Here is a 52794-nt window from a genome sequence, read left to right as displayed (position 1 = left end):
GCGAGTTCCTGCGGCGTCACCCATTTGGAAAAGTCGGCTTTCGGCATGTCGGCGCGGTTGGCCTTGGTGTCGATGATCGAGGGCAGCACCGCATTGACGGTGACCTTGCCCTTCCACTCGCTGGCGAGGGCCTCTGTCAGGCGATGCACGCCGGCTTTCGACGCCGCATAAGGACCCATGCCGCTGCCTGCCTGCAGCGCGCCCATCGCGCCGATATTGACGATGCGACCGGCCATGGACTCGGCGAGGTGCGGCAGCGCCGCGCGCGAGGTGTTGAGCGCGGTCAGCACGTTCAGCGCATGCATGCGCTGCCATGTCGCGATATCGCCGTCGCCGACGGTCTCGAAGGCGAACCCGCCGGCGATGTTGATCAGTACGTCGAGCCGGCCGAAATGCTTTGCGGCCCTATCGACGGCCGTTTTCGCTTGCGCCGCGTCGGACAGATCGACACCGCCGATCTCGATGCGTTCGGGCGTTGCCGGCAATTGCGATGGCGCGTGATCGATGCCGGCGATGAGCGCACCGCGGGACCGCGCGACTTCGGAAACCACTTTGCCAATTGCGCCGAGAACGCCGGTGACGACCAGAACCTTGCCTCGCATCATCGTTTCTCCCGGCGCGGCCGCCTACGCTTGCAGATAGCGCGCCTTCAGTGCGGTTCGCTCTGCTGTGCCGAGCTTGAGCCCATCACGCAAGTAGGTTTCGAGATCGCCATAGTCACGCCCGACGGCCTCGAAGGCGGCCGCCAGGTACGAGGCCTCGACGCTGCCGATCGCGTCGAGGACATCGGCGGGCAGATCGGAGGCGTTCGACGGGTCGCGCTTGTAGTGCCGGTTGGTCAAGAGATAATCCTCGGCGATGACCTCGTCCGACACGCCGAGCGCGTGCAGGATCAACGCGCTGGCAAAGCCGGTGCGGTCCTTGCCGGCGGTGCAGTGGATCACGAGCGGCGCGCGGTCTTCCAGCAAATGACCGAACAGCGCACGGAAGCTGTGCGTGTTGTGGCGCACATAATTGCGATAGGACTCACGCATGAGCTCGAGCGCCACGGCCGCGGTCAGCGTGCCCTTCGCGAGCTCGGCGCGCAGCCCGGCCACGACGGTCGGTTCGATCGGCAGCGAATGCACCGTGATCTCGTCCACGACGCAGATGCCGCCCGCGCGCTCCTCGAGGCCACGGAAATCGAAGGCGCTGCGCACGCCCAGCGCGCGGACGATTTCGATGTCGGCCGCAGTGAGCTGACCGAGATGGTTGGAGCGGAAAATGTGTCGCCAGCGTGTGGTGCGGCCATCCTTGGTCGGGTAGCCGCCGAGGTCGCGGAAATTGCTCGCACCCTGGAGGGCGAGATGACGGGCAGGGGAGTCCTTCAGCGGGGAGTCTTGCATGGGATCAGCTTGGGTTATGGTTCCACCGGATGCACGTTTGGCGTCCTTGCGGTCTATTACAGGGGGCGATCATGGGCCGGCACAAGGCCATTGTTTTGACGGTCAGTATGCTGGTGGGCGCATTGCCGGGTGCGCGGCAGGCCGATGCGCAGACCTTCCAAACCTACCGCTGCGCCGATGGTACGCAGTTCATCGTCGGGTTTTATGACTACGACAAGCGCGCCTTCCTCCAGATCGATGGTGAGCCCGTTACGCTCGCCAAACGGCTGGCGGTTTCGGGAGCGCGCTATTCGGGGGCGGGAGTCACGCTGAGGATTCCCAAGACCGGACCTGCAACGGTCAAGCATCTGAATCGGCCGGTTACCGCATGCGCGGTGGTCGAAAAGCCCGGGATCTAGGCGGGAGCGCACCTGGAATCAAAAAGGGCCGAAACGCCGTTGTTTCGACCCTTTTTCAAACTGTCACCGGCCGCTTGCGCAAGCCCGGCGTTGTCAGACCCGTAGCCGGCATCAGCGTTCCCATTTGGGCTTGGCTTCGTCGACCGCGTCCTGGTGATACCAGCTGTCGCTGCAGGTCGACACGTTCGCGGGCAGCGAAGCCTGGTCGGCGGGCAGGCGGGTCTCACCGTAGCGGCGTCCGGCGAGGGCCGCACGGCCGCCGACGGGGAATTGGTAGATCTTTGCAGATCCGTGACTCAGACCATTGTTCATCATTGCGATTCTCCTTGGTCGAAGCGCCTTGGCCTCCATGGTGCGCCCGACTCGTTCGATTGTGGTTACTGGAATCCCCATATCGGCCGCGCATTCCGGATTGGAAAGTGCTGAAAAGGAAATCAGTTTCCGCCCAATTTGTAGGCAGGCAGCCTTCTGCATCCTCCAAGGCACGCTGCTGCTGACCAACGCGTGGGCCATTCCGAAGGTTGCTGGGGAGGGGTGGGGGAGTTTGCGAAAGTTGCCGGAGGTTGATGCGCGTTTCATCGGCAATGCACGGGGTGGCGTCCGCTGCTTCTGAATCGGGCGATTTCAGCAGGATCTTTGCAGTGCAGCTTCACGTCAGGGTGCGCGGCTATGACGCATGGTGGCGTGCAGGGCTCGTCCGCGGCGAGGAGGAGCGGGAAGCGGTGGAAAACCGCCCGTAGTGCGGCCTTTTGGCACGCGAAATGCTTGGGAAGCGCCGGCCGATGATGGCCGGGTACAAACGTGCGGGGGCCTCCCGGGCCCCCAACCTTTCGCATCATCTACAGAGAGGCTCAATGACCAAGTACAAGCTCGAGTACATCTGGCTCGACGGATATACGCCGACTCCGAATTTGCGCGGCAAAACTCAGATCAAGGAATTCGCGTCGTTCCCGACGCTCGAGCAGCTCCCGCTCTGGGGCTTCGACGGCTCTTCCACCCAGCAGGCCGAAGGCCACAGCTCCGATTGCGTGCTGAAGCCCGTCGCCGTGTTCCCGGACGGTGCGCGCACCAACGGTGTGCTGGTGATGTGCGAAGTCATGATGCCCGACGGCAAGACCCCGCATCCGTCCAACAAGCGCGCCACCATCCTGGACGACCCCGGCGCCTGGTTCGGCTTCGAGCAGGAGTACTTCTTCTACAAGAACGGCCGTCCGCTCGGCTTCCCCGATGCCGGCTATCCGGCACCGCAGGGGCCGTACTACACCGGCGTCGGCTACTCGAACGTCGGCGACGTCGCCCGCAAGATCGTCGAAGAGCATCTCGACCTCTGCCTCGCTGCCGGCATCAACCATGAAGGCATCAACGCGGAAGTCGCCAAGGGCCAGTGGGAATTCCAGATCTTCGGCAAGGGCTCCAAGACCGCTGCCGACCAGATGTGGATGGCCCGCTACCTGATGCTGCGCCTCACCGAGAAGTACGGCATCGACATCGAATTCCACTGCAAGCCGCTCGGCGACACCGACTGGAACGGCTCGGGCATGCACGCCAACTTCTCGACCGCCTATATGCGCGAAGTCGGCGGCAAGGAATATTTCGAGGCGCTGATGGCGGCCTTCGAGAAGAACCTGATGGACCACATCGCCGTCTACGGCCCGGACAACGACAAGCGTCTGACCGGCAAGCACGAGACCGCGCCGTGGAACAAGTTCAGCTACGGCGTTGCCGATCGCGGCGCCTCGATCCGCGTTCCGCACTCCTTCGTCAACAACGGCTACAAGGGCTATCTGGAAGACCGCCGTCCGAACTCGCAAGGCGACCCCTACCAGATCGCCTCGCAGATCCTGAAGACGATCTCGTCCGTGCCGACCGACAAGAAGGCCGCGGCCTAAGATCCTCCCGGCCCGGGCTGGGGGGCTGGCCCGGGTTGGCTCACAATCCGCCGGAGCGAAAGCTCCGGCGGATTTTTGCATTTCGATGACAGCTGTGGCCGGCCCGGGCGCTGCGAAACTTGTCCATCGCCGTCGAAAGCGGGATAGAGTGCATCCGGACGCGCGCAGGGCCGGGGACACGGCTGGTGATTGAAGGCTTCTACAAGGTGAGATTTCAGCTCGGCGATGCCGTCGGCCGCAGCGTGATGCATGCCGGCAACGGCAAGATGCTCGGCGGCAATTCGGCCTTCGCCCATATCGGCACCTACGAGAAGACCGACAGCGGCGTCGACGTCGTGATCAAGACCGTCCGCCATAACCCCGATCCAAGCTACCGCGCCATGGCGGGCACCGACGATGCAACCCTGATCGCGAAGGGCTGGGCCGACGGCGATCTCTATCGCTTCAAGGGCGAGCTCAAGGAGCTGCCAGGCGTGCCGTTTCAGTCGCTGATGACGCCGATCACCGACGAGGAGGTGCCGATCGCCGGCGGCGTCGGCGAAGGTGGCATCAGCGACGGTCTCTACTCCATCCACCTGCGCATGCTCGACGGCCTTGACGGGGGACTCACCGGGGTGATGCTGCTGAACCAGGGCCGCATCCTCGGCGGCGATGCGGCCTTCTATTATCTCGGCAGCTACACCGCCGCGAAGGGGCGCTGGAAGGGCCAGATCCTCAACCAGGAGCACACGCCGGCCAAGGACGATCCGATCTTCGGCGGCCACGAGGTCGGCATCGGCTTCTCCGGCAGCTACGACGCGGAGCAGGCGGTGCTGGAGGCAACAGCGCTGGCCGGCAAGCGATCCTTGCGCCTGACCGCAGCGCTCAAGCTGTTGCATCGCGCCTGAGCCACGTGAGCCGACTCGAGCCTTGAATTTGCCGGGCCACAGACGCAACGTGACGATCATGCGGACTTTCCTCCTTACCATGCTTCTGGCGCTCGCCGCGCCCCTGACGGCGCAGGCGCAATCGGCCGATCTCGTCTTGTGCGACCGCCTCGCCGCCGATCCCAGCGATCCCGACAAGCCGGCCGACGTGAAGGGCGTCGCGGAGATCGCTTCCGCCGACATCGTAACCGCGATCAAGTTCTGCAGGCAGGCGGCAAACGCCTCGCGCCGCGCGATGTTCGAGCTCGGGCGCGCCTACGCGGCGAACCGGCAGACGGCAGAGTCGATCGCGGCCTGGCGCAAGGCCGCCGACAAGGGATCGAGTGCGGCGATGGTCGAGCTCGGTGTTACCTACGCCACCGGCTCGGGCGTCGCGAAGGACGAAGCGCAAGCGCGAAAGCTGTTCGAGAAGGCGGCGCAGGCCGGCAACCCCCGCGGGGTCAGTAACCTTGCCGCGCTCGGCGCTGCAGGCGGCGCGGCGCCGGCCGACCCCGCCCAGGCGCGCGCGCTGCTCGGCAAGGCTGCCGAGACCAACGCGGAGGCGCAGTACCAGCTCGGCCTGATGCTGTCCGAAGGCTCCGGCGGCGACAAGGACGACGTTGCGGCGCGCGCCTTGTTCGAGAAGGCGGCGGCCCAAAACCATCCCGGCGCGCTGGAGCGGATGGGCGCCTTCGCGGAAGGCGGCCGCGGCGGTGCGAAGGACAAGGACGCCGCCAAGGCCTATTACGAGCGCGCCGCTGCGCTCGGCGACGAGGACGCCAAGAAAGCGCTGGAGCGCATTCGCTGCCCCTATGCCATCAAGGACAAGCAGGGCAAGCTGGTCACCACGCTGTGCTTCTGAACGCCATCGCGGTCGCGCAGTGGCTCACGAACAGAGCCACGATTCGACGGAACCCGGCTCGCGCGGACGCCGTTGACATCCAGACGAAACGGAGCGCGATCATGATCCGCAAACTGGCATCGGGCGAATACCGCCTCTATTCACGCAAGGTGAATCCGAAGACCGGCAAGCGCCGTAACCTCGGCACGTTCAAGAGCCGTGCGGCCGCCGAGAAGCACGAGCGCGAGGTGCAGTATTTCAAGCGTCACTGAGGCGTGAAGGCCCCTTTCCGCAGGGCCGGACATAAAAAGTCGAAAAACAACCCCATGCACAGGAGCCAAGTCCCTGAAATCATTGACTGCGGATTTTACGAAGTGGGGTTTGACCCGTCGGGCAAAACAGGGGCATAATGGCATCATGGCGGGCGGAGGCCCCCGGGCGGTGATGCGCGGAAAAGCCGGTGGTTTCGCCGCGGCGACGATGCTAGGTAGCCCGCAATTCATTTCCGGTTTTGCGGGTTCAGGACGTTGCTGGACGGGCTCTACAAGGTTGAATACGGCGTCAACGATGCGTTCGGTTGCAGCATCATGTGCCTGCACGACGGCAGGATGCTGGGCGGCAATTCGGGCTTTGCGCATCTCGGCACCTATGTCGAGCGCGACGGCGAGATTGTCGCAGAGGTCATCACCGAGCGGCACAACCTCGACCCCAGCTACAAGCCGCTGATGGGCGCCGACGTCGCCTCGATCGGGGCGCGCGGCCGGCTCTACGGCAACCAGATCCGTCTCGAGGGCGGCGCGGACACCATGCCGGGCGCCAGGTTCTGGGCCAACCTCACCCGCCTCGACGACGAGGGGTTGCCGCCGAGCGGGAAGGTCGGACCGGGCGGCATCGCCAACGGGCTCTATGGCATGAAGCTGAGCGCGCTCGACGGCGTCGAGGCCGGACTGTCCGGCGTGATGCTGCTGATCGACGGGCGCATCCTCGGCGGCGATGCCTTCTTCTACTATCTCGGCGCCTATGCCTCGGCGGACGGGCGCTGGAAGGGCGAGATGCTGAACCAGGAGCACACGCCGGCAAAAGGCGAGAACCCCGTGTTCGGCGGCCTCGAGGTCGGCATCGGATTTTCAGGAACCTGCACGGAAGACAGCGGCGAGCTCGAAGGCATCGCGCTTGCGGGGAAGCGAAGCCTGCGGCTGACAGCATCGCTCAAGCTGCTGCGAAAGGCGTAGGGCGCACACTCATTGGCATCGGGTGTCCGCTTCGTGAATTGAAGCAGACCTCGCGCCTCGCCGCGCCCGCATGTGCCTCGTTAGCGAAATCAAGAGCAGCTCCGAAATGGCCTGGTCGTCAGGGTAGACCAATTCACTCGGGAGCCAAACGACGCGATTTACGCGAAGGAGGCGATCTCCCAAATCGAAAGCTGCCGGTGGCCGCGGAACCGGCATTTCTGGGGTGTCGCCAGCTAGGGCCAGATGACCGTCGACGTTTCATGAGGTAGTCTCGACTGCCTAAGCGCTCGAACTGGAACGGGCATTGGCATGACCCGGAAGCTCGCAGCCATCATCGCCGCCGACGTAGTCGGTTACAGCCGATTGATGGGCAGTGACGAGGCAGGGACTTTGGCGGCTCTGAAAACGCATCGACGAGAGCTGATCGATCCGAAGATTACCGAGCGCCAGGGCCGCATCGTCAAGACGGCCGGCGACGGTCTCCTGATCGAATTCCCAAGCGTGGTGGAAGCCGTTCAATGTGCCGTGGAGGTCCAGCGCGCCATGCAGGATCGCAACCGTAACGTGCCGGACGACCATCGCGTCGAGTTCCGGATCGGTATCAATCTCGGCGACATCATCATCGACGGCGACGACATTTACGGTGACGGTGTCAACGTTGCAGCTCGGCTCGAAACTCTTGCCGGCGCCAATGGGATCTGCGTGAGCAGAGTCGTGCACGATCAGGTGCGCGACAGGCTAGATCTGGCCTTCGAAGATCTTGGCGAGCGGCAGCTTAAGAACATCGCTCGGCCGGTGCGCGTCTTCCGGATTGCAGTACCGGCGGTTGGGCTGCGGACCCCATCGGTAAGGCCCACACTTTCGCTACCAGACAAGCCGTCCATTGCGGTGTTACCTTTCACAAACATGAGCGGGGATCCCGAACAGGACTACTTTGCTGATGGAATGGTCGAGGACATCATCACCGCATTGTCCCGCTTCAAAGCGCTGTTCGTGATCGCTCGCAATTCAAGTTTCACTTACAAAGGGCGAGCCGTCGATGTGAAACAAGTCGGGCGCGAGCTTGGGGTTCGGTATGTATTGGAAGGCAGCGTTCGTAAAGCTGCCAATCGAGTGCGGATTACCGGACAGCTCGTCGATACTGCCAATGGCGCGCATCTTTGGGCAAATCGATTTGATGGAGGGTTAGGCGACATTTTCGATTTGCAGGATCAGGTCACCGAAAGCATTGTCGGAGCAATCGCGCCGGCGGTCGAGCAGGCCGAGATCGAGCGCGCCAAACGTAACCCAACCGAGAGTCTTGATGCCTATGATCACTACTTGCGCGGGTTAGCCAGCTCTTATCGAATTACGAATCGGCAAGCTAATGAAGAGGCGTTACGCCTATTCAATAAAGTGATCAAGCTCGACCCGGGGTTTGCATCAGCTTACGGTCGTGCTGCCCTTTGCTATGCCTGGGCGAAGACGAACGGCTGGATTTCATTCACAACCAGCGAAATTACCAAAGTGAAGAAGCTCACGCAGAGGGCTGTTGAGCTAGGAAAAGACGACGTCATCGCCGTCGCCGCGAGCGGATATACGTTAGCGTTTGTTGTCCGCGATCTCGAGGAAGGGGCAGCCTTGATCGACCGCGCGCTTGCATTCAATTCCAATTGGGCGGAGGCATGGTTCTGGGGTGGATGGGTGAAAAACTGGCTAGGCGAGCCGGAGGTCGCGATCGAGCGCTTCGCACGTGCCATCCGCCTCAACCCGCTCGATCCCTCAATTAGCGGAGTGCGAGCGGGGCTCTCGCACGCCCATTTCTTCCTTGGTCGCTACGACGAGGCGGCCTCGTGGGCAGCAATGGCGTTGCAGGATAATCAGGATTTTCAACCTGCATTACGTGCAGCGGCTGCAAGCAGCGCAATGGCCGGTCGATTGGAGCGAGCACATCAATGCCTGCTGCGGCTGCGGCAGCTCAATCCCGCCTTGCGTCTTTCGAATCTCAAGGATTTCTTAGGACCTTACCGACGCGCCGAAGACATCTCGCGCTACCAAGAAGGATTGAGGAGAGCTGGGCTGCCCGAATGACCATCACCGCCTCAGTAGGCGGAGCCGAAACTAGGACGTCCGCGATTGGCCGCTGAGCTGAACATCACGAGAGCTTTCGCCCAATGTCTGCTGTTTGGGGAAGCCGGATGTGACCGACTGATAGGCCGCTGCTGATGCGTTCTTCTACTATCTCGGCTCCTATGCCTCGGCGGACGGGCGCTGGAAGGGCGAGATGCTGAACCAGGAGCACACGCCGGCGAAAGGCGAGAACCCCGTGTTCGGCGGCCTCGAGGTCGGGATCGGATTCTCCGGGACCTGCACGGAAGACAGCGGCGAGCTCGAAGGCATCGCGCTTGCGGGAAGCGAAGCCTGCGGCTGACAGCCTCGCTCAAGCTGATGCGGCGCGCGTAGCACGTCTACGGGCAACGCTTGCGAAAGAGCGCCATTCGTGCCGCGTTGAACGGCGGCGCACCAAAAAGAGAACGCTCTGGTTGGATGCTCGCAGCCGAGCTGGGCGGCCACGTGGCTTGTTCTTCGCTAAGAAGCGCAAGCCACGGCGATGCTTGCCGGCCGGCAACAGCGCAGCGATATGTCGCGGAATCCGACTGGCGCGCGGCGGCTGGTGCGAGATCAGCCGCCACGCGACAGCGCGATCTACCGCGCGGGATCGAGCGCAACCACGGGGGAGAGGGCGAGCTCTGTGATCCCGCGTGCCGCATTGCTGGCGATCTGCTCATCGCGGGCTTCTTGACGCGGCGTGAGGATCGGCGCCGACACGCCGGCGGCAGGCGTCCCCTGTTGCGCGTTCGCCGGGCCCAATATCACGAACTGGTGCGGCGTAATCGGAAAGCCCAGCACTTCATAGGTCGGCAATTCTGCAGCGTTGGCTCCGACTGAGCCCATCAAGAGTGCGGCGGCGGCTGCGATCGACAAACGGTTCCACATGGTAATCTCCCTCGGTAACGGTGGCCTTGACCTCGCAAGCACACTATCTGCCCGCCGCAATGGACCTGTCGGCCCCAGCGTGATAAATTCGCAAAATCGTCGGACCGGGTGTTTTTTGCACCCCGAGCAAAGGGCCGGCGGATATGGCGAAGGCAAAGCTTGCACTGCTCGGCAGCTTCCGGCTCCAGATGGACACCGGTGAGCCTATCCCCTTGGCCACCAAGAAGACGACAGCCCTGCTCGCCTATCTGGCAATGCATCAGGGCGAAGCGCAGGCGCGACCAAAACTTGCGGCGCTATTGTGGGGCGATCACAGTGAGGCGCAGGCCCGCGACAGTTTGCGACAGGCGCTGAGCCTTTTGCGCAAGGCCTTGTCACGGACCTGTCCTGCGGCGCTGATCGCTCAGGAGGACACCGTCCGTCTCGAGCCGACCACCCTCGAAATCGATGCAAAAGTATTCGAGCATCTTATCGAGGAACCCGGCGTGGCGAACCTGGAGCGTCGCGGCACCAGAATTTGAAAACTGGGCAGCGGCGGAACGGCAGCGGCTCCGTGAACTCGCCTTGGAAGGCATGGCGAAGCTGCTCGATCACCACCTATCGGAGGGTGTGATCGAACGCGGCACTCACATCGCAACACGCCTGCTTGCTGCGGATCCTCTGCAGGAGCGTGTGCATCGCGCCCTGATGGAGCTCTATGCTCGGCAAGGCAGACAGGGGGCGGCACTCCGGCAGTATCGGACCTGCGCGGAACTGCTCTCCAAGGAACTGGGAATTGAGCCAGACGCGCAGACCAAGTCATTGCACCGCCATCTCCTGCGAGAGTGGAACCGCAGGGAGTCCGGACCCTCGATCGTGCGAAGCCCGGTGCGAGAGGGGCCCGCCAGCCGGATCCGCGAGAGTCCGCGAGCTACGGACGTTTTGGACGGAAGCACTCCGCCACGGCTGAACGCGAATGCCGCGCCGGGTAACTTGCCTGTCCAGGCAACGAGCTTTCTGGGGCGCGACAGAGACCTCGCAAGGGCAGGCGGGATCATGTCCGGCGCACGGCTGGTGACGCTGACCGGCCCCGGCGGAATCGGCAAGACACGGCTCGCACTTGAGCTGGGGGCGAAGTTGCACGACAAGTATGCGGACGGCACATGGATGGTGGAGCTTGCCGCATTCGACGATCCGGGTGCCATCGGTCACGCCGTCGCAGACGTCTTCGGCATCACGCAACAGGCCGGGAAGACCATCGAGCAAAGCGTCGCTGATGCACTTGCCAGGCGAAACCTGCTTCTCATTCTCGACAATTGCGAGCACTTGATCGATGCGATAGCCGGTCTTGCACGGGAGATCCTGTCGAGATGCCCGCATGTCAGCCTGCTGGCGACCAGCCGGGAGATGCTGATGCTCGATGGCGAACGGACCTACCCGGTGCTGCCGCTCGAATGCGGCGACGGAAGCGATGCGCCAGCGGTTCAATTGTTCGTGGAGCGCGCGCGATTCGTCGAACCACACTTCGAACTTAATGGTGACGGTGACACGGTCTGTGAAATATGCCGCCGCCTCGATGGGATCCCACTGGCCATCGAGCTTGCAGCCGCACGAACGCGGACAATGAGCCCCTGTCAGATCCGCGATCGCCTGCATGAACGCTTCCGCCTGCTCACCAGCGGGCCGCGACGCGTCTTGAAACGACACCAGACGCTGCGCCACGCGGTCGAATGGTCGTATGACCTGTTGTCGTCATCCGAGCAGGCGGTGCTTTTGCGCACATCGGTATTCTCCGGAGGTTTCGGATTGGAGGCTGCCGAGCGCGTCTGTTGCGGCGGCGACATCGCAGCCGGCGATGTTCTCTATCTCCTGGACTCGCTGGTGCGCAAATCGCTGCTCAGCGTCAAACGGGTCGGGAATGCAGTTCGCTACAGCGCGCTCGAAACCATCCGGCAGTTTGCCGAGGAGCGGCTCGCGATGCTGGGCGAGGCCGAGATCTTTCGGCGTCGCCATGCCCAATTCTTCGCGGAGGATGCCGAGACGCACCACAGGATTTGGCGAAGCCCGCAGCAACTGATGGCTTATGCCTGGCTCGATCAAGAGGTGGACAATCTGCGCGCGGCGTTTCGGTGGGCGAGCAGTCAGGACGATATCGATGTTGCGGCCCGCATCGCATCCAGGATTCCGGGCATGGCAGTTCTCCGGGTGCGCAGCGAACCCCTCAACTGGCCGATGGAGATCGTCGATGCCGCAAGGCGCGCCGGCCATCGCCGGCTCGGCGCCCTGCTGACTTACGCGGCGAAAATGGCCTGGAACCTGGGGCGCGTTCAAGAAGCAACGCGCTACGCCGAAGAAGCGATAGCGCTGATGGGCAACGCCAACTTTGATCCGCCGGTGTGGGCATTCGCCGTTCTCGCCATGATTGCCTCCCGACAAGGCCACGCCGAAAGCGCTGTCAAGTTTGCACGTGCCGGCGCCGAGCACCCGGCAGACCGGCGCGAGAGGCAATGCCTGGCGACGCTTCCTTTCTACCTCGCCATGGCCGGTGCCCATGAGGAGGCAATGGCGATTGCCGACGACATCCTTGACAAGGTTGCGGCCGCCCGAACTCCAAGTACGCTGATCGCGGCGCTGTTCTCCAAGGGAAGAGCCTTCAGCAAAGCCAACCCAGGGCGCGCCTTGGATGCATTCGAGGCAGCCCTTGCTCATGCAAGGACATCCGGTAACCGCTACTGGGAGATCGTCATCATCCCCGCCGTCGCGGAGCTGCAAGTGCGAAGCGGCGATCCGGTCAAGACGTTGCGAACCCTGCCGCGAATGCTCGAAATCTGGAGCCAATCAACAGAGATCGGGCTTGCGACCCTCACGACCGCCACGCTCATTCTGCTGTTTGATCGGCTCGGCCATCCGACGGTCGCGGCCACGCTCAGCGGAGCCCTTTCCCAAATGATCCCATCCACCAGCTTTTTCCAGGAGTTGCCCGACACCCTCGCCAACGTTCGTCAGGTGCTGGGCAATGCTGCCTTCGCGGAGGCCAAGCGGCGTGGTGCGGCGATGACTCACCGCGAGGTGGTCGATTATACGGCAAATCAGGTCCAGCACGCGCTGGGCGCGCTGGGCGCATCAAAGGCCGAATGTCGATAGGCGGGTTTCTGAGACGCAAGGCTCAGAAAGCAGTACTTCTTTGCGCCAGGCCTCCAGCGGCCGGGATCGCGGCGCTAAACTCGTCTGCCGCCTTTGAACGAAGCCCGCTCGATCAAGAAATCGTCTAGTTTCCGGCCGCATCGAAGCTGCGGTTGCAGCCAGCGAGGTGGCCTACCGCGACCCGACCACGTTTCTGCGGGGTTGTTCGGATTACGATATTTGGGACGGACCGGCGGATATGGACGGCGCTTGCGATCGAACCGTTTGGCCTCATTGGCGAGTCCAATCTTGTGGAGCCGTTCCTCCAATCGTGCTTTTTGCACCAGGATCTTCTCAGTAAGGCTGGCCGTAACCTGCTGGTGAACTATCCAGAGCTCGTCAAGCGAAAGCGAATTAAATTGCGCGGCATTCATGGCACGATCCGGTTCTGGTGAGAAGGCCAGTCACACAAGCCGCAAAATGAAGGGACGGACAACCCGAGATTTAAATATTACCTGCACAATCCACATTAAAATTCGAGCTAGCAGGAAGAAGAGCGTGACGGCGAATATGTCATGGTGGAACATTTAAATTTAAGAAGGTGCGCACCGGACCTGGGGCTTCGGCGACGCCGCCGGCGCTCGAACTCAAGGTGGCTGATGCCGCTTCAGAGCTCTGTACGCGCGCCGCCCCGACGGGCGCCCCGACAGGGGCGGTGAGATTGCGCCCATCGAGAGGGCGATACGCGGCGCACGTTACCTGACGCGCCGCCGAGATCCATGAGTTCAGAGGTTCAACGTCGAGCGGAAATCCGTGCGATCGCTCAATCTTGAACAGACGGCCGATCTCGCCGCCGAGTTAGTTTGCGGCTCTTACTCCGCGACCTAGTCCGACACGTCGTCTTCGGCCGAGTGTTCTGGCCTCTACGCGCCGGAGCTTGCTTCGAAGCTTTTCAAGCTCTCTAAGCTCCGCCACAAGAGCGTGGAGTCGCTCGCTCAGAACAGCACAAGTATAAACTTGACGCATACTGGACATGGCGCGCCTCGAAGCAGTTCATAAAGGAAAGGAGAAAATTCAGTCGACCGAGCCTCAGTGAGCCAGAGCAGTGGCCGCCAAATGCTCCCAATACTCAGCCTCAGCGAGCAGCTTCCAGCTTCTCTCGGGATGGCGCGCGGCAGTCTGTCGGCAAAGCAACGCCATTGCGCGAAATCGGCGGGCAACTTCCATTCCAGCCTCCCATATATTTTGTTTTTCAACATATATTGTTTAATGTTGCGCCGGAGTCATCATCATTATGAATCATAATCAAAATTATCGTTTAAAGGCGCTCAATTAGGGTTCTTCGAGCGAATTAACGGGCATCTGTTTCGATTCGGACTTCGTATTGGTTTCGAATGACGTGCTGGGTTCGTGTTGCGAGTTAAGGCGCCTCGCCGCGCGATTGTGCGCTCGTCAGGAGCCTGTGGCCCAGCAAAACAAGTGAGTTGATCAGACTATCGGTGGGGCGCAGTGATTTGCGCGAGGCGATGACCCATCTAACAAGCCTCGCCGATCTCGCGGTGAGTATTGATCCGAGCGTTCGCAGAACTCGTCGTTGGTGGTTGCGGCGGACCCGAGATTGACGGGAGCGCAACGACTTCGTGGTGAGCTGTTAGCCAGTATTTTTGACCGCCTCAGCCAGAATGGCGTAAAGCTGCTGCCTGCTTAATTCCTTTGGCTGCTTCCTCTCTGCGGTACTCGAGGACACCTTCTGCGCGATTGGACCGGCGCAGGCTGCCGACGACGGCCTCAGCTTCGGGGCCGGTCTTATCTGGGGCCTTGCTGTGGGCGGCTTGTGGCCGCGCTTCAGGCCCAGACGGTTCAGCATACCGCAGACCGCGTTACGACTGCAGCCGAGGTGGCGTGCAATCTGTGCCGCGCTCAGTCCTGCGGACCAGAGCTTCTTGAGAAGCGTTATGTCGTTCGCATCCCAGCCCATGGGAGATATTATAACGCCGACTGCCGGACTCGGACTAGTCTCTCGTCTTCAATCTTCGTCCGGCTCGCGCACGACCGCCGGTTCGTCATCATCGTCTTGCTCGTCCTCGTCCTCGTCTTCGTCCTCCTCGTCGTCATCGGGATCCCTGGGTGGCATCGCGATGCGCATCCGCATGAGCAGTGTCCAGCCGATGGCTGTGGTGGAAAATGCTTCGGAGGTGTGTTGCTTCATGCCACTGTGCTCCTCGAAAAATACGCGCGCTTGTAAATTCTTGGCCGGCGAATGCATGTGGCAGGGCGCGATCGCCGCAAGCGCGATGCGGGTCAGGTAGACTGCATCATCAGCGGGCGGCAGGCCATGCGACAGGCAGCACTTTCGGCTACTTGATGCCCGAGGCCCCATTGGCCTCTATGTTCACCAAAACTTCGCCGGCAGCGATCTCGGGAACGCCAAGTTCGAGGTCAGGTAGACTGGCTTGAACGAATGCCAGTATCTTGGCGTTCGCTGCGTTGGCGCTTTCCCGGTCGTCAAATATCATCACGGCGATACCGATACCGTCGCCCGCGTCCAGCACATAGTAAGATCTGAATCCTGGCGATTGCCTCAGGATCTCACCAACGCCGCTCTTAGCGCGACGAGCGGCGTCCGCTACCGAACGAACCCTGCTGTACTTGCGAATGACCATGTACATTGGGTCACCACGCGCCATTCGCCCCTTCGCATCAAAGCATTTCGGTCCCGCTCGGGCTAGTGCCAACTTCGGCGATGGGCCACAGCGTCCGGCTGGGCGGACCGCACAACGCTCCTTTCCAATGAGCCATCCTCGCCCGAGAGGGGGCGAGGTGCTGAGGCTCAGGAGCCCTCGAACTTGAACGACACGTTGAGCTTGGCGCGAAAGGCCTCGACTTTTCCCTTGTCATCCAGTTGCATATCGAGCTTGACGACCTCCGCAATGCGAAGATCTCGGAGAGATTTAGCAGCTTGCTCGACCGCATTGGCAGCCGCCTTCTCCCATGACTCGGTGCTGGTACCGACCAGTTCGATGACCTTGTAGACGCTATCGGGCATTTTCGTCCTCCTTGTCGGTAGGAGCAGGAAGTCTAGCATCAGGAACTCGACGCTGATACGTCCAAGGGAATGCCGCGGAAAGGGTCCGACTGGCTGTCACTTTCCTGTTCGGCCCAAAGAAGAACTCGGGTTGTCCCGTCGGAGATTACCTTCGCATTTTCAGCCCGGATGGACGCGGTCATGGAATCTCCGTTCGCGCCCGCTGACTTGCGAATATAAATCTGCGCGCCAATGTCGTCATTGCCACCAAGGTCAAGGTCTCTCAGTCTCGACGCTGTAAATACGTTTGACGGCGCCAGGAAGAGGGGACTGCTGTCCATAGAGTAATATCAGAGTAATATCCCGCTGCACGACTTTGGCGTTGAGCCGATTTGTTCTGGGTGGTACGTTCCAGCGACATCATTGCCTCGAAGGGCTGATGGGGCAGGCGGGTTATCAGGCTTACGGACTGCCGCCTGCCATTTGGAAATTGGAATACTCTAGCCATAGGCCCCGCCTCCGGACGCATTTCAAAAGTCGGCCGGAGAATGTTGATCGACGTCATTTTCCTCCGTTCTTCCCATTGACTCGGAGGCGGGCTTTTCTGTCCAACGAGAAAAAGCCATCGCCATGTCTACTTTCAGAAGCCGAGCCCGGTGCGCGGTGGGTAGTGGCCGTTCAAGCGCAAGGCGAGTTTGCAGCTACGTTTTGGCTTGCATGCTCCAAGCCGCCTGCGTCATTCCCTTCGCGAGCACCGCGTCCGCTCAATGTGCAGCCCGCGATGTCTTGCAGAACCCGCTCAAGACGCGCTTGGCCCCGGCGTCCGAACAGCCTATCAGGTCCGCTCGCGACGTTGCGACCTGGAAGACGATTGCGATAGGTACCTTTGCCAACTCACTTGCCTTAAGCAACGAGCTCGCTAGCAGGGGCTGCAGTGTCGGTGGTCAGGCTGCAGAGATCCTTGCTCGGCCGACGTTCACCGTTAGCTCTCAGAAGACAAATGTCGAGCTCGTCCATTTGTCGCCTGCGCAGCTTGGGTTTACCTCCGATACCGTAACCCTGGCCAACGTATACGCACGGGCCCAGCAGCTCGGCTTCAGACTTGCTGCTGCCGAAGTGGGCCCGCAATTGCGCATCCAATATTTCGACCAACCTGTCGGCGAATTTCTCATCATCGGAATGGAGCCGATCAAGACATGGAGCGGCGTGCCGATTATTCTGAATGTTGCAAATGGCGGCGCTGGATTGATCCTGATCGGCCAGGATGGTCGAGCCGAGGCGGATATACCCGTTACCTCCCGTTTCATTTTCGTCCGATCCCATCAACCGGCAGCTAGCAGCGAAGTCGTCGGGTCAGTCGCAGCATTCTTGCCGCCGTGACAGATTGAGGCTGCTTGGGATGGACATTGCAATATCCCCGCAGAACAAGCTGGGATCGCTGCTCTTACAGGCCGGCGTGGTCCCGAAGCGGCCGAGACCGGGGAGCTTGAGCGCCGGGCGTCGGATGTCGAGCCCGAGCACGGCGCCGAAGAAATTGATCTCCAGGCCTTCGACCCAGCCGATGGAAAAGCCGACATATCCGGCAAGCGAAGCATAGATGCCTGTACCTGAGGCCGTCAGCCCGACCCATTTGCCCGTGTACGGGAAGTCCTTGCCGATTCCGGTCGGGGGCAGCACGGCTCGGAGCTCGGGAACGGCATCGAGCGCCGCCTGCACGAAGGTGTTCGAGTTGGGACCGGGCCAGACGCTGTAATCTCCATAGGACCGAAACCGGTAGTTTTCGATCACGTATCGGATTTTCGGGATCAGCGCCTCGGCGCGCCGCCGCTCGCGGCGACAATAATTTCTGGCGCAGCGCCGAACCACCGTCCGTCCGGCGCGAAGCCGTTGGTGCGGATCGGCTCGCCCCACGCGGTTTAGTCATAGCGGGTGTAGGTCGGCGCATCCTTCTCTTTCACGACGATCCAGGTGTGAACCGCGAAAATGCTGCGCCAACGCACCGTTCTCGCCCCGAAGAGATCAGCAAGGGCTTCTTCAAGGGAGTGATGCGGCGGGCGTTTGACAACCATATAGTTCGCATCAAGGCCGCCGCCAGAGCCGAAGGCGCTGAGATGCCGCCGAGCTTCGGCCGTGGCGCGGAGCGATAACGAGCGAATTGGCCCGATCCCGGCCTGTCCCGGGCTTCCCCTCAAGCCCTGCATGCCCTATGACGCTGCAGCGCAAAAATCCCCCAAAAGACACTCATGATCCGCCTCGACAACGTCAGCAAGCAAGCCGGCCACCAGATCCTGTTCATCGAAGCCTCCGCGGCCCTCAACAAGGGCGAGAAGATCGGCCTTGTCGGCCCGAACGGTGCCGGCAAGAGCACGCTGTTCCGGATGATCGCCGGCGAGGAACTGCCCGATGAGGGCCAGGTCTCGATCGATCGCGGCATCACCATCGGCTATTTCAACCAGGACGTCGGCGAGATGTCTGGCCGCAGCGCGGTGGCGGAGGTGATGGATGGCGCCGGTCCCGTCAGCGAGGTCGCGGCCGAATTGCGCGAGCTCGAGGCCGCCATGGCCGACCCCGACAAGGCCGACCAGATGGAGGAGATCATCGCCCGCTACGGCGAGGTGCAGCATCGGTTCGAGGAGCTCGACGGCTATGCGCTCGACGGCCGCGCGCGCGAGGCGCTGGCGGGGCTCGGCTTCAGCCAGGAGATGATGGACGGGGACGTCGGAAAACTCTCCGGTGGCTGGAAGATGCGCGTGGCGCTGGCGCGCATTCTCCTGATGCGTCCCGACGTCATGCTGCTCGACGAGCCGAGCAACCATCTCGACCTCGAAAGCCTGATCTGGCTGGAGAAGTTTTTGCACGACTACGACGGCACGCTCTTGATGACCTCGCACGACCGCGAGTTCATCAACCGCGTGATCTCCAAGGTGATCGAGATCGATAGCGGCTCGCTCACCACCTACACCGGCGATTACGAATTCTACGAGCAGCAGCGGGCGCAGAACGAGAAGCAGCAGCAGGCGCAGTTCGAGCGCCAGCAGGCCATGCTCGCCAAGGAGATCAAGTTCATCGAGCGCTTCAAGGCGCGTGCCTCTCACGCAGCGCAGGTGCAGAGCCGGGTCAAGAAGCTCGACAAGATCGAGCGGGTCGAGCCGCCGCGGCGCCGCCAGAGCGTCGCGTTCGACTTCCCGCCGGCGCCGCGCTCGGGCGAGGACGTCGTGGCGCTCAAGAACGTGCACAAGGGCTATGGCTCAAAGCGCATCTATGACGGGCTCGACTTCATGATCCGCCGGCGGGAGCGCTGGTGCGTGATGGGCGTCAACGGCGCCGGCAAGTCGACGCTGCTCAAGCTGGTGGCCGGCGCGAGCGAGCCGGACGAGGGCACCGTGGCGCTCGGGGGCAGCGTCAAGATGGGCTATTTCGCCCAGCACGCGATGGATCTGCTCGACGGCGAGCGCACCGTGTTCCAGTCGCTGGAGGACGCGTTTCCGACCGCGGGGCAGGGCTCCTTGCGCGCGCTCGCCGGCTGCTTCGGTTTCTCCGGCGACGACGTCGAGAAGCGCTGCCGCGTGCTCTCGGGCGGCGAGAAGGCGCGCCTCGTCATGGCCAAGATGCTGTTCGATCCGCCGAACTTCCTGGTGCTGGACGAGCCGACCAACCATCTCGACCTCGCCACCAAGGAAATGCTGATCGATGCGCTGTCGGATTTCGAGGGCACCATGCTGTTCGTCTCGCACGACCGGCATTTCTTGGCGACGCTGTCGAACCGCGTGCTGGAGCTGACGCCGGAGGGCATCCATCAATATGGCGGCGGCTACACCGAATACGTCGCGCGCACCGGACAGGAGGCGCCGGGGTTGCGGAGCTGATCCTGCCGATCCATTTTCCGGCGCCGACGGGTTGTCTGATCAACCCGTTCGGCGCCGCGTTCGATTACCTTCTTAAGCGCCAGTAGGCTCTAATAAGCGTAGAACATCCGCTGGATCTCCTTGGTGTCTGATGTCTTGGTCAAGGCCAGCATCAGCAAAATGCGCGCCTTCTGGGGATTGAGCGTATCGGAGACCACGAAGTCGTGTTCATCGTCCTTGGCCTCGCCATTGCGCGCGACGATGCCGTTGCCGACGCGGCTGCTGCGAACGATCACGACTCCCTTCTTGCGGGCTTCGTCGAGCGCAGGCTCGACCGCCGGACGGGCCAGGCTGCCGTCACCCACGCCGGCGTGCACGACCCCCTTGGCGCCGGCGGCGACAAAGGCGTCGATCGCGACCCGGTTCATGTTGGCGTAGCCGTAGACGATATCGACCTGCGGCAGCACATCGAGGTTGGACACGTCGAATTCGGAATCCGCCGTGTGCCGGCGGGTCGATTGCCGATAGAAATACGGCTTGTTGCCCTGCATGTAGCCGAGAAAGCCGAGTTCAGGCGTACGAAAGGTGTCCGCCGTGGACGTGTTGTTCTTGGTGACGTCGCGCGCGGCGTTGATCTGATCGTTGAGCGCGACGAGCACGCCCTTGCCCACGGCTTCTTCACTGCCTGCGAGGATCACCGCATTGAAGAGGTTGATCGGGCCGTCCGCGCTGATCGCGGTCGATGGCCGCATCGCACCGACGACGACCACTGGCTTCTTGCTCTTGACGACCAGATTGAGGAAATAACTGGTTTCCTCGATAGTATCGGTCCCATGCGTGATCACGATCCCGTCCACGTCGTCCTGCGCGAGGAGCGTATTGACGCGCTTGGCGAGCTTCAGCCAATAATCATTGTTCATGTTCTCGCTGGCGATCTGGAAGACCTGCTCGCCCTTGACGTTGGCCACCGTTTTCAACTCGGGGACGGCGTTCAAGAGGGTCTCGATGCCCACCGTGGCTGCGGTATACCCGACGACGGTGGTGCTGCTCGCCCCGCTGCCGGCGATCGTGCCGCCGGTTGCGAGAACCGTGACGTTGGGCAGGCCAGGGCCTCTTGCCTTGGCAACGTCAACCATCATGAGCAGCATAAAGAGCACGCTCATTGTCGCCATGATGTGATCACGCACTCGCAATTGCAACATCTCGCCCATCCTTTGTTGGAAGTCTCGTCGATGCCCCGGTTCACTCAGCGCTGCATGATCTGTCAGCCGCTGCGTTCTGTCCAGGGTCGCGACGGGCTTGCTTTACGCGCCCAGCGCGTATCGGAAAAAGGCGGGCGGGGGAGGCACAAAAGCAATGGCCGGGACATCAAGCGCGCACACGCGCTGCTGCCCGGCCATCACGGCATTTCGTTTGTGCTTGCTGAAAAAGACGGGAACGGACTGCGCCTTACGCGCTGGTCTCGCACTTCTTCATGAAGCTGTTCTTGGCGGCGCCGACGAGCGGCTTGCCGTCGGAGCCGACGGCCTTGGGCGCGCAGGCGTCTTCCTTGCACTTCTTCAGGAACGAGGTCTTGGCGGCGCCGGCCAGCGGCTTGCCGTCCTTGCCGACGGCCTTGCTTTCGCAGGTTTCTTGCGCAAGGGCCGAGCCCGCCGCAAAGCTGGCAACGATCGCAGCGAGGAAAATCCGCTTCATCATGATTTGTCTCCCTAAACCGGAAATGGCACGCGGATTGGAGCCGCAAATCGTGGCGCAATCAAGCAGGATCGGCACCGGCCCTCCGCTTGCAGTCTAATTTTTCCAGCGCTCGAGGTCGGCTGCGGCCTTGACGAGCGCGTCGTTCATCGCGGCCCGGTTTTCCGGCAGGGACTGCCGCTTCGACGAGGGCTCGTCGAAACCGTGGCTCGCGCCGGGATAGACGGTGAGATCGATCCGGCTGCCGGCCTGCCGCGAACGCTCGGCGAGGCGCTGGCAATTTGCGGGCGAGACCTCCTCGTCATCGGCGCCGAGAAACATCGCAATCGGCGTCGCGGTGGAGACGATGGGCGCCAATAGCGCTGCCGGTCCGCAGCCCGGATAGAATACCAGGGAGCCGCGATAGCCGTTGGTCTTGTCACCTTGGCGGATCACGATGTTGAGCGCCGTGCTGCCGCCGTTGGACCAGCCCTGGAGAAAGATCTGGCGGCCGATCACGTCGTTGCGCCCGCGCAGATAGGCCAGCGCGCCCTCGGCATCAAGCGGACGCACGGTCATCTCGTTGACGTCGGCGCGATCGGGATCGCCATGGGTGAAACGGCCGAAGCCGTGTGCCTTGCCGCGCGGACCGAAACTGTCCGGCAAAAGGGCGAGGTAGCCATGCGCGGCCCAATATTCGCCCCACATCCTGTGACGCTTGGACAAGGTTGCGGCGTTGCAGGGCGACGTGGAACGGGCGTCGACCGTGGTGCACGCGGCGTTGACATTGCTCGAGTAGGGCCCGCCGCGGCCGTGCAGCATCACGATCGCAGGCCAGGGGCCCGGCGTGGCCGGCTGGAACAGGTAGCCGACCAGCACCGTGCGGGCATCGGCGCTGCGAAAGGAGACGGTTTGCGGTGCGGCTGTAGCGGACGCCACCGACAGCCAGGTTGCCGTCAGGCCGACGAGGCTGCGGATGAGATGACGCCGCGATTGCGGTCGACCGAATGGCAATTGATCAGATCCCGCGCGTAAGCAATGCCTTGAAGTCGGCCCGCGCGCGCTGCGCTTCGGCGCGCGCGACGTCGGAGGCGTCGCCCATGCCGAAATAGCCATGGATCAGGCCGGGACCCTCATGGTGCTTGACCTTCACGCCGGCGGCCTCCAGCGCCCGCGCATAGGCGGCGCCTTCGTCGCGCAGCGGATCGAACCAGGCGGTGGTCACGACCGCGGGCGCGACGCCGGCCAGGGATGCGGCCCGCAGCGGCGAGACGCGCCAGTCGGTGGCGTGCGCGGGATCGGCGAATAGTGGCCGCAGAACCATTCCATCGTCGCGCGCGTGAGGAAGTAGCCATCGGCATTCTCGCTGCGCGAGGGATAGCGCGCGTTCTCGCGCGCATCGGCATAAGCGCCGACAACGTCGGTGACAGGATAGACCAGCAGTTGGGCGGCGAGCTTGATGCCGGCCTCCCGGCAGGCGATCGCGGTCGTCGCCGCGAGATTGCCGCCGGCGCTGTCGCCGGCAACGCCGAAGCGCTTTGCGTCACCGCCAAATTCCGCGACGCGGCCAAACACGTCGCTCACCGCCGCGAAGGCATCCTCGAAGGCGCCGGGAAAGCGCGTCTCTGGCGGGCGGCGATAATCGACGGAGACCACCACCGCGCCGGTCTCGATCGCAAGGTTGCGCGCCTGCCGGTCGTGGGTTTCGAGATCGCCCGCAACCCAGCCGCCGCCATGGAAGAATACCACGGTCGGTGCCGGCGCGGCGCCGTTCCGGTAGACCCGCGCACGAAGCGGACCGGCGCCGCCTTTGACCTCGATATCCTCGACGCTGTCGACGGGCGGCGGCGGAATGGCGGCACGCGAGGCAGCCAGTGCGCGCAAGGAATCGCGGGCGCTCTGTGGCGTCATGACCTTGGGATCGCGCATCGGCATGAGCGGAATGATCTGGGCGATGACGGGGTCGAGCGGCGCGGCCATGACTATCCTCACAGGGTTCTTGGTCTTGCTTGGTCATTAGCATAGGTTTTGCCGGGCCGCATCGGCAACCGGCGTGCGTCGCAATGCCGGACGAACGGGCAGGGAGGTTCACGAGGTGGAATTCGAGACGCTGGTCCAGTCGCGCCGCAGCGTGCGTGGCTTCAAGAACGAGCCGGTGCCGCGCGCGGTGATCGAGGCGATCATCGAGAGCGCCAAGCGCGCGCCCTCGTCGATGAACACCCAGCCCTGGCATGTCCATGTGCTCACGGGACATCCTCTGGAGGAGGTGCGTCGCCGCAACATGGAGGAGATGGCCGGCGGCGCCAAGGTCAAGCGCGACATCATCAGTCATGGCGAATACCAGGGCGTGCATCGCACCCGGCAGGTCGACATCGCCAAGAAGCTGTTCGGCGCGATGGGAATCGCGCGCGACGACAAGCCGATGCGGCAGGACTGGGTGCTGCGCGGCTTTCGCCAGTTCGACGCGCCGGTCTCGCTGGTGCTGACCTACGACCGCGTGCTCGATCCCGGCGCGGTCTGCCATTTCGATCTCGGCGCGCTCTGCTACGGCATCGTGCTCGCGGCGTGGGACCGCGGTCTCGGCTCGGTCATCAACGGGCAGGGCATCATGCGCTCCGACATCGTGCGCGAGGTCGCCAGGATTCCGGAAGACGAGGTCATCATGACCTGCGTTGCGATGGGCTATCCCGACGACGGCTTTGCCGCGAACGCGGTGCGCTCGGACCGCGAGCACAACCACCAGTTCGTGCGTTACGTGGGTTTTGCCGATTAGCGCGAGCAAGAGGAGATTTTTCTCTGGCGGAAATTTTTGGTGCGGTGTCGCGCGTGGCCTCTTGCAATCTCGAAGTTGCGGGAGGAACAATACGCGGACTGAGAGGTTTGTTGCTGGCGCGAGGGAATTGATATGCGGCGGCTGGCTAGCCTGGTTCGGCGGTTCTTCGGTCCGCGATTGCGGCACAAGATCGATGATGACCCAAGTCTTCCTTTCACACCCGAAGAGTTCGGCCGACTGATTCGCAGCGGCCGGCACGAGGACATGAAGCTGCTGGCCGACGGGCTGGCCTGCCGCTCCATCCCGCGCCGCGCCAGCTATCGTGCGACGCATTAGGCTGCGCTTGAGACGGGTTACAGCGCTCACCGCGTGAGCGCGACCTGCTTGAACGAGCGGACCAGCGCCTTGTCCAGCTTCCCTGTCATCCCGCACAGAACATCGTAGGCCTCCGCGCGCGGCATGGTCGGCTTGTAGTGCCGGTGCTCGATCAGCGCTGCGAAGATGTCCGAGATCGTTAGAATCCTGACGATGTCGCCAATGCTTTCGGCGCAGAGCGCGTCGGGATAGCCGCTCCCGTCCAGGTACTCGTGATGATGGCGAACGACGTCGAGAATCTCCGGCGAGATCCCGTCATGGTCCTTGAGAAACTCGTAGCCGGCGGTCGGATGCGTCTCGATCAATGCGCGCTCGGCGGGATCGAGGCGGCCGGGCTTGTCGAGGACGGCGAGCGGAATCTGAGCCTTGCCGATGTCGTGGAACATGGCCGCCGAGTAGAGGCGTCCCAGGTCGGCTCTGCCGACGCCAAGGCTCAGTCCGAAGTCGATCGCCACACCGGTCACCAGCAGGCAATGCTGATAGGTTCCTTCGTGATGGCGCCGCACCGTCATGAGCCATTCCGTCAGGCCATGCTGGGTGATGCGATCGGCGATCTGGCGACCGGCTTGCTTGGTGCCGTTTACGTCAAGCGGCTGGCCCAGGGTGACGGAGGTAAACATGGACGCGATAGCGGTCGCTGCGGTCTCGACTGCATTGTCGGCTTGCGCGATCGCGTGCGACGAAGTCGAGAGCGGATCAGCCGGATCCAACAGCGCCGCCAGCAGCCTCGCCCGGTCGATCGTGGCTGGCAGGACCAGCGTCGCTCCAAGCGCATAGGCCTGGGAAACGCCGACATGCGAGGTGTGCTCCAGCAGGAAAATCCGCTTCTTCGCTTTTGCGAGCTTGCCCGCCCGCTTCTTGATCGCCGCGATGTTGTCGAGATCGCGGAGCTCCGCGCGAACGACGATGGCGGACGGCACCTCTGACAGCTTGGCCTCGGCGTCCAACCGCTCGCCCGCGACGGAAAAGCGTTCCTCGAGGATCGAGCACAGACCGGCCAGCTTGTCGGACGTGTCGGCCAGCACATGCACGAACGGGCGCGCCGCTCCAGCGACCGCGATGCCGCCACGGTTGGTGGGCCTGAGTGTGGTTTGCGCGTTCTGCACGGATATGACCTGGGATGTCGCGAGCTCCAATCGATGGGACGAATTCTCGGTCTATTTGGCCTGTGCGGAGCTCTGCGTTGCGGCAGCCGGCGTACTCGCCTGCTTCTTCTTGCCGTGTGCCGTGACGAAGTGGAGGCCAGCCGTGGTGCCGTCGATCCAGACCAACTCGCAGCGCCGGTAGGCGAGGCCTGTCGACGACAGCAGCATGAAGAACTCCTTGGCCTGGAGCACGTCGAGCGTGCCCTCGACCTCGACCTTCGCGCCCGTCTGCGACACGTCGAGCAAGACGCAATTGCGCCGCCAGGTGCCGTCGGATCCCATGAGATTGACCGGCTGCCTGTGGTCCATCTTCACGCGAAAGGCTTTGCGACCGTCGAACTTCATCGGCTAACCCCCATCTTTTTTGCGTCGCGGTGTCCCCGGGCGCTTTTCTTGGCGTTTGCGGCAATTTCGCCCCAACGCACCGTCCACTGGCTGGTCGACAGCAGCAGCGTCTCGAAGATGTGCTGCGCGCGTTCGCGCTCGGCGAAGGAAAGCCGTGTGCCGCTGCGGTTGCTCAGGATGGCGAGCGTGGTTTGCCAGTTCAGCCGCGAGGCGCGGCAGGCCATGAGGAGACCTTCGCAATCCTCGTCGGTCATGACATGCTCGACGATTTCGATGGGAGCGCCCGAAAGCACCGAGAGCGCGGTAATGAGGTTGGCGGTCTCGCCGCGGATGGCGAAGCGGTTCACCTTGGAATCGTTGAGCTTGCCGATGCGGTTGAGTGCAACGATCTCCGGCCGCGCGCTTGCATAGGCGGCCGCGGAGGGTAGCTTGGCGTCGATTGGTGCGGCCGTTGCGGCTTGAAGCGAGACGGTGGCGTTCGGCCCCATGCCGGATTTCGGCACCGGTGAGGCCGACAACAACTTTCGCATGACCCGGTCGGGCGTGTCCGGCCTGAGCGCCAGAGCTCTGGTCAGTTCGTCATCCGACAGGCACTTCTCAATCAGCGCAACGTAAGCTGTATCGGAGAATCTTGCCTCCCTATTGCCGATCAGTGCGAGACAAACGCTGGGGGCGCCACACTTGATCAGGGTCTCGATCACCGATGGATCGATCGGCGCGCGGCCGGCGATCGCACATTGCTGTCGTTCGCCGCTCGCAGCTACGATCGACGTGAGATCGGCCGTGGACAGTGACTGCGAGCGGAGCAAGACAGGGCAGGCGACGTCAGGATCGTGATGCGAGGCGAGACGTCGCAGGGACCTTGGCGGAGCCAGTTTGAGCTCTGCGATCGTCTTGCTGACGTCGGCCAGGGTGCTGGCCTCGACCCGCTCGATCAGCCGCAGCAGGACGCCGTCGGCCACGTCGGCGAGCAATTCCTGCGATTGGTCTCGGCTGCTGGTGAGCAGTTGCAATATACCTGAGAGGATGCGAGTGCACCGGTCCAGCGGACATGTTGCAGCCGCGTTCTCCAACTCGACCAAATTATCAACAGGCGAATTTGCCGTCATGGCAGAGCCTGAATTTTAAAAAAATTTGACTATACAACGTTCGATATTGCGCCTTAAATCCGTTAATTTTTAATTTTGAGAATTAAATGCGGGGGTATTAGCACCGCGGGCTTTGTGGAAAACGCTATCGAAATTCGGCGAGGCCGGGTTGTCCCGGGTTGTCCTTTCAATCGACCTCTATCCAATTAATCAGGAAACGTCAGGATCGATTCTAACGAAATAACCGAGGGAGGAAGCGAACCGGCACCCGCGGCCGGACGCATATCCAGAGCGGCGCGGCATTTATTGTTTTCATGAACAGCATTGACGATGTGCCGAGATCGGCACTCAAAACATTTCGCTTTTCAGACGTCGACGAATTTCGAAGCGCCATACGTGGGCTGAATTTCGAATTCACGCCTTTCGTGCGCAAGATTTCGGCCGAGCAGACGATCCTGTCGCTGCCCGGCTGCGACGTGAATCTAACGCGCGCGTTTCCACGGGTGGTTGACGCACAACTCGTGGAGAATTGCACGGCGATCGGCTTCACGATGGACGATCTCGACGTGCCCATTCGCTTCAATGGCTCGCAACGGGCGCGACCGGTCGTGGTCATTGGCAGCGGCGGCGCGGCCTACACCAGCATTGAGGAGGTGCAGCGGCAATTCGCCTCGGTGGTTTTCCGGCCGGAGGTGAGGGATCGTGGCTGGCCGACCACGCTCTCGAGCTTCAAGATCTTTGAAATCTCCACGGCCGGCTTGCAGCGGTTGCGCGGCGTGGTCCGCGAGGTGCTGGCCGAGGCGTCCAGCCCGGTCGAGGCGCCGGAGCTAACATTGAAGGGCGCGGCGATGAAGGAGTCCCTGCTCGGCGCCGTCGACGAGGCCTTGGCGACGATCGTTTCGGCCCGCTGGACCCTGGCTCCCAACGACGGACGGAATTTCAAGATATTCCAGGACATCCGCGCGCTGCTGTCTGACGACCTCTCGGAGCCGATTTACAGCGATGAGATCGCGCGCAAGCTCGGGCTGTCCGTCCGCACCATGCACGATATCGTTCGCCGCTATTGCGGCACGAGCCTGCACCGCTATTTGCGTCTGCGCAGGCTGTGGCTGGTGCGCCGGCGCCTTCTTGCCGGCGCCGATAGCGTCAAGGCGGTCGCGCTGGCGTATGGCTTCTGGCATCTCAGCGATTTCTCCAGAAGCTACCGCGACCAGTTCGGCGAGACGCCGTCGCAAACGCTGGACCGCGGTCGCGAAAGGTAGTGTGACGAATCGAGTAGGGCTGGACGCCGGTTTCGTGCTACGTCCGGGCATGAGCAATCGCATTCTCGTTCTCTACGGTTCCTACCGTTCCGACCGCATGGGCATCCGCCTTGCGAATTTCGTCATAAACCGGCTGCGCGGCCGCGGCGAGGACGTCGAATTCATCGACGCAAAGGCGATCGGGCTGCCGATGCTGGACCGCATGTACAAGGAATATCCCAAGGGCTCGGCGCCGGAGGCGCTGGAGAAGCTGGCCGGGCAGATCCGCGGCGCCGACGGATTCGTGTTCGTCACCGGGGAGTACAATTGGGGCATGCAGCCCGGCCTGAAGAACCTCACCGACCATTTCCTGGAGGAATGGTTCTGGCGCCCGGCGGCGATCGTGAGCTATTCGGCCGGCCGGCTGTCCGGCGCACGCGCGGCGACCGCCTGGCACGGCACGCTCTCTGAGATGGGCATGGTGGTGGTGTCGAGCACCATCGGCGTCGGCCCGATCGCGCAGACGTTGTCGGAAGCGGGCGAACCGATCGGCGACGGCGGCAAGGCCTTGGAGCGCTCGTTCCCGCGCTTCGCCGACGATCTGACCTGGTGGATCGAGGCGGCGAAAGCACAGCGGGCGCGCAAGGCGCCCCCGTATTGACGTCGCGCTACGCCGCCCGGACCTCGCCGAGGAAGCGCTCGAACTGGCCGGCGAGATCGCGCGACTGGGTCGAGAGCTGCTCGGCCGCGCCCAGCACCTCTCTCGCGGCGGCGCCGGTGTCGTCGGCGGCACGCTGCACGCCGGAAATGTTGCTGTTGACCTCCTGGGTGCCGCGGGCAGCCTCCTGAACGCTGCGGGCGATCTCCTTGGTCGCCGAGCCCTGCTCCTCGATCGCCGCCGCGATCGCGGTGCCGATCTGGTCGATCTCGGCGATGACGTCGGCGACGTTGCGGATCGCCGCCACCGTCTCGTCGCTCGCGGTCTGGATCGCGGTGATCTGCTCGGAGATCTCGGTCGTGGCCTTGGCGGTCTGGCCGGCCAGCGACTTCACTTCGGAGGCGACCACGGCAAAGCCGCGGCCCGCCTCGCCCGCGCGGGCGGCCTCGATGGTCGCGTTCAGTGCCAGCAGGTTGGTCTGCTCGGCGATGCTCTGGATCAGCGTCACGACGTCGCCGATCTTCTGCGCGCCCTCGGCGAGCGTGCGTGCCGTGTCGCCGGTGCGGCGGGCATTGTCGACGGCGCGGGCCGCGATCTCGGTGCTTTGGGCGACCTGACGCCCGATCTCCGCGATCGAGGAGGTCAGCTCTTCGGTGGCGCTCGCGACCGTCTGCACGTTGGTCGAGGTCTGCTCGGAGGCGGCGGCAACCACGGCGGCCTGGCTGTTGGTCTGCGCCGCCGTCGAGGTCATCGACTGCGCGGTGCTTTCCATCGCCGCCGAGGCCCGCGACAGGCCGCCGACCAGCTCGGTCACCTTGGCCTCGAAGGCACGGGTGAGATCGTCGAGCGCCTGGGCGCGGCGCATCTTGCCGTCGTTCTCGGCCTGCTTCTCGGCCGCGAGCCGATCGGCCCGGATCATGTTGTCCTTGAAGACCTGAACGGCCGCGGCCATCGCGCCGATCTCGTCGGAGCGCGCGGCGCCCGGAATCTCTTCCGCAACCTCGCCGTCGGCGAGCCGCGACATCCGCGTCGTCAGGCTGAGGATCGGCGCGCAGACGCGGCGGCGAACCGTCACGATGAGACCGGCGCTGGCAATCAGCACGGCGACAAGGCCGAGGAGCGCGATCCTGAAGCTGGTGCGCGCAGCGGAGGAGGCGCCGGCGAGGATCTGTTCCGCGTTGTCGTAGAAGGCGTCACGGACCTCGATGATGGTGCCGAGGCCGCGCTGTGTGGCGGCATAGTAGGTGTCCACGTCGTGCTCGTAGTTGCCGGTAACGGCGCCGTCCTTCGCCAGCTTGAGCTCGCGGCCGAACTCCTCGACATAGACCGAATTAAACTTCTCCAGCGCCGCGGCAACATTGGCGGGCGTCGCCGGATTGCCGCGCAGTTCCAGCAGCGCCATCACGAGCTGGTCGTTGCGGCCCTGCGAGCGGCCGATGTCGGCCTTCTCGGCATCGGTCGCCGGCTTCTTGCCGCCGACGAGGTTCTTGTGCAGGCTGGAGTTGAAGCCGCCGACGTCGCGCAGCGTCATCGCGACATTGGCGTAGCTGGCCTGCCGGTAGGCGTCACCGTTGAGGATCGCCATGCGGCGGACCTGCTCGTTGAGCAGCGCGGTCACGCCGCCGTTGAGCACGGCATTGTCGGCGACGATCTTCTTGGCGGCGTCCTTGCGCGCATCGGCCGGACCCGCCAGCGCCTTGTCGATGGCTTCGCGCAAGGCAGTGAACTTCGCGTTGATCCCGTCGATGTTGCTGCCGATCGTGGTGCCGTCGTCGAACGGGCCGGGCAGCTCCTTGCGCAGCGCGTTCATCTTGTCGCGGGCGCCGTCGGTCTGCTTGCGCAGCTTGTCCTGCTCGGCCAGCAGCGCAGGGTCGATGGCCGCAGGCCCGTAGAGGATGTTGGTGGAAAAGCCGCGCTCCGGGTTGAGATAGCGCGGGATGTCGCTGACCGCGCGGACGATCGCGAGCCGCCCCTGCGCCTCGGTGATCCGCTCCATGGTCTGGTATTTCGTCGCGGCGACGTAGACGGCGAGGCCGCCGCCGACGGCCGAGAGCGAGACGATGGCGCTGGTCAGGAGCGTACCGATTTTCATGATCTGTCCGGCAAATAACGGAGAACTATTTTGCTCGGACGATAGGGTGGCCGTATTAATCTGCGGTTTACGCTGCTTGGCCGGCCGGCTCAGGCGGATGTCCGTCCGAGCTTCGCCAGGATCTCCAGCGTGCGGCGGTCAGGCTCGCCTGCGAAATATCGGGCGAGCGCCTGATCGAAGACGGTCTCGTCGGAGACCGCGCCGAACAGCGTCATCGACGAGCGGAATTTGGCGTCATCCGGCGCGCCGAGGATCGCGTCGATGGTCCGGCCCTCGACCGCGAGCACCAGCCTGGTGCATTCGATCAGCCGCCCGCCCAGGATGGGGTGGGCGAGATAGGCCTCCGCCTCGGCGCGGGAGCCGATGGCGTAGCGCTGGGACATGGCGCTGACGCCGAGACCTGCGATCTGGGGGAAGATGAACCACATCCAGTGAGTCTGCTTCCGGCCCCGTGCCAGCTCCTCCTGGACGTCGCGAAAAACCGGGTTTTGGGCCTGGACGAACCGTTCTAGGTCGAAAGTATCGTTCATTGGATACCCCCGGAGGTGTCTGACCGGCCGCGATTATGCCTAACTTTTGGCTCCCAATGTGGTAGCTGGTATAGAGTCTCTCCGGGTGGGGGTTGGGTCCCCCGGGGGTCGATTTGGGGATCTGATGGTTTCCGACGCAGCACACGCCGAGAGGCTGTTGTCGCGCCGCCGTGTCGGGCGGGCCGAAGCGATTCTGCTGACTGTGGCTGCGATCGCGCTGGCGCTCGGCGCCGCTGCGTGGGTCGCCGATATCAACGATTCGACGCCGCTGGTCTCCGCCGCGTTGCCGCCGGCCAATGCCCCCTCATTCGAGGACCGTTTCGGCTCGGCCTCGGCTGGCCCGTCGCCCCGCGAGCTCGGCCTGCGGGTGCTGGAGCGCTCGGCGATGAATGCGGTGCAGCTCAAGCTGCAGGACGCCAAGGCGATGCTCGCCCAGAAGCTCCAGGGCGACGACTGGCGCGCGATCCTGACCGAGGACGACCGGTCCGCGGCCGAGGAGGCGAGGCCCTCGCAGCGCGCCGACGCCATCCCGATGCCGCGCGCGCGTCCGGTCCAGGCGGACTTCTCCGCTCAGATCGCCTCCAGCCAGGCCTATGCGGAGACCAATCCCAAGGTCGACAACCGCAACTTCTTCGAGAAGTTCACCGACAAGATCAGGCTGGCATCGCTGACGCCCGGCGACGGCCTGTTCGGCAAGGCGCCGGATCTCGCCGCACTCGGCTACGATTCGCGCACGGCGGTCTACGACATCTCGGCCAAGGCGGTCTACCTGCCGAGCGGCGTGGCGCTGGAGGCCCATTCCGGCATGGGCGCGCTGATGGACGATCCTGAACATGTCGGCCAGCGCATGGTCGGTGCGACGCCGCCGGCAACCTACGACCTCAAGCCGCGCGAGAAGCCGTTCCACGGCGTCCGGGCACTGCGCATGACGCCGACCGATGGCACCAGCGCGCTCGGCCGGGTCGGTCTGCTCACTCATAATTACATGCTCGGACCGCGCGGCGATTCCAACGGCTGCGTCTCGATCAAAGACTATGATCGCTTCCTGAAAGCCTACGACAATGGCGAGTTCAACCGCCTGGTCGTGGTGCCGAGCCTGCGCGGAGCGGCGACCGCCTCGCAGCGCGCGAGCACCGATTCCTGAAACTCGCCTGCGACGGCGGGGCTGCCGTTTCCCCTTCGTTAAGCCGTCCTCGTCCAGAAGCAGCCCATGAGTGATCCATCCAGTTCCGAAACCCCGCTGCGCACGACGTTCAAGATCAAGCTGAACGGCGACACGCTGGCGATCGCGACCGTCGGCCAGGCCTATCAATTCCTCACCAACTTCAAGTCGGTCGAGTGGATGGAATTTCGCTCGCTGCACGAGGACGCCGTCGCGGCCCTGGAAGGCGCCGCCGGTAACGCCATGCTGGCGGTGCAGGCAACCAACGCCGTGCGCGCGCTGTTCGTCAGCGCCAAGCTGCTTTGAAACGGGCGACAAGCCGTTCCGTCGCAACTTGAACTCCGCTTTGGGAACGGGCAAACGGTCCGCGAAGACCGATGCCGCGCCGCCGCATGTTTGAAACTTACTTCAAGGGAGAGTCCTCATCATGAAACGCCGTACATTCTTGAAGGGCGGCGCGCTTGCCGGCGCGACGACGCTGGTTGCTGCACCTGCGATCGCGCAGAGCGCGCCCGAGATCAAATGGCGCCTGACCTCGAGTTTCCCGAAGTCGCTCGACACCATCTACGGCACGGCGCAGACCTTTGCGAAATATGTTGCTGAGGCGACCGACAACAAATTCCAGATCCAGACGTTTGCCGCCGGCGAGATCGTTCCGGGCCTGCAGGCGCTCGATGCGGTCAGCACCGCATCGGTGGAGATGGCGCAGACCCCGCTCTATTTCTACATCGGCAAGGAGCCGGCGCTGGCCTATGCCACCGGTGCGCCGTTCGGCATGAACCATCGCCACCAGGAATCGTGGTGGCATTTCGGCGGCGGCGCCGACCTCACCAACGAGGCGCTCAAGCCGTTCAAGGCGCACGCCATCCTCTGCGGCAATTCCGGCACCCAGATGGGCGGCTGGTTCCGCAAGGAGATCAAGAACGTCGACGACCTCAAGGGTCTCAAATTCCGCATCGCCGGCATGGGCGGCCATGTGCTGGCAAGGCTCGGCGTCGTGCCGCAACAGATCGCCGGTGGCGATGTGTATCCGGCTCTCGAGAAGGGCTCGATCGATGCCGCCGAGTTCGTCGGTCCCTATGACGACGAGAAGCTCGGTTTCCACAAGGTCGCCAAGTACTATTACTTCCCCGGCTGGTGGGAAGGCGGCGCCATGCTGCACATGATCGTCAACGACGAGAAATGGGCTTCGCTGCCCAAGCAATACCAGGCGATCGTCAACCAGGCGGGCGCGGCGGCCGGCGCCTGGATGCTCGAAAAATACGACAGTGTGAATCCGGCGGCGCTCAAGCGCCTGATCGCAGGCGGCGCGGAGCTGAAGGCATTCCCGCAACCGGTGCTGGAGGCCTGCTACACCGCGACGCAGGACCATCTGAATGAGCTCGCCGCAAAGAGCGATCTGTTCAAGCGGACCAAGGAGAGCCACGACGCGTATATGAAGGAGCTGCTGTTCTACACGCAGATCGCGGAGAATTTTTACGATAATTATCTGCTCGGCAAGATGCGCAACAAGAGCTGAGTGACGTCTTGCACTCTCGTGCCCCGGACGCAGCGCAGCGTCTCCCCGGCGATGGGAAGCATCGTCCGGTTCGACGGTGTGCTGCTGAGCCGGGGCCCACCCGTACCGTGTCCGCTCTGGGTCCCGGCTCGGCGCAGCAACGCTTCTGCGTTGCTGCTTGTCCGGGACACGCTGGGGCGGAGGAGCCCATCTCACGTAACCCCACGGAGAATTAACCAGCCATTAACCATATCGGTCGCATCGTTAACCATTCAATAACGGGGAACGAGTCGGCCGCCATGGAGGCTGCAGCAAAGGTCCAACGTCAAATGGTGCGCCTGCGCGGGCGCTCCTATGTGGCTTTCGTGTTCACGCCGACGGTTCCGGTCCAGGACTGGCTGCATGAGATCGACGCCACGATTGCGCGCTCGCCCGGCTTCTTCGCCGGCCGGCCCGTCGTCATCGATCTGTCCTCGGTCGACCTCAGCCAGGCCGGCATCGGCCATCTGCTCACCAGCCTGCAGGACCGCAACATCCGCGTGCTCGGCATCGAAGGCGTCGACGAGGGGCGGCTGACGCCGTTGATGCCGCCGCTGCTGTCGGGCGGACGCAGCTGCGTGGTCGAGCCGAGCGCGCCGAAGAAGGCCGACGTGAAGGCCGAGACCAAGCCGACGTCGCTGCTGCTCGAGAGCCCCGTGCGCTCGGGCCAGACCGTGATCTTCCCGGAGGGCGACGTCACCATTCTCGGCTCGGTCGGCTCCGGCGCCGAAATCGTCGCCGGCGGCTCCATCCATGTCTACGGCGCGCTGCGCGGCCGCGCCATGGCGGGCGTGAACGGACACACCAGCGCGCGCATCTATTGCCAGAAGATCGAAGCCGAACTGCTTGCAATCGACGGGTTTTATCAGACTGCCGACGATATCGACGAGGCCCTGCGCGGCAAGCCGGCGCAGGCCTGGCTGCAGGGGAATACCATGCGAATTACAGCACTGAACTGACCAGCAAAGGAGACACTTCAGATGAGTAAGGTACTGGTCGTGACATCAGGCAAGGGCGGGGTCGGCAAGACCACGACCACCGCCGCGCTGGGAGCGGCGCTCGCGCAACGCGGCGACAAGGTGGTCGTCGTCGATTTCGACGTCGGCCTGCGCAACCTCGACCTCGTGATGGGCGCCGAGCGCCGCGTCGTGTTCGACCTCATCAACGTGGTGCAGGGCGTCGCAAAGCTGCCGCAGGCCCTGATCAAGGACAAACGGCTGGAGAATCTCTGGCTGCTGCCGGCTTCCCAAACCCGCGACAAGGACGCACTGACGGAGGAGGGCGTCGGCAAGGTGATCACCGAGTTGCGCAGCCGCTTCGACTGGGTGATCTGCGACAGCCCGGCCGGCATCGAGCGCGGCGCCTCCATGGCCATGCGCTTCGCCGACGAGGCCGTGATCGTCACCAATCCGGAAGTCTCCTCGGTGCGGGATTCCGACCGCATCATCGGCATGCTCGATTCCAAGACGGTGCGGGCCGAGAAGGGCGAGCGCGTCGAGAAGCATATTCTCATCACCCGCTACGATCCCTCGCGCGCCGCGCGCGGCGAGATGCTGACCATCGACGACATCCTCGAGATCCTCGCAACGCCCTTGCTCGGCATCATTCCCGAGAGCCAGGACGTATTGAAGGCCTCCAATGTCGGCACGCCTGTGACTCTGTCGAATGCCGATGGAGCGCCGGCACGAGCCTATATGGACGCGGCCAAGCGCCTCTGCGGCGAGAACGTGACGATGCACGTTCCTGCCGAGCGCAGAGGATTTATGGACCGCCTGCTGCGACGGAGGGCTGCATGAGCATGGGTCTGCTTCGACTCCTCCGCGGCAAGAAGGCCTCGGCACCCGTCGCGCGCGAACGGCTGCAGATCCTGCTTGCTCATGAACGCGGCATGCGCGGCCAGCCCGATCTGCTCGGTGTGCTGCGTGAGGAAATTCTCGCTGTCGTGTCCAAGCATGTGACGCTGGACCCGACCAAAGTCATCGTCCGGCTCGAGCGCGGCGACGAGGTCTCGACCCTCGAGGTCGATATCGAGGTGCCCAACGATTTCGAGCGCAAGAAGGTGGCGGTCGCGTAGGGGGCGCAACCGCAGCCTCGGGTGGGTGAGAAGGCGGTCCGCCGGGCATGGCGGTCCGCCTTTGTCTTTGAACTGACATCGACGGAACGCGCCCCGCGCCTCGACCGTTGTGAACCACCCGCGGCAACGTTGTACCGCGGCTGGTCAGACGGGAGAGCGCCCATGATGTCCGAGGTCCAGGTCCATACACTTGCCCGGCAGATGCTCGAACAGCACGGCTTTGCTGCGATCGCGAAGGCCGCGGAGCAGGCCCAGGCCTGCGAGGGCCGCGGCGACGCCGAAGAGGCGAGGGAATGGCGTCACATCGTGGACGCCATGAAGATCATGCGCGGCCCGCATCAGAGCTGACATTCGAAAGCGCAAGCGTCCTCAACGCTCGCCGCGATCGGCGCCTTGCGAGGACGTGCGGTTCTGTGTCTGCGGCTGCGCGCGCTCGCCCGATTCCTTGCAAGGTAGCGGTTCCCACGTGCCGTCCGGCGCCTGCTGATAGGCACTGCAGGACGGCGAGATGGACTTTTCCGCGTTCTTCGGGGCGTCAGAATTTCTCGCCAGTGCGGGCGCAGTCAGCACCCCGGCGGCCGCAATCGCGCCGGCGAAAACGAAATGGATATTCCGCATGAGGACCTCCTGTTCGAATTCGGAAAGAGGCCGCATGCTTTCGAGGATTGTGACGATTTTGGGCCGCGGCAGAGGTTCCATCGCGGCGTGCTTAACGCGGCGACGCAAGTGCGCTTAGCCGCCCTTGCTGCGGATCAGGCCGGCGAGATTGGTCTTCTGGGCTTCGCACCAGCCAGGCATGCCGAGGCGGCGCTGATCCATATCGGTCGCCTGGGTCGCAACCGCGACCTCCGCCATCAGATCATCGTCCTGCTTCTCGCCCATCTTGCCGCCGGTGTGCATCCAGGCGATCGCCTTGCGCACTTTCTCGGTGGTGCCGTCGGGTAGCTGCATCTGCTGCGCCCTCTGCACGAGATCCTGATAGACGAGATCGGTGTTGGGGCACTCGACCTTGGCGGCGAAGGCCTGCAACACCATCGTCACATAGGTCGCCCGCGGCGGCGCATCGCCCGCAAGGGCCGGCGCGGCCAGCAGCAACAGGCCCGTCATCAGAAAACCGGTGCGCATCCTTGAGACCTCCTCCGTTTTCCTGAGAGGCTAGCGTCCGGCGCGCCCCTCGGCAATGGGACCGGGACGCAATTGTCGCCGATCGACGGAGTGGGCTAACCTGCGCTCCCCAGCATTGGAGCGCAACATGAGCCTGTTCAGCACGCCGTTCGATCCCGCACGCGACACCGCGCTCGTCACCGGCGCGGGCAACGGCATCGGCCGCGCGATCGCGCTCGGCCTGGTCGGCGAGGGCGTCCGCACCGTGTTCGCGGATGTCAGCGCGGAGCGGGTGCGTGCCGCGATCGGCGCGAGCGAAAGGCCTGGTCTCGCCGTGCCCTGGGTCGGCGATCTCGCCAGCCTCGAGGCCTGCGATGAGCTGCTGACATCGGCACGTTCTGCGCTGGGCGAGGTCACGCATTTCGTCCACAGCGCCTCGCCGCCGCGGCGGGAGGCTGATCACGTGCTCGCGGTCGATCGCAAGACCTGGCAGGAGATGCATGCCGTCAATCTCGATGCCGGCTTTCACCTGGCGCGCGAGCTCGCAAAGCGGCTGATCGCGGCGAAGCGGCCGGGCTCATTCCTGTTCTTGACCTCGCTGCATGCGGGCACGCCGCGCAACCTGCCGCATTACTCGACGGCAAAGGCGGCGATGGCGATGCTGGTGAAGGAGCTGGCCAAGACGCTCGGACGTTACGACATCCGCGTCAACGCGCTGGTGCCCGGCGCGATCGCAGCCGGCGGGTTCGTCGCTGATCCCGCGCTGGCGCGGCACATTCCGCTCGGGCGCCTCGGCGAGGCCAAGGACCTCGCACCGATGGCGCTCACGGTGCTCTCGAACAAGCTGTCCGCTTACGTCACCGGCGCAGCCTTCGTCGTTGACGGCGGATTATCGCTGACGAACTGGTTCGAGGCGCCGGTGCTGGATTAGCGCTGCCAGGCCGGCACCGGATCGAGCGGCGTGCGATAGAGCTCGTTGTGATCGCGATCGGTGACGCGCACCGCGCAACCCTTCTGCTGCAGCTCCGGCTTCACCTGCGACAGCTCGCAAGCCAATTGATCGGCGCGATCGGAGGCAACCTCGATGTCTTCAAGGATGATTCCACCCTGGTTCTTGAACTCTTCACCAACCACGAGATCGAAATAGTAGTAGGGCATCCGAATTCCCCGGTGTGACGATCTGAGCTTCAGTGCAAGTCTCAACACGTGTCGGATGGTACCACTGAGTCGACATCTATCGAATGAACAGAGCGCGCAATCTCTGGGCTTATGGCGCAGAAATGATGTGCAATGTGCGGGCTCGTTAAGACTTTATTAAATATGCTTGGCGATCATTAAAGGCATGGAATTGCAGCAGAACCGGGCTCCGGGAACCGGCAGCTGCAAGAGAAGGCCGGCGGCATAGATCCCGACGGCCTTTTCTCTTGAGCGAGGAGAGCTCGCTGACCGTAATCGCCCGGGGTTAACGCTTCACATCGACTCGGACAGCGTGCGTGAGCGCGTGACAGCGAGGCTGCGGCGTTGCTCTAAAGCGCGATGCGATTGGGATGAATCGTCATCGCGCTTTAGGTTATTGTTTGAGCGTGGTCTTTTCGGAAAACCGCTAAGCACTTTGCGCTAACGCGGCCCTTCGGGTCCGGATCATGCTCTAACGCAGCGGCATCGGCGGACGCACGATAGGTCCGTCGTCATCGGCAACGGCTTGCGTCGTCGTGGCCGGCGCAGCTGCCGGCGGCGCGGCGGCGGCCTGCGATGGCGGTGGAGGTGCGAGCGGCGCGGGCGAAGAGGCCGGCATGTAGGTCCGCGTTACAGGCGGCTTGGGCTTGCGAACCGGCGGCGCCGCAGGCTGCGGCGGCAGTGCAGCAGCGCGTGCGTGCGGATCGATCGGCGGCCGCGCTTCGGTGACCGGCTTCGGTGCAGGGGACTTCGCCATCTCGCGCGCCATCTGCTCCTGTCCCGCCTTCAACTCGGCGATATTGGCCTTGAGTTGCTCGATCTGCTGCGCCATGGCGGCGAGATCGCGTGTCATCGATTGCACCGACTGCGCCGCGTCGACGGGCTCGGTTGCCGCAGGCGCGGCCGCAGCAAGCTGAGCCGCGGGCGGCGCAGCAGCTTGATCTGCCGTTTGGTTGGGTGTGGCTTCCGCTGCCGGCGCCGCAGCCTGGACGGCGCCGACCGGCGCGCTTTGCTGCGGTGTTGCGGACAGCAACGAGGTCGCCGGGAGCAGCGAGGTCAGCGCCGGCGTCCATTCGGCCAGCAACTGCTTTGCCGTGTCGCCGTGCTTCTCCCAGGCGATGCTGGCGGCCACGCCGGCGCCGGCAAGCAAGAACGTGACGAACGCGCCGCGCAGCCACTTGCCGACCGTGGACCGCTTCTTCATCACAGGACCATCGCTGGACGTGACGCGGACAGCCGTGTCGATCGACGGTGTTGCGGCGGATTTTCCGTAGACGACGTTGATGGTGGGCTCGGGCGCGCGCGCCGGCTCCAGCGTGAACTTCGGCGCGACCTTGGGCTCCGGGGCGAACTTGGGTTCCGGGGCAAACTTGGGCTCCGGACGCGGCGCAATCTCCGGCGCCAGCGCAGGCGGTACGCTGGCGGGGCGGGAGGCCCGCACGATCTCGGGCGAGATCTGGATCGCGTCGTGCGGATCGTTGTCCTTGACCGTGTCCTTCACGATCTCATCGACGATTTGCTTGGCGTTCAGCGTCGCGAGCATCGCAGCTCCTTTGAAGCCCAGTGAGCGAGGTTAATTGATCCGCATTGGCGCGGGGCTGATCCGAGGTGAGCCCATGCCGTTCCTCACGCAGCACGAGTCCAGTCGGGTTTGACCAAAGCAAGGCGAGGGGATGGAGATGATGCGACAGTCTTCCGCCGTTTGTGGTGATGGAACCCGATTTGCCGAACACGCGCATGTGTTCCGCACCGCCTTGTTTTCAGCACGATTTTGGCAATATCTGGCGACGCTGGGGGCGTCGTTATTCCGCTATCGGGGGGCCGGCGGTGCCAAGATCTCTACTCGTTTTGTTCGTCGCAGCCCTGCTGCCGCTGGGCGGCTGCATGCAGACGACACTTTCGCCATCGACGGATGCGAGCATGACGCCGCGCGACCGTCAGTTGCTCGCGCACGCGCCTTACGCGAAGGCGAACGTGCCCGAGCAATATCTGCGTCACATCGTCGATTACCACCGCAAGGAGCAGCCGGGCACGATCCTGGTCGATACCGACGCGCGCTACCTCTATTACGTGCTGCCCGAGGGCAAGGCGATCCGCTACGGCGTTGCGGTCGGCGAGGAAGCCATGGCGTTCTCCGGCGTCGCGCGGGTCGGCCGCTTGGCGGAATGGCCGGACTGGATTCCGACCGCGGATATCCAGGCGCGGCTCGGCCCCTATCCGGCGCGCGTTCCCGGCGGCCCTGCCAATCCGCTGGGCGCGCGGGGCATCTATCTCTATGTCGGCAACAAAGACACGCTCTACCGCATCCACGGCACCAACCAGCCTGAATATATCGGGCAGGCGATCTCGTCCGGCTGCATCCGGATGCGCAATGAGGACGTCATCGATCTCTACGACCGGGTGAAGCTCAATTCGACGGTCGTGGTGCTGCCGCCGGGGCAGAGCGCGCAGGCGGAGGCGGGTGGGCGCTGGCGGGGGTAGTCGTTCGGAGCAAGAGGCGCGGCTTGTCGACAATTTTAGCCATTGTCTTGCGCGCGCCGTAACGCCTCGCGTTTAGCGTGCAGCGAGCAAGGGGTTGCTCGCATGTATCTCGTGAAGAATTCGCCGCGCGCGCTGTCTGCAGCGCTGATTCCGCTGGCCATCGTCGAAGCCGTGCTGCTGGTCTTCGCCCTCGCAGGCGGGCAGGTGACCGATCCGGTCGGTGTGCCGGCACCGGACCAGATCCTGGTGATCTATGCCGGTCGCATGGCGATGAACGCGGCCCTCCTGTTCGCCGGTCACACCGTGCTGCGGCAGTGGGCGATATCGAGCCGGTTTGCCTATGGCCTGATGGGTGGCGTCATGGCGGCGGTGAGCTACGGCATTGCGATCCGCAATCACATCCAGCTTGCGGCGCCTGGCGACGGTACGGTGGTGACCATCGGCTTGTTGCCGACCATCGCGGGAATGATTGGTGGATTTCTCTACAGCCAGTTCGCCGGGCTAAGCATGGTTGCGCAGGCAGCCACGGAAGCTTCCGCTGCCGCTGCGCCAGCGAAGTCGCCGCTGGTGTTCAATGGGCCCGTCCGCGTCCGGACGTCGTTTGCGGGCGTCGTCATCGCAGCACTGATACCGACGGTGCTTGCAACTCTGCTGCCCTATACGCTGCTACCGCTGCTGATGAACGGCTTTGCGGACAAGAGCACCGCGCATATCTTCGCCGCGGTGATCCCGGCGCAGACCTTCATGGTCATGATGGTGATCTCGGTCATTCCGTCAAGCATCTTCATGCTCTGCGTTCACCACGTGGCGCGAGCCATGAGGCGCAGCAACGCGTGGGAATATGCGGAACTTGGCGGGGTTGCGGCGTTCGGCTGCGCGCTGCTGCTTGCCATTGCGGTGCCGCTGCTTGTCTTTCTCGTGGTGCCGGCGGCCTTTTCCGGAGCCGTGATGGGCGCGCTCTACCGTCGCTTCGCCGGCCTTGAGCCGATGCCATTGCCGGAAGCCGTGATCGCAACCGATCCAAGTGCGCTGGTCGGTGCCGATCATCCGTCGAGGCACCAGCACGGCGTTATCCTCAACAATTGATCGCAGGGACCGAACCATGAAAGAGCTGGCGGCGCTTGGCGCGGGATTGGCGATCGCGGCCGTGGCGGCGCTCTGGTTCACGACCGGACCCGTGGTCGTGAATGCGGAGCTCAAGCCGCTTCAGCCGAGCGCGAACATGCCGGCTTTCAGGCCCGTCTCGACCGAACTTTCCGGTCCGGGCGATCGAGGCAATCGGTGATCTTCTTGCTCTAGTTCTCAGGCCGGGCGACCCGCCATTGCAGCGTCGTGGCGTTGCCGTTGGCGTCGCCCGGCGCCTTGTCGGCGGGCGAGGTGTAGAGCGGGCGATAACGGTAGGCCCACATCTTGCTGCCGTCGTTGCGGCTGATCACGGTGAAATCGCCGACGGCCTTGGCGTCCGCGGTCGCAGCGAGCGGCACCCAGCTCTCGGTGCACTTGCCGTTGCAGTTCGACGTCTTTCCGGTGGTGTCGCGCTCGTAATAGTAGAGCGTCATGCCCTTGAGATCGACGAGCTTGGGACCCTGCTTGGTCAGGACCACCTTCGCCGGCGCGGTCGTCGCCTCGGGCTTCGGCGGAGGCGGGGCATCGCCGCCGCCATGGCCGTTGGCGAGCGCGTGGCCGGTCGAGAGCGTGATGGCCGCGGCCACAACGAGGAACCTGAACATCCGAAACTCCGCCCGCAAAGTTAATCGCGCGTTAAGCGCCCAATGCGCGCCGACGTTAGCAGCCGAAGGTTAGTTCCTGGTTTCGTGCGCTGCGACAATTACGGACATGGTAGGAGATCAGGCCTGCGCATCGCGCAGCGGGGCGCGGCTCAGCTCATTGCCGGCAGCGATGGCCTTGCGCAGCAGCCGCATCAGCTCCTCGCTCTCTTTCGCGCTGAGGCCGCGCAGGATGATGCGCTGCGCGGATTCGACGACCGGAGTGATCTTGCGCAGCGTGCGCCGGCCCTCGTCGGTGATCTCGAGCTCGCGTGCGCGGCGGTCGCGGTTGGATGGGCGACGCTCCGCGAGGCCCTTCTGCACGAGGCGATCGATCACGCCGGTGATGGTGGTGCGGTCGTAGGCGATCAATCCGGCGAGCGTCACCTGGTCCAGCCCCGGATTGGCCTTGATGGTCGCAAGCGCGGCGTATTGCACCGGCGTGAGATCGAAGCCGGCGTCCTCGACCTCGGCCAGGAACACCGCGACCGCGATCTGCTGGAAGCGGCGCGCCAGATGCCCGGGCATGTCGTTGTTGTCTTTCACCGAAATCTCCTCTGGGGCAGGGGCGGTGCGGATCATTGACAAGTATACTGATCGTCAGCATACTGATCAATATCCAGGCAGAATTTGGCGGGAGAGGCGCTCATGCAATTCCATCTCAATGGATTCCAGCCGGGCGACCCTGAAATCGCCGATCCTGCCGCGCGCGTTGCGGAATCGGGAGCGGCGGGCGCCGTCCCTGGCGAGGTCGATGTCCTCATCGTCGGCTGCGGGCCGGCCGGCCTGACGCTCGCCGCCCAGCTCGCGCAATTTCCTGACATCAAGACCTGCATCGCCGAGCAGAAGCCGGACCGCCTCCTGGTCGGTCAGGCCGATGGCATCGCCTGCCGCACCATGGAGATGTTCCACGCCTATGGCTTCAGCGAGCGTGTGCTGAAGGAGGCCTACTGGGTCAACGAGACCACGTTCTGGAAGCCGGATGAAGGGGCACCGGAGAAGATCGTTCGCAGCGGCCGGGTGCAGGACGTCGAGGACGGGCTGTCGGAATTCCCGCACGTCATCCTGAACCAGGCGCGCGTGCATGATTGCTTTCTCGACGTCATGCGCAAATCGCCAGCGAAGCTCGCGCCGTATTACAGCCGACGCGTTCTTGATCTGAATGTCGATCCGGCCGCCGGTGCCGACGATCATGCGGTGACCGTGCGCCTCGAACGCGTCGATGCCGCGAACGAGGGCAGGATCGAGACGATCAAGGCCCGCTACGTCGTCGGCTGCGACGGCGCCCGCAGCACGGTGCGCAAATCAATCGGGCGCGAGCTGCACGGGGATTCCGCCAACCACGCCTGGGGCGTGATGGACGTGTTGGCAGTGACCGATTTTCCCGACATCCGTTTCAAGTCGCTGATCCAGTCGGCCAGGGACGGCAGCCTGCTGATCATTCCGCGCGAAGGCGGCTACATGGTCCGCATCTATGTCGAACTCGCCAAGCTCGATATCGGCGAACGCGTTGCCAATCGCAACATCACCGCCGACGACGTGATTGCGAAAGCGCAGCGGATCCTGAAGCCGCATCGGCTCGAGGTGAAGGAGATCGCCTGGTGGTCGGTCTACGAGATCGGCCAGCGCCTCACCGACAAGTTCGACGACGTGCCGGAGGGCGAGATCGATACGCGCCTGCCGCGCATCTTCATCGCCGGTGATGCCTGCCACACCCACAGCCCGAAGGCGGGGCAGGGCATGAACGTGTCGATGCAGGATGCCTTCAATCTCGGCTGGAAGCTCGCCGCCGTGCTGCGGAGGCAATGTGCACCAAACCTCTTGCATTCCTACTCGGCCGAACGGCAGGCAGTTGCGAAGGAGCTGATCGATTTCGATCGTGAATGGGCGGGTATTCTCGCCTCCGCCGCCAAGGCGGGCGGCGCCGATGCGGCCAAGACGCAGGACTATTTCGTCCGGCACGGGCGCTATACCGCGGGCACGGCAACGCATTACAGGCCATCGCTGCTCACCGGCGCGGCCACGCATCAGCACCTCGCGCAGGGCCTCATCATCGGCAAGCGCTTCCATTCCGCGCCGGTGATCCGGCTGGCGGACGCCAAGCCGGTGCATCTCGGCCACGCGGCGCAGGCCGACGGCCGATTCCGCATCTACGCGTTCTCGCCGGCCGAGAACCCCGCAGCGTCGGGCTCGGCCATTCGTGCCTTGTGCAATTTCCTCGCGGAGTCCCGGAAATCACCCATCCGTCGATATACGCCTGTCGGCGCCGACATCGACAGCGTGATCGATCTGCGCGCGGTGTTTCAGCAGGACCACCGCGAGCTCGCCATCGAGGCGATGCCGCCGATGTTGCTCCCGAGCAAAGGCCGTTACGGCTTGCACGACTACGAGAAGATGTTCTGCCCGGATATCAAGAGCGGCCACGACGTGTTCGCGATGCGCGGCATCGATCGGGCGGCCGGCTGCATGGTCGTGGTGCGGCCCGACCAGTATGTCGCGGCCGTGCTGCCGATCGACGATTTTGCCGGGCTCGCCGCGTTCTTCGACACCTTCATGCTGCCGGTGGACTGACGCCGAAAGCGCCGCGCGCGCCGTGCGGATGAACGATGGATGAATATTGAACTTCGCGCGTGCGCGATCTCAATCTTTCGAGGGATGCGGTGATGACGGGCGGAACGCTCGTTCCGCCTGCGCGTTCCGTCTCGCAAGAGGAGGAACACGCCATGAAATTCAGAAGCGTTCTGGTTGCCGCATTGCTGCTCGTCCCGACGGCCGCGCTGGCCGCGCCGGGAATCGTCACCGTCTCGACCGGCCTGCGGGCCGGGCCGGGCACGGGCTTCCCCCTGGTCGACCGCATCCCCGGAGGTGCGCGCGTCAACATCCATGGCTGCCTGCGCGGCAAGGCCTGGTGCGACGTGAGCTTCTCCGACGATCGCGGCTGGGTGTCGTCGCAATATCTCGAATATCTCTACCGCAATCACTACGTCTATCTGCCCGACTATGTCGATGTGATCGATGTGCCGGTTGTCCCGTTCGTGCTGACCTCGTACTGGTCGAGCTATTATGCGGGACGGCCCTGGTACCACCGCCACGCCTATTGGAATGATTACTGGACCTCGCATCAGCGCTTCGCGACGCGGATGACCATCGACCCGGGCGCAGCCCGTATCGGCCGTGCAGCGACGCGTGACGCTACAATCGCGCTGGAACGCGAAGGCGTGCGTGGCAAGGGCGCCGCCGCGATCTCGGGACGCGACGCCATGACCTCGCGGCACGATGCTGCGATTGCCACCCGCGACGCTGCAATCGCAAGGCGCGGCGCTGCGATCACGACGCGTGATGCGGCGATCACGAAACGCGACGCTGCGATCACGAATCGCGACGCCGCCATTACCGCCGACCGGACGCGTGCCGGACGGAGCGAGCGCCCCGCGCATGAGCCGGCCAATGTGCAGACTCGCAATCCGCGCGATGCTCAGGCCCGCATGATGCACGAACAGGCCGCGAGCCGCGCTGCGGTGCGTGCCCAGCCGATGGCGCGTGCGCACGAAGCGCCACGCGTGTCGGCCGCGCCGGCCGCTCGGCCCGCGACGCCTCATGTCGCGCAGCCGAATGTGAGTCACGGTGCGCCGATGAATGCCCATGCGCAGATGCCGGCACCGCGCGCGGCGGCGCCTGCAATGCCGCACGGCGGTGGTGGCGGCGCGCCGCACATCAATGCTGCGCCACGAGGCGGCGGTGGCCCGGCTGGTGGCCCCGGCGGCGGTCACGAGAAGCACTAGCGCTGCCTAACGAAAGCCCGGCCTTCGCGCCGGGCTTTCTGCTGATTTGATCCGGGTTCCGTGCGCGTACAATTTAAGAAGGTTCTTCGCGGGCAGATTTCGTCGATCGTAATATCTCTACTCAAAGATGTAAGCATCCACTCGGGGCAGCGGGGCACCGGAGGATGACGATGAGACAGAGCCAAGCGGAGACGCGCCGTCAGCAAAATGTCGCGAAGCGGTCGATGACCAAGGAGGCCAAGCAGCTGGCCGGCCTGATTGCCGGACTGCGCGAATCCCTCGAAGAGATCCACAAGGAGCGGGCGAGCACCAAGCTCTCGGGCGCCGAAATGGGTATGCTGGACGAGCGTCGCAACAATCTGCTGCTCACCATCGCAGCCCTCAATGACCGCCTCTCGGCGGTGCAGGGCCTGATCAATCTCGGCCGCCCACATATCATCCGCGTACACTAGCGCCGATCCGAGGTCACGAGATCGGCTGTGTAGCGGCGGCACGGAGCCGGCCACCGCCCTCGTGGACGGCATCAAATTGCCACGCTCCCGGCGAATTGCCGCCAAAGCCCGCTGCCACGAGAAGGCCGGGTGCAGGGCGACGCAAGGGGATGCGAATTGGCCTACAAGATGGTCGCAGAACGCGACAACGAAAAGTACAGTTTCGCCCGCGAGAGCCGGTTGCTCATTGTGGCGAAGGCGAAAGTGTGGGCGAGCGAGGGGTGGCGGGTCGTGATCACCGATCAGGATGGCAAGGCCTACGCGCCGTCGGAACTCGATCAGCTGTCCGCAGCGTGATGGTGGAGCGCAACCTGACCTTCAGAGCCGGTATCGCGCGCATCAACGCACCGTGGTCTCCGAGAACAGGTTGATGATCACCACCCCTGACACGATCAGCGCGATGCCGACGAATGCAGCGGCGTCCAGAATCTGACGGAACAACACGAACGAGACGGTGGCGGTCAGGATGATGCCGACCCCGCCCCAGATCGCATAGGCGATGCTCAACGGGATCACCCGAATCGCCACCGAGAGCGCGTAGAACGAGGCAACGTAGAACAGCACCATCGCCAGCGTCGGCCAGGGCCGGGTGAACTGCGCGGACTGCTGTAGGAACGCCGATGCGGTGACCTCGAACACGATGGCGAGGGCGAGGGCCGTGTAGGCATTGAAGGCAGAGGTCATGCGGAGGCTGTGTCCGGGCCGACGATGGCTGACGTGCGAGCGGAAATATCACGCCGGAATGACGAGTCCGCGACAGGACGCAGCGCTTGCGTCGCCCGACGTTTGACTCTACGGACCTCTTTCATGCTCGTCATCTCCATCCAGAGCCAGGTGGTCCACGGCCATGTCGGCAACAGCGCGGCTGCCTATGCCATGCAGGCGGAGGGCGTGAACGTCGCGGCGGTGCCGACGACGCTGCTGTCCAACCATCCGCGCTATCCGAGCCTGCGCGGACGGGTGCTGGAGACCGAGCTCGTCGCCGATCTCCTGAGGGGCGTCGAGGAGCGGGGCCTCGTCGACGAGGCCGCAGTGCTCGTCACCGGCTATCTCGGCTCGCCCGGCAATGCCGCTGTCATCGCCGATTTCGTCGAGCGGGCGCGCACGCGGAATGCGAAGCTGGTCTATCTCTGCGATCCCGTGATCGGTGACGACGGCCGCGTCTATGTTGCGGACGGCATTTTGGACGTGGTCCGCCACCGGCTGCTGCCGGCAGCGAACCTGACGACGCCGAACCAGTTCGAGCTCGAGCTGCTCTCTGGAGCCGCAATCGCGGACACCGAGAGCCTCAGCGCGGCCTGTGCGGTGCTGGCAGGGGCAGGCCGCACCGACATCGTCGCCACTGGCTGCACCCTCGCTGACACGGCGGCGGGGCAGGTGGAGACGATCCTGTGCGCCGACGGGCGATTGTCGCGCTTTGCGACGCCGCGCCTGCCGATCCGCCCCTACGGCACCGGCGATCTCCTCACCGGGCTGATCGCGGCGCATCTGGCCAAGGGCGAAGCGATGGACTTGGCCGTGCGCCGCGCGGTCGACACGGTCTTTGCCGTGCTGGTGCGCACGCAGGACGCCGGCTCCGCCGAGATGCGGCTGGTGCCGCTGCCGACGGCGGAGCGCAAGCGGTAAGCCGTCAGGTCGCGCGCTTGCCGGCCGATTGTGCCGACTTCTGCGGCTTGGCCGGGCCCTTCTGCTCGCGCGCGGCGTGGGCCTTCGGCGGCTTGGCGCTCGCGATGGCCCGCGGCTTCTTCGGCTTGGCGCCGGCAACGTCCTTGCGGTCGGAGGTGCCGCGCTTCGCGATATATTCCGCCCCGTCGATCGGGCCGACATGCGGCGGATCCCGGTCGAGATAGGGTCGGCCGATGCCGAACGACTTGCCGTTGGCATCGACCCACTTCCACAGGATCTCGGTCGAGACCCAGCGCTGTGCCCGGTTGTTGCCTTGCGTGCTGACGATGTCGGCGGCCATGCCGTGGCCGTAGCCGCCGCGCGTGCTGCCGCCGTGATAGGAGCGGTTGGAGGCGGCCTTCAGGCCGCTCGCGATCGACTGGCGATAGTCGTCGCGGAACGCGCTGGTGATGCCCGGCGACAGGCCGGCGGCTTCGGCCGCGAGCATCATGCGGAACAGCTTCTGCTTGAAGCTCTTGTCCATGCCGCCGATGACGTAGTCCATCATCGACATGCCGGCGCGTTCGGCTGCCTTCGGATCCTTCCAGGTGAAGTCCTGATCGACCAGCTTGGTGAAGCTGCGCATCACCGTGACGGTCTTGCCCTTGCGCTTGACGGTGACGGCGCGCCGCTCCTGCACCTTGATCGTGTCTTCCTTGGCAGTGCGCTGGTAGAGTGCCCAGAGATAGCGGTCGATACAGGTCTCCACGACGAAGCATTCGTCGAGCACGGCGACGGTGTCGGCAGGCGGAGAGGCCTTGCTCGCAGGCGCGGCGGGGCCGCTCGCGATCGCCGCGGGGGACAATGCGTCCGTCGTCACGATCTCGGTGGGATCGGCGGATGCGAGCTTGACGGGCTCGGGCGCAGGGGCGGGGACGACCTCGCTGACGACAGGCTCCGGTTCAGGGAAGATCGGCGGCGCCGGCACGGCTTCCGCCGGCAGGATCAGCACCGGGTCGGCCGAGGCAAGCTTGATGGTGGAGGCGGGCTCCTCCGGCGTCGCCTCTGCTGGCGCGGCAGGGGCCGCAGCGACCGCGGCCGCGATGTCGGCGGTCAAGGCGAGGCCATCCTCGATGGTCGCAGCGCTCGGCACGTCGGCAAGGTCGATGCGGGAGAGATCCTTGGCACGCGAGATCGCGGCTGCATTGGCACCGCTGTTCTCGATCAGCGCAGGCGCATAGGCGGAGAGAGACAATGCCAGCCAGCCGGCGACAACCGCCGAGGGACACGCTACCGCCACCAGAAGAGACCGCCGATCGTTCATGATCCCTGCCTCCAAACGGTCTGCTCGAACGATCCTGCCCGAACAGTGGTGATGCAAACAGTCTGACGAGAACAGCACGGAAAGGCACGCAGCAGGTCGATTGTTCGGGCCGCCGTGTGGCGGCGCAATGGCGCAAATCGGGGTGCGCGGGCTTTTCGGGGCGACTGTGGCCGAGGTGCAACGCCTGGTTCCATTCGGCGTTGCCGCAACTTTGTTGCGGCTGGTGCGTTGGAGGCGCCATGACGCACCCCTCGCTTCGTCCCATGGACGCCTTCGACCCCACCGAGCCCGCCATCCTGCATGATCGTGTTTCGGACACGATCATTACCTGGACCGCCGATCAGGCCGATGATTACCGGCGCGCCAGCCGGCCCCGCGCGGATGGAACCGTTGCCTGGAAGACTTATCTCTTCGATGGCTGGGGCAACGTGCTCGGTGGCTGAGCACCTCCCACAGGGGCGCCGCGTCGCAGCCGGCGTGATTCGCCCAAATCCTTGTACGCATTAGGCATATCGTCATGCACCGCGCGCGATGTTGCAATGCGGTGGCGCATGTCGCGCTGCAGCAAAATGCGCCTAAATAGGCTCCGACTCTCAAACCTTGGAGCATCACCAATGAACAAGAAGACCTTGTCGATCGCCGCCATCCTGACGATCGCGGGCGGTACCGCGGCTTTCGCCGCCGAGCTGCCGACCTATGAGGCCAACGGTCTCCCGGTTTCCCCGCTGCAGGTGCGCGTGCTCGGTGCCGCGCATGTCGAGCAGCAGGTCGCAGCGCCCACCACGATCGCCTCGGTCCACCAGACGAGGGTGCTCAGCCCGCGCAAGGTGAAGACCGCGGACGTGACCACGGGCGCATCCCGCTAGGCTTGCCGCGGGCAGGTGGGTTCCGCGCAGAAGCGGGATCCACCGCCGCGCGTGACTGTCGACGTCGTGGCGGCGGAACTGACGCGAGCTTAAGCCTTCTTCACGAACTCCGACTTCAGATTCATGGCGCCGATGCCATCGATCTTGCAGGCGATGTTGTGACCGTCGCTGGCGTCCTGCAGGCGGATGTTGCGCACCTTGGTGCCGCCCTTAACGACCGAGGACGAGCCCTTGATCTTGAGATCCTTGATCACGATGACGCTGTCGCCGTCGGCGAGCACGTTGCCGTTGGCATCGCGCGCGCTCGCAGGAAAGCAAGGAAAAGCTGCGAACGGCGCGGGCCAAGCGTTACCTGCCGGTGCGATATCACCGAAGGACGCCTTCTGTCGCCGGCGCGCGTTGAGCTGCATCAACGGCACTGCGCGCGAGGGTCGTATCGTGTCTTCAGGAATGGAGGCAGCGATGGACGACACACTCAGACGAAAAATCCAGACCTTGCTGGACCAGCACCGCACGATGCGGATCGCGACGCTTCGCGCCGATGGCTGGCCGCAGGTGACGACAGTCGGCTATGCCAACGAAGGCTTCACGATCTACTTCCTGTGCGGCCCCGACAGCCAGAAGGCGCAGAACATCGCGCGGGACGATCGTGTGTCGCTGGCGATCGATGACGATCCGGCGCAAGTGATGGAGATCACCGGCCTGTCCATGGCGGCGCGGGCTGTGGCCGTGACCGATCCGGCCGAAGCCGGGAAGGCGATCGCGCTGCTGATGGCGCGCTATCCCGAGCAGAAGGCTGCCGGCCTGCCCATGCCGAAGCCATCCGAGGTGCGGCTGATCCGTCTCACGCCGACGGTGATCTCGCTGCTCGATTATTCCAAGGGATTCGGCCACACCGACCTTGTGACGTGCTCAGGAGCTTCTTGACGCAAATCAAGCTGACGTTTTTCTTGGCTTCGGTAATGCCGAACAGGATTTGACCCGTCAGGCAAAACAATGGCATGATGCCATCGTGGAACGCTGTCGGGGACGTCGGGTGCGGCACCATCCCGGATTACGCTTCCGCTCCATCCGGGCTACGCTCGGTCCGCAACTTGCGGCGAGCCCCTCATGAGCTTCCTCCTCAACATCGACGTTCCCGACGTGGCGAAAGCCACGGTGTTCTACACCGAAGCCTTTGGGCTGACGGTCGGCCGCCGCTTCGGCGCCGACTTCGTCGAGCTCAACGGCTGGCCGGCGCCGGTCTATCTCCTGACCAAGCAAGCCGGCACGATCGGCGCCGGCGGCGACCTGCGCCGCTATGAGCGGCACTGGACGCCGGTGCATATCGACGTCGTCGTCGACGATGTCGATGCAGCCGTCGCGCGCGCGCTCGCGGCCGGTGCGATCCTCGAGGCAAGCGCGCGCGATGCGCCCTATGGGCGGATCGCGATGCTGGCCGATCCGTTCGGGCACGGCTTCTGTCTGCTGGCGTTCAGCGCGCAAGGCTATGACGCGCTGCTGGGAAGCGCTTAGTCCGGGCTACATCGCTGGCGAGCGGCGAGCTACAATCGGGGCGAGATGGCAAAACAACTGAAAAGAAAACTGAAGACCTTCCAGACCTCGCTCGGCTTCTACGATCAGGCGATTGCCGCGCCCTCGATGAAGGCGGCGCTGGCCGCCTGGGGCGCCAGCTCCAATCTGTTCCATCAGGGCGTTGCCAAGGAGACCGACGACCCTGATGTCGTGGCCGCGACCATGGCGAAGCCGGGCGTGGTGCTCAGGCGCCCGGTCGGCTCGGACGGCCCGTTCACCGAGAGCGCGGAGCTGCCGACCGAGCTCGGCGAGGGCGAGGCGAGGGCCGGGAGAAAGTCGAAGAGCAAATCGGGATCGCAGAAGCGTCCTGCGAAGGCGGAGCGGAAAGCAAG

At 64.0% G+C, this 52794-nt stretch carries 62 protein-coding genes and 4 pseudogenes (1 of these 66 only partly in view); 38 read left to right on the top strand and 28 right to left on the bottom strand.

Translation table 11 applies throughout. From position 1 onward, the window contains the following. Positions 1–602, bottom strand: the 5' portion of a protein-coding gene (locus HZZ13_RS02900; protein WP_197958506.1) for an SDR family oxidoreductase. Its footprint begins 79 nt before the window's first position; 602 of the gene's 681 nt are visible here — the first part of the coding sequence; its start codon is at positions 600–602; its stop codon lies beyond the left edge, outside the window. A 24-nt stretch (positions 603–626) separates the two neighbouring features. Then, the gene (locus HZZ13_RS02895; protein ID WP_197958505.1) at positions 627–1370 is read right to left on the bottom strand and encodes a tyrosine-protein phosphatase; all 744 of its coding nucleotides are present in this window, start codon (positions 1368–1370) and stop codon (positions 627–629) included. 86 nt (positions 1371–1456) lie between these two features. Here HZZ13_RS02895 and HZZ13_RS02890 point away from each other — a divergent pair, with 86 nt between their 5' ends. Then, positions 1457–1783 (top strand): MliC family protein, encoded by a 327-nt coding sequence (locus HZZ13_RS02890; RefSeq protein WP_197958161.1) that lies wholly within the window; start codon positions 1457–1459, stop codon positions 1781–1783. A 111-nt stretch (positions 1784–1894) separates the two neighbouring features. On the opposite strand, the gene HZZ13_RS02885 is transcribed toward HZZ13_RS02890, so the two are convergent. Continuing rightward, entirely contained in the window at positions 1895–2098 is a 204-nt protein-coding gene (locus HZZ13_RS02885; protein WP_036000384.1) for a DUF2735 domain-containing protein, read from the bottom strand. On the opposite strand from HZZ13_RS02885, the gene HZZ13_RS02880 reads away from it, so the two are divergent. From HZZ13_RS02880 to HZZ13_RS02845, 8 genes and pseudogenes are all read left to right on the top strand, one after another. Next, the gene (locus HZZ13_RS02880) at positions 2088–2396 is read left to right on the top strand and encodes a hypothetical protein (protein ID WP_197958160.1); all 309 of its coding nucleotides are present in this window, start codon (positions 2088–2090) and stop codon (positions 2394–2396) included. The two genes, HZZ13_RS02885 and HZZ13_RS02880, sit on opposite strands and share 11 nt — an antisense overlap. Before the next feature lie 241 nt (positions 2397–2637). Next, positions 2638–3672, top strand: coding sequence for a glutamine synthetase beta-grasp domain-containing protein (locus HZZ13_RS02875; protein ID WP_197958159.1), 1035 nt, complete (start codon positions 2638–2640; stop codon positions 3670–3672). 185 nt (positions 3673–3857) lie between these two features. Further along, positions 3858–4559, top strand: a complete 702-nt coding sequence (locus tag HZZ13_RS02870; RefSeq protein ID WP_197958158.1) for a GrlR family regulatory protein — start codon at positions 3858–3860, stop codon at positions 4557–4559. Between the two features lie 58 nt (positions 4560–4617). After that, the gene (locus HZZ13_RS02865; RefSeq protein WP_197958157.1) at positions 4618–5439 is read left to right on the top strand and encodes a tetratricopeptide repeat protein; all 822 of its coding nucleotides are present in this window, start codon (positions 4618–4620) and stop codon (positions 5437–5439) included. Between the two features lie 101 nt (positions 5440–5540). Further along, positions 5541–5690: a hypothetical protein gene (locus HZZ13_RS02860; protein WP_007609497.1), complete on the top strand. Its 150-nt coding sequence runs from the start codon at positions 5541–5543 to the stop codon at positions 5688–5690. A gap of 255 nt (positions 5691–5945) precedes the next feature. Next, complete coding sequence (locus HZZ13_RS02855) at positions 5946–6650, top strand: GrlR family regulatory protein (RefSeq protein ID WP_197958156.1); 705 nt, start codon at positions 5946–5948, stop codon at positions 6648–6650. Between the two features lie 309 nt (positions 6651–6959). Then, positions 6960–8720: an adenylate/guanylate cyclase domain-containing protein gene (locus HZZ13_RS02850; protein ID WP_197958155.1), complete on the top strand. Its 1761-nt coding sequence runs from the start codon at positions 6960–6962 to the stop codon at positions 8718–8720. Between the two features lie 133 nt (positions 8721–8853). Further along, a pseudogene (locus tag HZZ13_RS02845) lies at positions 8854–9092 on the top strand (GrlR family regulatory protein); the annotation flags it as partial. Between the two features lie 243 nt (positions 9093–9335). On the opposite strand, the gene HZZ13_RS02840 reads toward HZZ13_RS02845, so the two are convergent. Continuing rightward, a complete protein-coding gene (locus HZZ13_RS02840; RefSeq protein ID WP_197958154.1) occupies positions 9336–9626 on the bottom strand; it encodes a hypothetical protein in 291 nt (96 codons plus the stop codon). A gap of 143 nt (positions 9627–9769) precedes the next feature. On the opposite strand from HZZ13_RS02840, the gene HZZ13_RS02835 reads away from it, so the two are divergent. Together HZZ13_RS02835 and HZZ13_RS02830 are read left to right on the top strand one after the other, a co-directional pair. After that, positions 9770–10147, top strand: a complete 378-nt coding sequence (locus HZZ13_RS02835) for an AfsR/SARP family transcriptional regulator (RefSeq protein ID WP_197958153.1) — start codon at positions 9770–9772, stop codon at positions 10145–10147. Positions 10148–10199: 52 nt separating this feature from the next. Continuing rightward, a complete protein-coding gene (locus HZZ13_RS02830; protein ID WP_246504284.1) occupies positions 10200–12749 on the top strand; it encodes an ATP-binding protein in 2550 nt (849 codons plus the stop codon). A 74-nt stretch (positions 12750–12823) separates the two neighbouring features. On the opposite strand, the gene HZZ13_RS02825 is transcribed toward HZZ13_RS02830, so the two are convergent. The 5 genes from HZZ13_RS02825 to HZZ13_RS02805 all read right to left on the bottom strand — a co-directional run bounded on the left by HZZ13_RS02825 (position 12824) and on the right by HZZ13_RS02805 (position 15774). Further along, complete coding sequence (locus HZZ13_RS02825; protein WP_197958151.1) at positions 12824–13162, bottom strand: H-NS histone family protein; 339 nt, start codon at positions 13160–13162, stop codon at positions 12824–12826. 1217 nt (positions 13163–14379) lie between these two features. After that, entirely contained in the window at positions 14380–14706 is a 327-nt protein-coding gene (locus HZZ13_RS02820) for a GcrA family cell cycle regulator (RefSeq protein WP_197958150.1), read from the bottom strand. Between the two features lie 48 nt (positions 14707–14754). Further along, positions 14755–14937: a hypothetical protein gene (locus HZZ13_RS02815; RefSeq protein ID WP_197958149.1), complete on the bottom strand. Its 183-nt coding sequence runs from the start codon at positions 14935–14937 to the stop codon at positions 14755–14757. A 148-nt stretch (positions 14938–15085) separates the two neighbouring features. Further along, positions 15086–15397, bottom strand: a complete 312-nt coding sequence (locus HZZ13_RS02810; RefSeq protein ID WP_197958148.1) for a hypothetical protein — start codon at positions 15395–15397, stop codon at positions 15086–15088. 161 nt (positions 15398–15558) lie between these two features. Next, positions 15559–15774 carry a dodecin family protein gene (locus HZZ13_RS02805; protein ID WP_197954753.1) on the bottom strand — a complete coding sequence of 72 codons (216 nt, stop codon included), beginning with the start codon at positions 15772–15774 and terminating at the stop codon, positions 15559–15561. A 696-nt stretch (positions 15775–16470) separates the two neighbouring features. On the opposite strand from HZZ13_RS02805, the gene HZZ13_RS02800 reads away from it, so the two are divergent. Then, entirely contained in the window at positions 16471–17133 is a 663-nt protein-coding gene (locus HZZ13_RS02800; protein ID WP_197958147.1) for a hypothetical protein, read from the top strand. Between the two features lie 81 nt (positions 17134–17214). On the opposite strand, the pseudogene HZZ13_RS02795 reads toward HZZ13_RS02800, so the two are convergent. After that, positions 17215–17909: pseudogene (locus HZZ13_RS02795) on the bottom strand (DUF3750 domain-containing protein); the annotation flags it as partial. An 87-nt stretch (positions 17910–17996) separates the two neighbouring features. On the opposite strand from HZZ13_RS02795, the gene HZZ13_RS02790 reads away from it, so the two are divergent. Further along, the gene (locus HZZ13_RS02790) at positions 17997–19619 is read left to right on the top strand and encodes an ABC-F family ATP-binding cassette domain-containing protein (protein WP_197958146.1); all 1623 of its coding nucleotides are present in this window, start codon (positions 17997–17999) and stop codon (positions 19617–19619) included. Between the two features lie 89 nt (positions 19620–19708). Here HZZ13_RS02790 and HZZ13_RS02785 read toward each other — a convergent pair whose 3' ends face one another. From HZZ13_RS02785 to HZZ13_RS02770, 4 genes and pseudogenes are all read right to left on the bottom strand, one after another. After that, positions 19709–20761 carry a type II asparaginase gene (locus HZZ13_RS02785; protein ID WP_246504283.1) on the bottom strand — a complete coding sequence of 351 codons (1053 nt, stop codon included), beginning with the start codon at positions 20759–20761 and terminating at the stop codon, positions 19709–19711. A gap of 286 nt (positions 20762–21047) precedes the next feature. Continuing rightward, complete coding sequence (locus HZZ13_RS02780) at positions 21048–21296, bottom strand: hypothetical protein (RefSeq protein WP_197958144.1); 249 nt, start codon at positions 21294–21296, stop codon at positions 21048–21050. 93 nt (positions 21297–21389) lie between these two features. Beyond that, positions 21390–22286, bottom strand: coding sequence for a dienelactone hydrolase family protein (locus HZZ13_RS02775; protein WP_246504282.1), 897 nt, complete (start codon positions 22284–22286; stop codon positions 21390–21392). Between the two features lie 4 nt (positions 22287–22290). Further along, positions 22291–23252 (bottom strand): annotated as a pseudogene (locus HZZ13_RS02770) (alpha/beta hydrolase). Positions 23253–23367: 115 nt separating this feature from the next. Here HZZ13_RS02770 and HZZ13_RS02765 point away from each other — a divergent pair. Further along, a complete protein-coding gene (locus HZZ13_RS02765) occupies positions 23368–24045 on the top strand; it encodes a nitroreductase (protein ID WP_197958142.1) in 678 nt (225 codons plus the stop codon). A gap of 132 nt (positions 24046–24177) precedes the next feature. Continuing rightward, complete coding sequence (locus HZZ13_RS02760; RefSeq protein WP_175422601.1) at positions 24178–24381, top strand: hypothetical protein; 204 nt, start codon at positions 24178–24180, stop codon at positions 24379–24381. 26 nt (positions 24382–24407) lie between these two features. Here HZZ13_RS02760 and HZZ13_RS02755 read toward each other — a convergent pair whose 3' ends face one another. Genes HZZ13_RS02755 through HZZ13_RS02745 form a run of 3 tightly spaced genes read right to left on the bottom strand, consistent with a single transcriptional unit; the run spans position 24408 to position 27019 of the window. Next, entirely contained in the window at positions 24408–25526 is a 1119-nt protein-coding gene (locus tag HZZ13_RS02755; protein ID WP_197958141.1) for an HD-GYP domain-containing protein, read from the bottom strand. A gap of 51 nt (positions 25527–25577) precedes the next feature. Further along, positions 25578–25910, bottom strand: coding sequence for a PilZ domain-containing protein (locus HZZ13_RS02750; RefSeq protein ID WP_197958140.1), 333 nt, complete (start codon positions 25908–25910; stop codon positions 25578–25580). After that, on the bottom strand, positions 25907–27019 hold the full coding sequence (locus tag HZZ13_RS02745; RefSeq protein ID WP_197958139.1) for a DUF2336 domain-containing protein: 1113 nt from the start codon (positions 27017–27019) through the stop codon (positions 25907–25909). Before HZZ13_RS02745 ends, HZZ13_RS02750 begins: the two co-directional genes overlap by 4 nt. Positions 27020–27312: 293 nt before the next feature. Between HZZ13_RS02745 and HZZ13_RS02740 the strand changes: the two genes are divergently transcribed. Continuing rightward, entirely contained in the window at positions 27313–28260 is a 948-nt protein-coding gene (locus HZZ13_RS02740; RefSeq protein ID WP_197958138.1) for an AraC family transcriptional regulator, read from the top strand. 49 nt (positions 28261–28309) lie between these two features. Further along, complete coding sequence (locus HZZ13_RS02735; protein WP_197958504.1) at positions 28310–28900, top strand: NADPH-dependent FMN reductase; 591 nt, start codon at positions 28310–28312, stop codon at positions 28898–28900. Positions 28901–28907: 7 nt separating this feature from the next. Here the strand turns inward: HZZ13_RS02735 and HZZ13_RS02730 are convergent, their stop codons facing one another. Continuing rightward, a complete protein-coding gene (locus HZZ13_RS02730) occupies positions 28908–30989 on the bottom strand; it encodes a methyl-accepting chemotaxis protein (RefSeq protein WP_197958137.1) in 2082 nt (693 codons plus the stop codon). 89 nt (positions 30990–31078) lie between these two features. Then, positions 31079–31519, bottom strand: coding sequence for a DUF1810 domain-containing protein (locus HZZ13_RS02725; RefSeq protein ID WP_197958136.1), 441 nt, complete (start codon positions 31517–31519; stop codon positions 31079–31081). A 193-nt stretch (positions 31520–31712) separates the two neighbouring features. Between HZZ13_RS02725 and HZZ13_RS02720 the strand changes: the two genes are divergently transcribed. From HZZ13_RS02720 to HZZ13_RS02690, 7 genes are all read left to right on the top strand, one after another. Further along, positions 31713–32663, top strand: coding sequence for a DUF2778 domain-containing protein (locus HZZ13_RS02720; protein ID WP_246504298.1), 951 nt, complete (start codon positions 31713–31715; stop codon positions 32661–32663). 66 nt (positions 32664–32729) lie between these two features. Next, a complete protein-coding gene (locus HZZ13_RS02715; protein ID WP_024338019.1) occupies positions 32730–32987 on the top strand; it encodes a hypothetical protein in 258 nt (85 codons plus the stop codon). Positions 32988–33108: 121 nt separating this feature from the next. Further along, positions 33109–34200 (top strand): TRAP transporter substrate-binding protein, encoded by a 1092-nt coding sequence (locus tag HZZ13_RS02710; RefSeq protein WP_197958134.1) that lies wholly within the window; start codon positions 33109–33111, stop codon positions 34198–34200. A 278-nt stretch (positions 34201–34478) separates the two neighbouring features. Next, positions 34479–35177 carry a septum site-determining protein MinC gene (gene minC, locus HZZ13_RS02705; protein ID WP_197958133.1) on the top strand — a complete coding sequence of 233 codons (699 nt, stop codon included), beginning with the start codon at positions 34479–34481 and terminating at the stop codon, positions 35175–35177. 21 nt (positions 35178–35198) lie between these two features. Further along, positions 35199–36014 (top strand): septum site-determining protein MinD, encoded by an 816-nt coding sequence (gene minD / locus HZZ13_RS02700; RefSeq protein ID WP_036000262.1) that lies wholly within the window; start codon positions 35199–35201, stop codon positions 36012–36014. Then, entirely contained in the window at positions 36011–36292 is a 282-nt protein-coding gene (minE, locus tag HZZ13_RS02695) for a cell division topological specificity factor MinE (RefSeq protein WP_035703963.1), read from the top strand. Before minD ends, minE begins: the two co-directional genes overlap by 4 nt. A 162-nt stretch (positions 36293–36454) precedes the next feature. Then, complete coding sequence (locus tag HZZ13_RS02690; protein ID WP_197958132.1) at positions 36455–36640, top strand: hypothetical protein; 186 nt, start codon at positions 36455–36457, stop codon at positions 36638–36640. 21 nt (positions 36641–36661) lie between these two features. On the opposite strand, the gene HZZ13_RS02685 is transcribed toward HZZ13_RS02690, so the two are convergent. Both HZZ13_RS02685 and HZZ13_RS02680 read right to left on the bottom strand, forming a co-directional pair. Further along, positions 36662–36910 (bottom strand): hypothetical protein, encoded by a 249-nt coding sequence (locus HZZ13_RS02685; protein WP_197958503.1) that lies wholly within the window; start codon positions 36908–36910, stop codon positions 36662–36664. Between the two features lie 114 nt (positions 36911–37024). After that, positions 37025–37417: a hypothetical protein gene (locus HZZ13_RS02680; protein ID WP_197958131.1), complete on the bottom strand. Its 393-nt coding sequence runs from the start codon at positions 37415–37417 to the stop codon at positions 37025–37027. 127 nt (positions 37418–37544) lie between these two features. Between HZZ13_RS02680 and HZZ13_RS02675 the strand changes: the two genes are divergently transcribed. Beyond that, a complete protein-coding gene (locus HZZ13_RS02675) occupies positions 37545–38327 on the top strand; it encodes an SDR family NAD(P)-dependent oxidoreductase (RefSeq protein WP_197958130.1) in 783 nt (260 codons plus the stop codon). Here HZZ13_RS02675 and HZZ13_RS02670 read toward each other — a convergent pair. Beyond that, on the bottom strand, positions 38324–38554 hold the full coding sequence (locus HZZ13_RS02670) for a DUF6894 family protein (RefSeq protein ID WP_025035960.1): 231 nt from the start codon (positions 38552–38554) through the stop codon (positions 38324–38326). The two genes, HZZ13_RS02675 and HZZ13_RS02670, sit on opposite strands and share 4 nt — an antisense overlap. A 490-nt stretch (positions 38555–39044) precedes the next feature. Next, positions 39045–40115: a hypothetical protein gene (locus HZZ13_RS02665; RefSeq protein ID WP_197958129.1), complete on the bottom strand. Its 1071-nt coding sequence runs from the start codon at positions 40113–40115 to the stop codon at positions 39045–39047. A 341-nt stretch (positions 40116–40456) separates the two neighbouring features. Between HZZ13_RS02665 and HZZ13_RS02660 the strand changes: the two genes are divergently transcribed. The 3 genes from HZZ13_RS02660 (at position 40457) to HZZ13_RS02650 (ending at position 42338) form a co-directional block, all read left to right on the top strand. After that, positions 40457–41053, top strand: a complete 597-nt coding sequence (locus tag HZZ13_RS02660; RefSeq protein ID WP_197958128.1) for a L,D-transpeptidase — start codon at positions 40457–40459, stop codon at positions 41051–41053. Positions 41054–41155: 102 nt separating this feature from the next. Beyond that, positions 41156–42139: a hypothetical protein gene (locus tag HZZ13_RS02655; protein WP_197958127.1), complete on the top strand. Its 984-nt coding sequence runs from the start codon at positions 41156–41158 to the stop codon at positions 42137–42139. 16 nt (positions 42140–42155) lie between these two features. Then, a complete protein-coding gene (locus HZZ13_RS02650) occupies positions 42156–42338 on the top strand; it encodes a hypothetical protein (protein ID WP_197958126.1) in 183 nt (60 codons plus the stop codon). A gap of 10 nt (positions 42339–42348) precedes the next feature. Here HZZ13_RS02650 and HZZ13_RS02645 read toward each other — a convergent pair whose 3' ends face one another. Together HZZ13_RS02645 and HZZ13_RS02640 are read right to left on the bottom strand one after the other, a co-directional pair. Continuing rightward, positions 42349–42783, bottom strand: coding sequence for a COG4315 family predicted lipoprotein (locus tag HZZ13_RS02645; RefSeq protein ID WP_197958125.1), 435 nt, complete (start codon positions 42781–42783; stop codon positions 42349–42351). A gap of 117 nt (positions 42784–42900) precedes the next feature. Continuing rightward, positions 42901–43365 (bottom strand): MarR family winged helix-turn-helix transcriptional regulator, encoded by a 465-nt coding sequence (locus tag HZZ13_RS02640; protein ID WP_197958124.1) that lies wholly within the window; start codon positions 43363–43365, stop codon positions 42901–42903. Between the two features lie 102 nt (positions 43366–43467). On the opposite strand from HZZ13_RS02640, the gene HZZ13_RS02635 reads away from it, so the two are divergent. From HZZ13_RS02635 to HZZ13_RS02620, 4 genes are all read left to right on the top strand, one after another. Further along, entirely contained in the window at positions 43468–45390 is a 1923-nt protein-coding gene (locus HZZ13_RS02635; RefSeq protein ID WP_197958123.1) for an FAD-binding monooxygenase, read from the top strand. Between the two features lie 152 nt (positions 45391–45542). Next, the gene (locus HZZ13_RS02630) at positions 45543–46601 is read left to right on the top strand and encodes an SH3 domain-containing protein (RefSeq protein ID WP_197958122.1); all 1059 of its coding nucleotides are present in this window, start codon (positions 45543–45545) and stop codon (positions 46599–46601) included. Between the two features lie 170 nt (positions 46602–46771). After that, the gene (locus HZZ13_RS02625; RefSeq protein WP_197958121.1) at positions 46772–47053 is read left to right on the top strand and encodes a hypothetical protein; all 282 of its coding nucleotides are present in this window, start codon (positions 46772–46774) and stop codon (positions 47051–47053) included. A gap of 129 nt (positions 47054–47182) precedes the next feature. Further along, on the top strand, positions 47183–47389 hold the full coding sequence (locus tag HZZ13_RS02620) for a hypothetical protein (RefSeq protein WP_197954815.1): 207 nt from the start codon (positions 47183–47185) through the stop codon (positions 47387–47389). Positions 47390–47431: 42 nt separating this feature from the next. Here the strand turns inward: HZZ13_RS02620 and HZZ13_RS02615 are convergent, their stop codons facing one another. Then, a complete protein-coding gene (locus HZZ13_RS02615; RefSeq protein WP_025035970.1) occupies positions 47432–47776 on the bottom strand; it encodes a DMT family transporter in 345 nt (114 codons plus the stop codon). Positions 47777–47899: 123 nt separating this feature from the next. On the opposite strand from HZZ13_RS02615, the gene pdxY reads away from it, so the two are divergent. Beyond that, positions 47900–48718 carry a pyridoxal kinase gene (gene pdxY, locus HZZ13_RS02610; protein WP_197958120.1) on the top strand — a complete coding sequence of 273 codons (819 nt, stop codon included), beginning with the start codon at positions 47900–47902 and terminating at the stop codon, positions 48716–48718. Between the two features lie 4 nt (positions 48719–48722). Here the strand turns inward: pdxY and HZZ13_RS02605 are convergent, their stop codons facing one another. Then, positions 48723–50021: a M15 family metallopeptidase domain-containing protein gene (locus HZZ13_RS02605; protein WP_197958119.1), complete on the bottom strand. Its 1299-nt coding sequence runs from the start codon at positions 50019–50021 to the stop codon at positions 48723–48725. Positions 50022–50260: 239 nt separating this feature from the next. Between HZZ13_RS02605 and HZZ13_RS02600 the strand changes: the two genes are divergently transcribed. Both HZZ13_RS02600 and HZZ13_RS02595 read left to right on the top strand, forming a co-directional pair. After that, entirely contained in the window at positions 50261–50464 is a 204-nt protein-coding gene (locus HZZ13_RS02600; RefSeq protein WP_197958118.1) for a hypothetical protein, read from the top strand. Between the two features lie 171 nt (positions 50465–50635). Then, positions 50636–50887 carry a hypothetical protein gene (locus tag HZZ13_RS02595; protein WP_197958117.1) on the top strand — a complete coding sequence of 84 codons (252 nt, stop codon included), beginning with the start codon at positions 50636–50638 and terminating at the stop codon, positions 50885–50887. An 89-nt stretch (positions 50888–50976) separates the two neighbouring features. Here HZZ13_RS02595 and HZZ13_RS02590 read toward each other — a convergent pair whose 3' ends face one another. Continuing rightward, a complete protein-coding gene (locus HZZ13_RS02590; protein ID WP_283817110.1) occupies positions 50977–51297 on the bottom strand; it encodes a zinc ribbon domain-containing protein YjdM in 321 nt (106 codons plus the stop codon). Positions 51298–51349: 52 nt separating this feature from the next. Between HZZ13_RS02590 and HZZ13_RS02585 the strand changes: the two genes are divergently transcribed. The 3 genes and pseudogenes from HZZ13_RS02585 to HZZ13_RS02575 form a co-directional block, all read left to right on the top strand. Further along, the gene (locus HZZ13_RS02585) at positions 51350–51814 is read left to right on the top strand and encodes a pyridoxamine 5'-phosphate oxidase family protein (protein ID WP_197958116.1); all 465 of its coding nucleotides are present in this window, start codon (positions 51350–51352) and stop codon (positions 51812–51814) included. 183 nt (positions 51815–51997) lie between these two features. Continuing rightward, the gene (locus HZZ13_RS02580) at positions 51998–52402 is read left to right on the top strand and encodes a VOC family protein (RefSeq protein WP_197958115.1); all 405 of its coding nucleotides are present in this window, start codon (positions 51998–52000) and stop codon (positions 52400–52402) included. Between the two features lie 45 nt (positions 52403–52447). Continuing rightward, a pseudogene (locus tag HZZ13_RS02575) lies at positions 52448–52794 on the top strand (cell envelope biogenesis protein TolA); the annotation flags it as partial.

This window comes from Bradyrhizobium agreste (assembly GCF_016031625.1).
GTDB classification, from domain to species: Bacteria; Pseudomonadota; Alphaproteobacteria; order Rhizobiales; family Xanthobacteraceae; genus Bradyrhizobium; species Bradyrhizobium agreste.
The sequence above is the reverse complement of the archived record's forward strand: the minus strand, read 5'-3'. Positions and strand labels throughout refer to the sequence as shown.

Bases quoted from the DNA above. Each gene is read 5' to 3' on its own strand.
- HZZ13_RS02890 (WP_197958161.1), top strand. From the start codon at position 1,457: ATGGGCCGGCACAAGGCCATTGTTTTGACGGTCAGTATGCTGGTGGGC.
- HZZ13_RS02885 (WP_036000384.1), bottom strand. From the start codon at position 2,098: ATGATGAACAATGGTCTGAGTCACGGATCTGCAAAGATCTACCAATTC.
- HZZ13_RS02875 (WP_197958159.1), top strand. From the start codon at position 2,638: ATGACCAAGTACAAGCTCGAGTACATCTGGCTCGACGGATATACGCCG.
- HZZ13_RS02865 (WP_197958157.1), top strand. From the start codon at position 4,618: ATGCGGACTTTCCTCCTTACCATGCTTCTGGCGCTCGCCGCGCCCCTG.
- HZZ13_RS02860 (WP_007609497.1), top strand. From the start codon at position 5,541: ATGATCCGCAAACTGGCATCGGGCGAATACCGCCTCTATTCACGCAAG.
- HZZ13_RS02850 (WP_197958155.1), top strand. From the start codon at position 6,960: ATGACCCGGAAGCTCGCAGCCATCATCGCCGCCGACGTAGTCGGTTAC.
- HZZ13_RS02840 (WP_197958154.1), bottom strand. From the start codon at position 9,626: ATGTGGAACCGTTTGTCGATCGCAGCCGCCGCCGCACTCTTGATGGGC.
- HZZ13_RS02835 (WP_197958153.1), top strand. From the start codon at position 9,770: ATGGCGAAGGCAAAGCTTGCACTGCTCGGCAGCTTCCGGCTCCAGATG.
- HZZ13_RS02830 (WP_246504284.1), top strand. From the start codon at position 10,200: ATGGCGAAGCTGCTCGATCACCACCTATCGGAGGGTGTGATCGAACGC.
- HZZ13_RS02825 (WP_197958151.1), bottom strand. From the start codon at position 13,162: ATGAATGCCGCGCAATTTAATTCGCTTTCGCTTGACGAGCTCTGGATA.
- HZZ13_RS02820 (WP_197958150.1), bottom strand. From the start codon at position 14,706: ATGGGCTGGGATGCGAACGACATAACGCTTCTCAAGAAGCTCTGGTCC.
- HZZ13_RS02815 (WP_197958149.1), bottom strand. From the start codon at position 14,937: ATGAAGCAACACACCTCCGAAGCATTTTCCACCACAGCCATCGGCTGG.
- HZZ13_RS02810 (WP_197958148.1), bottom strand. From the start codon at position 15,397: ATGTACATGGTCATTCGCAAGTACAGCAGGGTTCGTTCGGTAGCGGAC.
- HZZ13_RS02805 (WP_197954753.1), bottom strand. From the start codon at position 15,774: ATGCCCGATAGCGTCTACAAGGTCATCGAACTGGTCGGTACCAGCACC.
- HZZ13_RS02800 (WP_197958147.1), top strand. From the start codon at position 16,471: ATGCTCCAAGCCGCCTGCGTCATTCCCTTCGCGAGCACCGCGTCCGCT.
- HZZ13_RS02790 (WP_197958146.1), top strand. From the start codon at position 17,997: ATGATCCGCCTCGACAACGTCAGCAAGCAAGCCGGCCACCAGATCCTG.
- HZZ13_RS02785 (WP_246504283.1), bottom strand. From the start codon at position 20,761: ATGAGCGTGCTCTTTATGCTGCTCATGATGGTTGACGTTGCCAAGGCA.
- HZZ13_RS02780 (WP_197958144.1), bottom strand. From the start codon at position 21,296: ATGATGAAGCGGATTTTCCTCGCTGCGATCGTTGCCAGCTTTGCGGCG.
- HZZ13_RS02760 (WP_175422601.1), top strand. From the start codon at position 24,178: ATGCGGCGGCTGGCTAGCCTGGTTCGGCGGTTCTTCGGTCCGCGATTG.
- HZZ13_RS02750 (WP_197958140.1), bottom strand. From the start codon at position 25,910: ATGAAGTTCGACGGTCGCAAAGCCTTTCGCGTGAAGATGGACCACAGG.
- HZZ13_RS02745 (WP_197958139.1), bottom strand. From the start codon at position 27,019: ATGACGGCAAATTCGCCTGTTGATAATTTGGTCGAGTTGGAGAACGCG.
- HZZ13_RS02740 (WP_197958138.1), top strand. From the start codon at position 27,313: ATGAACAGCATTGACGATGTGCCGAGATCGGCACTCAAAACATTTCGC.
- HZZ13_RS02735 (WP_197958504.1), top strand. From the start codon at position 28,310: ATGAGCAATCGCATTCTCGTTCTCTACGGTTCCTACCGTTCCGACCGC.
- HZZ13_RS02730 (WP_197958137.1), bottom strand. From the start codon at position 30,989: ATGAAAATCGGTACGCTCCTGACCAGCGCCATCGTCTCGCTCTCGGCC.
- HZZ13_RS02725 (WP_197958136.1), bottom strand. From the start codon at position 31,519: ATGAACGATACTTTCGACCTAGAACGGTTCGTCCAGGCCCAAAACCCG.
- HZZ13_RS02715 (WP_024338019.1), top strand. From the start codon at position 32,730: ATGAGTGATCCATCCAGTTCCGAAACCCCGCTGCGCACGACGTTCAAG.
- HZZ13_RS02710 (WP_197958134.1), top strand. From the start codon at position 33,109: ATGAAACGCCGTACATTCTTGAAGGGCGGCGCGCTTGCCGGCGCGACG.
- minC (WP_197958133.1), top strand. From the start codon at position 34,479: ATGGAGGCTGCAGCAAAGGTCCAACGTCAAATGGTGCGCCTGCGCGGG.
- minD (WP_036000262.1), top strand. From the start codon at position 35,199: ATGAGTAAGGTACTGGTCGTGACATCAGGCAAGGGCGGGGTCGGCAAG.
- minE (WP_035703963.1), top strand. From the start codon at position 36,011: ATGAGCATGGGTCTGCTTCGACTCCTCCGCGGCAAGAAGGCCTCGGCA.
- HZZ13_RS02690 (WP_197958132.1), top strand. From the start codon at position 36,455: ATGATGTCCGAGGTCCAGGTCCATACACTTGCCCGGCAGATGCTCGAA.
- HZZ13_RS02685 (WP_197958503.1), bottom strand. From the start codon at position 36,910: ATGCGGAATATCCATTTCGTTTTCGCCGGCGCGATTGCGGCCGCCGGG.
- HZZ13_RS02680 (WP_197958131.1), bottom strand. From the start codon at position 37,417: ATGCGCACCGGTTTTCTGATGACGGGCCTGTTGCTGCTGGCCGCGCCG.
- HZZ13_RS02675 (WP_197958130.1), top strand. From the start codon at position 37,545: ATGAGCCTGTTCAGCACGCCGTTCGATCCCGCACGCGACACCGCGCTC.
- HZZ13_RS02670 (WP_025035960.1), bottom strand. From the start codon at position 38,554: ATGCCCTACTACTATTTCGATCTCGTGGTTGGTGAAGAGTTCAAGAAC.
- HZZ13_RS02665 (WP_197958129.1), bottom strand. From the start codon at position 40,115: ATGCTCGCGACGCTGAACGCCAAGCAAATCGTCGATGAGATCGTGAAG.
- HZZ13_RS02660 (WP_197958128.1), top strand. From the start codon at position 40,457: ATGCAGACGACACTTTCGCCATCGACGGATGCGAGCATGACGCCGCGC.
- HZZ13_RS02655 (WP_197958127.1), top strand. From the start codon at position 41,156: ATGTATCTCGTGAAGAATTCGCCGCGCGCGCTGTCTGCAGCGCTGATT.
- HZZ13_RS02650 (WP_197958126.1), top strand. From the start codon at position 42,156: ATGAAAGAGCTGGCGGCGCTTGGCGCGGGATTGGCGATCGCGGCCGTG.
- HZZ13_RS02645 (WP_197958125.1), bottom strand. From the start codon at position 42,783: ATGTTCAGGTTCCTCGTTGTGGCCGCGGCCATCACGCTCTCGACCGGC.
- HZZ13_RS02635 (WP_197958123.1), top strand. From the start codon at position 43,468: ATGCAATTCCATCTCAATGGATTCCAGCCGGGCGACCCTGAAATCGCC.
- HZZ13_RS02630 (WP_197958122.1), top strand. From the start codon at position 45,543: ATGAAATTCAGAAGCGTTCTGGTTGCCGCATTGCTGCTCGTCCCGACG.
- HZZ13_RS02625 (WP_197958121.1), top strand. From the start codon at position 46,772: ATGAGACAGAGCCAAGCGGAGACGCGCCGTCAGCAAAATGTCGCGAAG.
- HZZ13_RS02615 (WP_025035970.1), bottom strand. From the start codon at position 47,776: ATGACCTCTGCCTTCAATGCCTACACGGCCCTCGCCCTCGCCATCGTG.
- pdxY (WP_197958120.1), top strand. From the start codon at position 47,900: ATGCTCGTCATCTCCATCCAGAGCCAGGTGGTCCACGGCCATGTCGGC.
- HZZ13_RS02605 (WP_197958119.1), bottom strand. From the start codon at position 50,021: ATGAACGATCGGCGGTCTCTTCTGGTGGCGGTAGCGTGTCCCTCGGCG.
- HZZ13_RS02600 (WP_197958118.1), top strand. From the start codon at position 50,261: ATGACGCACCCCTCGCTTCGTCCCATGGACGCCTTCGACCCCACCGAG.
- HZZ13_RS02595 (WP_197958117.1), top strand. From the start codon at position 50,636: ATGAACAAGAAGACCTTGTCGATCGCCGCCATCCTGACGATCGCGGGC.
- HZZ13_RS02590 (WP_283817110.1), bottom strand. From the start codon at position 51,297: ATGCAGCTCAACGCGCGCCGGCGACAGAAGGCGTCCTTCGGTGATATC.
- HZZ13_RS02585 (WP_197958116.1), top strand. From the start codon at position 51,350: ATGGACGACACACTCAGACGAAAAATCCAGACCTTGCTGGACCAGCAC.
- HZZ13_RS02580 (WP_197958115.1), top strand. From the start codon at position 51,998: ATGAGCTTCCTCCTCAACATCGACGTTCCCGACGTGGCGAAAGCCACG.